We start from the raw sequence: 57,671 nt of genomic DNA, 5'->3' as shown, positions 1-57,671 counted from the left end.
TCCCATCTGAAGCGCCGGATAGATATCGACGATCACCGGCACGCCCCGGTCGATCAGGTCGCGCAACACGCGCTCGCCATCAGTATGGGAAAGGTTGCCGAAATGCGCGCCATAGCCGCGTCGCCGCAGCTGCAGCGCCTTGAGCGGCGGCAGGGTTCCGCCGAATTTTGGCTGAAACAGCAGACCTGCTTCACGAATGAATTCATCCTTCGTGAATCGTGGCTCGCCATGCAACAGGTTGAGTGCGTTGGCGAGCGAAGTGAAACTGCACTCGTTAAACCCCTGCCCGCCGACGGGCCAGGCAATGGGGTCGGCGTTTGCAACAATGCAGCGAACGTATGGAGGAAAAGATGACATATGTTTTTTTGTATAACAACTATGAAGGCAGAAATCGAATAGATAACGTCCAACGTTGAACGTTCAACCTTCAACCTTCAACCTTCAACCTTCAACCTTCAACCTTCGCCTCAACGCACCTTACGACGCCACAGGCGCCACAACACTCCGATCTCCGGCGGACCGGTAAAGATGTACGCCAGCCATACCGCCCAGAGCGCGGGCCAGACATACACGAGCAGCAGCGCGATGCCGACCGCTGCCCATCCCAGAATACCAGAGACGACCATTGGTGTGCGGGTGTCGCCGATGCCGCGTAGCGCGCCGCCAATAACGAATGTGCCCGCCCACAACGGCTGCGCCAGCGCGACGACCTGCACTGCCGCAGCGCCAATGGCGATCAACTGCGGGTCGCCGCTGAATATGCCGACCATCTGCGGCGCAAACAGGATGAACAGCACCCCCAACCCGCCCATCCAGATGATCGCCCAGCGCGTCGCCACATTTGTCACCGCGCGCGCTTCGTCGATCCGCCCGGCGCCGACCGCCTGCCCGACCAGCGCAGTCGTCGCCAGGCTGAACCCGATCCCCGGCATGAACGAGAGCGAGAGGACATTCAGCGCCACGCGATGTGCGGCAAGCGCCACGGTGCCCAACCCGACGACAATCGGCGTCAGTGCGGCAAACGATGTGATGATGATGATCTCTTCCAGCGCCGCAGGCGCGCCAAGCCAGAGCACCTCGCGCGCGGTGCGCCAGCGCGGTCGCCAGGTTCCGGGACCGCCAACGCGCAAGCGGGTGCTCGTGCGCAGCAGGATCACCAGGAAAAGTGCAGCGCCTGCGACGCGCGCGATCAGCGTGCCCCAGGCGCTACCAGCCACACCGAGCGCCGGCATGCCGAGATGCCCGTAGATCAACCCCCATGAGGCGATCAGGTTCAGCACATTTGCCAGTGCTGTCACCAGCATGGGTGTGCGGCTGTCACCCGCGCCGCGCAACACGCTCCCGCCGATCAGCATGAGCGCCAGTGCCGGGATGCTCGCCGCGCTGATCGTCAGATACTCCGCCGCAACGGCAGTGGCATCGGGCGCCATGCCGTACAGCGCCACGACTGGTGTCGCAAAGATCAACCCGGCGAGGGTGATCGGCAGCGATAGCACAATTCCCCACAGCAGCGCCTGACCGGCGACGTGACTCGCCCGCGAGGAATTGCCTGCACCAATTGCCTGCGCTACCAGCACCGACGCGCCGACTGATAGCGAACTCAGCGCTGCCATGACGATGAACAGCACATTCAGCGCCGCGCCGACGCCTGCCAGCGCAACGACGCCAATTCCGGCGACCAGAATGGTGTCGGCAATGCCAAGCGCTGTGTGGAGGAGGTTTTCGCCGATGGCGGGCAACGCCAGACCCATCACCCGACGACGCAGCGCTGGTCGGTCAATGGTTGCACTGCCTGTTCCCGCCGATTGCACCGCAGGCGCCACCGCTTCGGCAGTTGATGGGACGATGTCGGGAATGGTCACACACTTCTCCATACTGGTGTTATCGTTCTGGTTGAACGTTCAACCTTCAACCTTCAACCCTCAACCTTCAACCTTCCAACCTTCAACCCCTACGCCGACGCCCGACGGAAGGATGCCGCGCGACGCGCCATCTCATCGCGCAGGGCATGGTGATCGCGTTCGATATAGCGCAACGCACCCAGGTAGAACACAAAACAGAGCATCCAGGCAGTGACGCAGATCCACGTAATCGCGGTTTGCAGGTCGTACATGTCGGCGATGATGCCAGCGAGCAGCGGGGCAAGCGCCGCGCCGCTGTTTTCGATGAAATACTCGAATGCCTGCGCCGTGCTGAGCACTTCCGGCACCGTTACATCGTACACCGTTGCAATGACATTTGGTGACGACAGCGGCATAAAGAGCGCCGTCACACACATCAGTACAAAGAAGGTGGTACGCTCCTCCACCGGCGTTTGCATCGCCAGGTAGAGAAAGATCGCCCCCATCAGGACCCCCGCGCTGGAGACCAGAATGCGCCCGCGCGTCGTGCGCTTGAATGCCCAATCACCCAGAACGCCGCCAATAAAACTGCCGCTCGCCAGGATCAGAATAACCGGCGCGACCGTCAGCAGAATGCTTCCTTCGTCGTAGCCGCGCTCGCGCGCCAGATAGGTGAAGAACCAGTAGGTGATCACATTCCACGGAAAGACGCCTGCGAACCCTTGCAGGAAGACGAACCACATGGTGCGCTTCCCCAGCACAGCACGCATTTCCGCCCACGAGAAGCGGAACCGCGCCATCTCGGTCATGCCTTCAAACTCTGGCTCCGCTTTACCACGCGGCATTTCGCGAACGCCGAACAGAATGACAACCGCAACCACAATGCCCAGTCCGCCGGTCAGGAAAAAGATCGTGCGCCAGCCGATCTGCGGCGCCAGCATCAGTGCCAGCACCATACCGACCAGATAGCCGATCGGTTGCGCCAGTTGCAGTAGACCGTAGACTTTGCCGCGCAGATTCGGACCGAAATAGTCGGCGACCAGGGCGTACATACCAGGGTACGACGAGTCATCAATCCCGGTCGAAGCGCGCGCCATCAGAAAGGTCGGGTAGGTGCGCGCCACCGCGCTCAACCAGGTCGTCGACCCCCAGATGAACGATGCCAGCGCCAGCAGACGCGCACGGGAAAACCGGTCGTACAGGTACCCCCAGATCGGATAGAGGATCGATGCCACTACCAGCGCACCGGTCGTCACTGCCCCCATCTGGGTCATACTGATACCGAACTCGTCCATGATAGCCGGGGTGAGTGGACCGATCAGGAGTTTGTCCGACTGATGGAGCAGCATAAAGCAGAAAAAGACCGCGATCACGAACCAGCGGTAACCTGAACGGGGTGTTCGCATCATTGCAACCTCGTATCATGGGGGCGGCGGAACGTCTCCTGTGCCATTATAACAGGCTCTTCCAGGGTGATGAGTCGCGTGAGCGCACCCTCATCCACATTGAACACACGCCGGGTATTGACAGGAAGCAGAATGAACGGCTCTCACGCGGCAGTGCACGGCGAATGATAAACACAGGTCTATCGAATACACCATTCCTCTTTTTGCTATAATGAAGCCATGACGACTGCAACGACCAGACCATCCCCCACTACCGACGCCGACGCCGACCCGTTCCGCTACGGGTGGCGCCTCGTGCCGCGTCCCACCCCCGATAATCCCTATCACCTCGAACAGATTCCGCTCACCCTCGACGACGTGCTCCATCCTGAAGTGGGAGACTTCATTGTGCACAGCGATCGCCACGAGACCGACCGGATGTATCTCACCGCTGTGCTGCGCGCACGCCTGGAGCCCTCCCGTCGGGCGATTGTGCTCAGCGACGTGCGCATCGCGTGGGACCTTCCCGACCTGCGCGCGCACGGACCGGACGTGATGGTCATCCCCGGCGTGCGCAAACGGCGCAACTGGAGCACGTTTGAGGTGGCGGTCGAACGGGCGCGCCCGGCGCTGATCATTGAGATCGTCTCGCTGGATGCGCGTGAGAACGATGTGGTGATCAAGGTGGAGCAGTACGCGCGGGCGGGAGTGGCGCAGTACGTGATTGTGGATGATACGGGGCGCGGCGGGGTACGGCGGTTGCGGTTGCTCGACTACCGTCTGGAAGGTACAGCATACCGGTTGCAGGAACCGGACGCGGAGGGGCGGGTGCACCTGGCGATTGCGGACGTATGGCTGGGCATACGGCGCGACCACGTGGTCTGCTATGATGCGGCGGGGCGGGAGATCGGGGACTATGTGACGGTGGTGCGGCAGGCGGCGAAGGCGGAGGCACGGGCGAAGCAGGCGGCAACGCGAGCGAAAGAAGCGGCAGCACGGGCGCGGCAGGAAGCGGTCGCGCGCGCCGAGGCGGAAGAGCGCGCACGACAGGAAGCGGCAGCGCGCGCCGAGGCGGAAGAGCGCGCACGACAGGAAGCGGTCGCGCGCGCCGAGGCGGAAGAGCGCGCACGACAGGAAGCGGCGGCGCGAATGGAGGCAGAGGAGCGAGCGCGGCAGGAAGCGCAGGCGCGCGAAGTCGAATCCCGCGCTCGCGCTGAAGCCGAGGCGCGTCTGCGCGAACTGGAGCAAGAACTGCGCCGTTTGCGCGGTGATGCATAGTGGTGCGAACTGTCACTCCCGTCGGCTTCTACGACGGGACGCTCTCCTGAACAACCTGCAATCTCTATCATGGTCACAAACAGAACCCTTTCATGCGACATTGCCATCATCGGCGGCGGACTGGGCGGTGTGGCAGCAGCGCTCGCCGCCTGTGACGCTGGCGCGTCGGTCGTTCTTACCGAAGCGACCGACTGGCTCGGCGGTCAGGCGACCAGTCAGGGCGTCAGCGCGCTCGATGAGCATCGCTACATCGAGACCTTCGGTGCAACCCGCAGGTATGCCGCGTTCCGCGAGGCGATCCGCGATCATTATCGCCGTCGCTACGGGATCGCTACCATGCCCGATGGGTCGCCGCTCAACCCCGGCGACGCCTGGGTTTCGGCGCTCTGCTTCGAGCCGCGGGTTGGCGTATCGGTGATCGAGACGATGCTGGCGCCCCATGTTACAGCCGGTCGGTTGACGATCCTGCGCAACTATGCCCCCATCTCCGCCATTGTGCCGGGTGACGCGATCACCAGTGTCACAGTGACAGGCGCGGATGGCGATGTGACGATTGCGGCGCGTTTCTTTCTCGACGCTACTGATCTCGGCGACCTGCTGCCGCTGACGGGCGCTCCATGGGTGACGGGTGCGGAGGCGCGGAGCGATACCGGCGAGGTTGACGCACCAGAAGAGGCGCGCCCCGGCGAGGTGCAGGGGTTCACCTTCTGCTTTGCGGTCGAATATCGTCCCGGCGAAGACCATACGATCCCAAAACCGGAAGGGTATGAGCGTCTACGCGACTCGCAACCGTTCACTCTGACCCTGACCGCTGCCGACGGCGCGCCACGTCCCTTCCGCGTCTTCGAGACCGGTCCGACCGGTCTGCCGCCATTCTGGACGTACCGCCGCCTGCTGGCAGGACGTCTGCTCGACCCGTCGGGTACGCTGCGCGATGTGGCGATGATTAACTGGAACGCCAATGATTATCACCATGCCGATCTGATTGGCGCAACGCCAGAGGAACGCACACATATTCTGGATGAAGCCCGCCGCCTTTCGCTCTCATTCCTGTACTGGCTGCAAACCGAGGTTCCACGTGACGATGGCAGCGGCTACGGCTATCCCGGTCTGCGTCTGCTCCCCGATGTGATGGGAACGAAGGACGGGCTATCAAAAGCGCCCTACATTCGTGAGTCACGGCGCATCCAGGCACTGCGGCGTGTGACCGCCAATGACATTCTGGCAGCCGGACGCACGACTGCCCGCGCGGCGCACTTCCCCGATTCGTGCGGCGTTGGATGGTATTTTATGGACCTGCACCCGGCAGTGGGGAACCCGCGCAGCATGTTCGCGCCGACGCTGCCGTTCCAGATACCGCTCGGAGCGCTGATCCCGCAGCGCCCGACAAATCTGCTGGCGGCATGCAAGAATATCGGCACGACCCATCTGTCGAATGGTTCGTACCGGCTCCACCCGGTCGAGTGGAATATCGGCGAGGCGGCGGGCGCGCTGGCGGCGTTCTGCCTGACGCACGCGATGCAACCGCGGGAGGTGTGGGAAGGTCGGGAGTTGCGCATGTTTCAGCGCCATTTGCTCGAACAGGGCATACCACTGGCGTGGACAGTGGATGTTCCGCCCGAACATCCGCACTTTATCCCCACCCAAATGCTGCTGCTGGAAGGCGCGCTGGAGGGGAATGGACCACGCGCTGCGTCGCTCGACATCGCCCCCAACACCCCTATCGACCGCGCCGACGCGCCTGCCGTGCTCCGCGCGTTGCTGCGCGCCGCCGGATCGCCATCTGAACCGGTGATCGATCCGGCGTTCGATCATCAACCGCTCAGTCGCGCAGAAGCAGCGGCAACCCTGGCGCTCGTCGGGGCGTCAACCGCTGGCATGAGCGACCCTCCCACCTGGAGCGATCTGTGCGAAGCTCTACGTCCGCTCCTCTGACTTGCCCTGGATCGAAGCGCGCAATCGGGCGGCGGACGCTGCCAGCCTCATATGCACCCTCCTTATCCGCCTGCCAGTTCAAGCGCCTGCTGCAACCCGCGGCGCAGCGGCTCCTCGGTGTAGCGCAGCGCGTTGGCGCGCCCGCGTCGGATCAGTTCTGCGCGCAGCGCAGCATTCTCCTTGATCTCCAGGATCGCCTCGGCGATCGTGCATGCGCCGACGAAGTGCTGCCATCCCCCTGAACTGTGGATGGCGCTGTCGATCGGTTCGAGAAGATAGGCGCCATCGCCGACGACCTCCGCCATCGCGCTGCGATCGTTCGTCACCGCTGCCGGAACGCCACACAGCGCCGCTTCGAGCGGCGCCAGTTCGAATGCGCCAGAGTGAGGCACGTTCACTACCAGATCACACAGGTTCAACCGCTCGACATAGGTGCAGCCCGGCGGAATCGCAGGTCGTCCAGGAGGCGGTCTGTCGGTCGGCGGCGTGTTGGCGTCGTAGGGAATGCCTGCCAGTTGCCGGAAATCGCTCTGTGGAAACAAAACCAGATCGGCGACACCAAGATGATCGGCGACGTGGAGCAGGTTCCAGCTGCTGAGCCAGGGGTCTTCGTTCGTCGGTTGGCAGTGGAAATAGGCGATAATGTCGTCTGCCTGACCGCGCGCCCGCAACTGCTGCAGCGCCATCATCACGCGCGGTTGCTGCTTGCGCTCGGTGTTGCGCCCGAAGACGCCGATAACAAAGCGTCCGTCGAGACCTGCGGCGCGGCGCAGCGCGTCACGGTACGGCAACGGACGAAACAGACCGGCATCGACCGGATGCGGCGCAGCAATCACATTGGGAATGCCGAGCGATGCGCAGTAGTTCGCCGCTACATAGGTGGGGGTCATTGCTGCGCGAAAATCGCGCAACACCTGCATCAGATCGCGGTCGAACGGAATCGTGTCGATCACGAAGTGACAGATCATGGGTCCGGTCCATCCCGCAGAACGAATGGCGGCGGCAAAGCGGGCAACGGCACCGAGATCGTAGTGGACGAAAACCAATTCCGGTTGCTCGGCGGTCAGGAAGTCGGGCAAAAGCGGCAACGCTTCCTTCTGGTCACGCGGCATTGGCACAATACGGCACGGGTAGCGCGTCGGGTCGAATGGCTGTCCGTCGGCGCATACTCCAAACACCACGGTTTCGTGCCCCATATCGGCGAGCATGCGCGTCAGATGGCGCGCATGGATGCCAAATCCGGTCGCTACCGATGGCGACTCGGAAATAAGCGCGATTTTCATGGATCGGTCCGATCTCCTCGGTCATCGACGCACACGATGATTGCTGCAAGACATTTCCGACAGGCGTGCGCAGGTCTCTCCGGCGCCGATGGGTCTGAACGCACAGGCGCAGATCCTGCTGTGCTCGTCCCCATGGAACGCCGCCGAACCCCTCATAGTATACGCTGTTACCTGACAGTATAGATCTTTCCGGCTCAAACTTTGTGCCATTTGACACAAAGCCTTCGTAGTGGTAGAGTAAGCGTGAGACATGCGCCATGTTGGGCGTATGGCGGTGTCAACGCTGGAAAGCGAGTTATCAGCCTATGTCTCCGCTCGCCAGGCATATTGTTCTCCGCGACCTGGACATCGAAGATATTGCGGATTTCGAGGTCTATCTGCGCCATGGCGGTTATGAGGCGCTGCGCATCGCCGTGACCGAACGCACTCCCGCCGACATTGTTCAGACGGTGAAGGATTCGGGACTGCGCGGGCGTGGCGGCGCCGGGTTTCCGACGGGGGTCAAGTGGGGGTTTCTGCCGAAAGGGGTCTATCCGCGCTACCTGCTGTGCAACTGCGACGAAAGCGAACCCGGTACCTTCAACAACCATCAGATTATTGATCGCAATCCGCATCAGTTGATCGAAGGGATTGCGATCTCCGCCTACGCAATTGAGGCGCACACGGCATATATCTATATTCGCGGCGAGTTCGCGGCAGCCGCACGGCGCCTGGAACGCGCGATCGCGCAGGCGTATGAGCGCGGTTTCCTCGGCAGGAATATATTCGGCAAAGGGTACGATCTCGACATCTATGTGCACCGTGGCGCAGGCGCGTATATCTGCGGCGAAGAAACGGCGCTCATGGAGTCGCTCGAAGGGAAGATCGGTCAACCGCGCCTGCGCCCACCCTTCCCGGCAGTCGCTGGTCTGTACGGCAAACCAACGATCATCAACAATGTCGAGACGTTGACGAATGTGCCGATGATCGTCCGCCACGGCGCTGCCTGGTACCGTCAGTTCGGCACCGAAAAAAGCCCTGGCACCAAAGTCTTCTCGATCTCCGGTCACGTGAAACGTCCCGGCAATTATGAGGCGCCGTTCGGCATACCGCTGCGCGAGTTGATCTTTTCGCCCGATTATTGTCAGGGAATGCGGAGCGACCGCAATGTCAAAATTGTGGTGCCCGGCGGTGCGTCTGCCGGCTGGCTCACGGCGGACGATCTTGATGTGACGATGGACTATGAGGCGCTGGCGGCGAAGGGGAGCATGCTCGGCTCCGGCGGCGTGATCGTCCTCGACGAGAGTGTCAGCGCGGTCGAGGTCGCCTATAAGATGGACGAGTTCTTCAAGCATGAGTCGTGCGGCAAATGTACACCCTGCCGTGAGGGAACATACTTTCTGGTGAAAGTGCTGCACCGGATCACGCACGGTCATGGACGCAAGGAAGACATTCCATTACTGCACGATGTTTATCATCAGATGGCTGGCAATTGCTTCTGTCTGCTCGGCGAAAGCGCCGTCGTGCCGATCCGCAGCGCACTGCGCCTCTTCCCGCACGAGTTCGAACAGGCGATTGCGCAGGCTGGCAATGGACGCCGCGATCTGAAGATGATGTCGGTTCACTGAGGCACTCCACATGACCATTGTCACACGCTGGACAGTCGAGATCGTCAAGACGCTGCCGCGACTGGAAGGCGGACGGGAGGCGATGATCGACGGAGAATGGCAGCCGATGACCGCCAATGTCTTCCGCCACCACGAGGAGGCGCTGCGATACGTTGCGATGCTGCAACCCGGCGATGGCCGCATGTCGCCGTTGATCCCCGGCTCTTTCTGTGAGATTGAACGCTTCTGTGCGATATAATATCCCACCCGCCGCAACGCGGCGCTAGAGGTGTGCATATGCCCGATGTAACCCTGGTCATCGATGGACAGACGGTGACCGTGCCAGCCGGAACCAATCTCGTCGATGCAGCCCGTATGGCTGGCATCGCAATACCGGTGTTCTGCTACCATCCCAAACTCAAGCCGGTCGGCATGTGTCGGATGTGTCTGGTCGAAGTATGGACGCCAAAGATCGATCCGGCGACCCGCCAGGTGGTGATCGGTGAGGATGGGAAGCCGGTCATGGCATTGATGATGGGGAAACTGCAACCCGGATGCGTAACGCCGGTCAGTGAGGGCATGGAGGTGCGCACGACAACGCCGCAGGTACGGTTTGCGCAGAAGGGGCAACTGGAGTTCTTGCTGACGTCGCACCCGCTCGACTGCCCGGTGTGCGATAAGGGAGGCGAGTGCCCGCTACAAAACCTGACAATGCAGTTCGGTCCCAGCACATCGCGCTTCGACTATGCCGACAAGATCCATTTTGAGAAACCCATCCCTTTGGGCGATCTGATCTATCTTGATCGGGAGCGCTGCATTCTCTGCTCGCGGTGTGTGCGCTTTCAGGACGATATCGCCGGCGATCCGGTGCTCGGTTTCGATAACCGTGGTCGCGCCTGGGAAATTATCTCGAAATCAGATCCGCCGTTCGACTCGAAGTTTTCCGGCAATACCACCGATATCTGTCCGGTCGGCGCGTTGACCACCGCCGATTTCCGCTTCAAGGCGCGCGTGTGGGAACTACGCCCAACCCCCAGCATCTGCCCGCACTGTCCAGTCGGGTGCAATATCTCGCTCGATATGCGCTATGACCGGTTGATGCGGGTGATGCCGCGCGAGAATGAGTATGTCAATGAAATCTGGATCTGCGACAAGGGACGCTTCGGCATGCGCTTCATCGAAAGTCCGGAGCGTCTGCGGCATCCGCTGATCCGCAAGGGTGATACATTAACCCCGGCGACGTGGGACGAAGCGATCGCTCTGGTCGCCGAAAAGTTGCGCACCATTCGCACCCACGCAGGTGCGGCGGCGTTGGGCGGTCTGGCGAGTCCTGACCTGCCGAACGAAGACCTGTACCTGTTCCAGAAGTTGTTCCGCCAGGTGCTGGGTTCGCCAAACATCGATTGCTGCACCGGCGCTCCGGGAGAACCGGATATCATCGATCTCGGATCGGCGCTCGGCGTTGGCAAAGGGACAAATCTGGCGAGCCTGGGAACAGGGACAGCAGTGCTGGTGGTCGGCGCCGACCCGGAGGAAGAAGCGCCGCTCTATGTGCTGCGTCTGCGCGGAATTGTGGCGCGCGGCGGCGACCTGACGGTGATCAATCCGTATCCCACGAAACTGGATCGCACCCCGGCGCGCATCATCCGTCCGCGCGTCGGCGCTGAGGCGTTCGTCGCACTGGCGCTGATCAAGGCAGTGATCGACGAAGGATTGGTCGCTGACGAGGTTGTGACGCGACGAGTTCAGGGTTTTGACGATCTGAAGGCGCGTCTGCGCGAACACAGTGTTGCGTCACTCTGCGATGCCGCAGGGGTTGCGGAAGATACGGTTCGCGCTGCGGCGCGCGCTTTCGCCCAGGCGGAACATGGCATCATTCTGTATGGACGGGTAGCGCTGACCATCGGCGCCGATCTGCTCAATGCACTTGCCGACCTGGCGCTGCTAACCGGTCACATCGGTAAGCCGAACAGTGGCTTCATTCCGCTCATTCCCGGCGCGAATGCGCGCGGTGCGCTCGATATGGGCGTGCGTCCAGGAGCCGGAAAGAAGCGCGGCTTGAACGCGCGCGAGATGTGGACGGCAGCGCGCGAAGGTCGTCTGCGCGGAATGTTCATCGCTGGCATGGATCCGGCGCGCGACAATCCGGCGGTTGCAGCGGCGCTCGATGCGCTCGAGTTTCTGGTCGTGCAGGATATTTTTCTCACCGAAACGGCGCAATATGCCGATGTCGTTCTGCCAACCGCCTCAATCGCCGGTCGCGAGGGAACATTCACCAACGCCGAACGACGGGTGCAACGTTTCCGCCAGGCGCGTATTCCTGAATACAACACGCCGGCTGGTTGGGATGTCGCTCAGCGCATCGCGCGCGCCCTGCTGTCCGGCAATGGCAAAGCGATCACACCCACCGACTCGACCGATGGGCGGACTGTACAGCGCCCATCTGCACAAACCGGAACCGGCGCATGGGACTACGTGGTTGCCAGCGACGTGGCGGACGAAATTGCGGCAACGGTACGCGGGTACGCCGATACAACCTATGAAAGCCTGGGATTGACGCGCAAGCCGCAGTGGGGGCGTCAACCAAACGAGGCGATCTTCTACGATGGCACCTCCTACGAAAACACGGAAGGGGTCGGGGTGCAGATCGCGGCTGAAGCCGACAATCCAAAAGCCGTGTTTACGCTCCAGGCGCGTGTGCCATCGCCGATGCCGGCGGATGATGCCCATCCATACATCCTGCTGGCGGCGCCGCGCGCCTATGATGGTCGGGCGTGGGCGCGCGACTCGAAACTGCTGCCGCGGATGGTCACGCCGCATCTCATTCTGAGCGCGGCAGATGCTGCTGCGCTGGAGGTGACGCCCGGCGCGCCGGTGCGGATCGCCTCCGATGCCGGGCAGGCGGTGCTGCCGGTACAGATCGACCGTCACCTGCCGCGCGGACTGGCGCTGATGCCGGACGTCAACGGCGCACCACTTAGCGCCGTGCAAACCGGTCCGTTGACGCGCGTCGCTATCACGCTGCATATCAGTGAACCGGTGGAAATGCGATGACCTGGATCGATCTCGGCATTCTGATCATCAAGTGCATTGTGCTGTCACTGGCAGCAACGACGATCTTCGCCTACTTCACGCTTTTTGAGCGGCGAACCCTCGCGCGCCTGCAAAACCGCGTCGGACCGAATCGCGCCGGACCGGGCGGCTTCCTGCAACCGATCGCCGACGCAGTGAAGCTCTTTTTCAAGGAAGATGTTACGCCATTGCTGGCAGATCGCTGGGTCTACCTGGTTTCTCCCGCGTTTGCGCTCATTCCTGCCATTATCATCTGGGCGACTATTCCGGTCGGGATGTGGCCCGATGGTCAGGGCGGCAACTGGCTGCAACTCGCGGAAATCAACGTCGGTGTGCTCTACCTCCTGGCAGTCACCTCGGTCGGCGTGTACGGCATCGCAATTGCAGGATGGGCATCGAACAACAAATACTCGATGCTCGGCGGCATCCGCGCTTCGGCACAGGTCATTTCCTACGAACTCGCGCTCGGTCTGACCGTTCTCGGCGCGGTGATGCAGACGCAAAGCTTCAGCACGGCGGAGATCGTCGAACGGCAAATGCAGATGTGGAACATCGTTCCGCAGTTCCTCGGTTTCGTCGTGTTCATCATCGCCGCTACGGCAGAGGTGGTGCGCGCGCCGTTCGACCTGGTCGAAGCCGAGCAGGAACTCGTGGGCGGGTACAACACCGAGTACAGTTCGATGAAGTTCGCGCTGTTCTTCATGTCAGAATATGTCAAACTGGTGGCGATGAATGCCATCGCAGTCACGCTCTTTCTGGGAGGCTGGCAGTTTCCTGGGCTGCAGGCGCTGACGCAGTTTACAACGCAGCAGTATGGCGCTATGATCGGCAACGCGGTGCTGGGGCTGACATCGCTCGGCGCCTTCCTGCTCAAAGTGTTGCTCCTCTCTTTCGTTTCGGTCTGGATCCGCGCCACCCTGCCGCGGGTGCGCTACGACCAGTTGATGAACCTGGGCTGGAAGGTGCTGCTGCCGCTCGCGCTGATCAACGTGGCCATAACGGCAGTGGTGAATGTGCTACTCCCCAATAGCCCGACCATCGCAGCGCTGATCGGTCTGGTTGCCGGCATTATTGTCCTGGCAGTCGCCGCAATCATCGGGAGACCGGGCAAGGAGAAACGAACGGTCACACTGGTGGAGATTGGAGCGTCATAACCAACCGGTTGCGCTCTTCGCCCGACACGCAGCCCCTGAAATGCAGTCGCATATAACAAAGTGAGAGACGTGTATGATCGGCGCACTTTTCAAAGGTCTGGGAACAACGCTCAAATATCTGTTTCGCAAGCCGGTCACCGTCGAGTACCCGGAAGTTAAACGACCGGTACGCGAACGGTTCCGCGGTCGGCATCAACTGAAGCGATTCGCCAATGGCATGGAGCGCTGCATCGGTTGCTCACTGTGTGCGGCAGCATGTCCGGCTGATGCTATTCTGGTTGTACCAGCGGAGAATGATCCGGCTGCGCCGCATTCGCCGGGTGAACGGTATGCGGAGCGCTACGAGATCAACATGCTGCGCTGCATTTTCTGCGGCTACTGCGAAGACGCCTGTCCAACCAATGCGATTGTTCTTGAGCATCAGTATGAACTTTCGTTCTACGACCGACGGAGTTCGATTCTGACCAAGGATGATCTCCTGGTCCCGCCCGACAAGGGGCACGGTGAGGTTCCGCCTATCCTGGAACAACTGAATCGCCGCCCCAGTCCGCCAGCGCAGATCGACCTGTAGCGACGAGGCCGCAATGGAACTTGTTATTTTCCTGATCACGGCGGTGGTGGCAATCGCAGGGGCAGTGGCGATGCTGCTCAGCCCGAATGCGATCCACAGCGCGATCTTTCTGCTGATCAACTTTGTTGCGATTTCGGTGCTCTATGTGTTGCTGTATGCCCCATTCCTGTTCGTTATTCAGTTGATCGTTTATGCTGGCGCAATCATCGTCCTCTTTCTCTTTGTGGTGATGCTGCTCGGTGCAGAACGGGCTGAAGACACGCGCGAACGGTTCGCCTGGCAGCGCCCGCTGGGAGTGAGCCTGGCAGCGATCCTGTTGGGTCTGCTCGGATATCTTGCGCTGCGCAATCCATCCGCCGGGGCTACAGTCGCCGACCAGCACTTTGCAGCGCCGGAACGTATCGCCGAAGCGCTGTTCACGACCTACCTGCTCCCCTTCGAGATTACGGCATTCTTGCTGCTTGCAGCGATCGTCGGCGTTGTTGTGCTGCATATGGCGGGGGGGGCGAGAACCAGGAACTGAGAACCGAGAACTGAGAACCAGGAACTAAGAACCGAGAACCGAGAACTGAGAACCGAGAACTGAGAACTGAGAACCGAGAACCGAGAACCAGAACTATGGTGCCAACGAGTTACTACATTTTGCTCAGCGCATTGCTGTTCACCCTGGGTGTTGCGGGTGTTCTGATACGGCGCAATGCGCTGGTTCTGTTCATGTCGGTCGAGTTGATGCTGAACTCGGCAAACCTGGCGCTGGTGACATTCGCAATGGCGCGGCAAGATATCGCCGGGCAGATCGTCGTCTTCTTCGTCATCGTCGTCGCCGCTGCTGAAGTCGCCGTCGGTCTGGCGCTGCTGGTGGCGATCTTCCGAACCAAACAAACGACCGATGTGGATGAGATTCATTCATTGAAAGGCTGAATGCTGGCGAAGCGAGCGCACAATGCTTCTGTTCCACTGTTTGCCTCTCATCTGACAGGACACGTTCCACGATGAACTGGATCATCTGGCTGATACCTGCTTTTCCTTTGATCGGCTTTCTGCTCAATGCGCTGGTTGTGCGCCGTGAGCGCGCAGCTGGCATCCTCGCCTCGGTGATGGTCGGGTTGTCGTTCGCAGCAACGATTGCAGCGATGGTCGTGCTCGAAGGCGCGCCATCCGGGGCAAAACGATTGACCTGGACGTTGTGGGAGTGGATCGGGATTGCCGATTTTCGCGTGGCGTTCGGGTTGCTGTTCGACCCGCTTACGGCGGTGATGGCGCTGTTGATCACTGGCGTCGGCGGGTTGATCCATATCTACTCGATTGGCTACATGCACGGCGATGTTCGTCCGGTACGCTTCTTCGCTTTTATGAACCTGTTCGTCTTCGCCATGCTGATGCTGGTGATGGCGGATAATCTACTGCTGCTGTTCCTTGGATGGGAAGGGGTGGGGTTATGCTCGTTCCTGCTGATCGGGCACTACTTCGACCGTCGCTCCGTGCCGCCGGGCATCAATCCCTCCGAGGCCGCCGTGAAAGCCTTTGTGGTCAATCGTGTCGGCGATGCAGCGATGCTGGCGGCGCTGTTCGCAATCTTTACCAACTTCGGCACGCTGTCGTTCTACGACAATCCGCAACTCAGTATCAGCGGCTACCTCGATCAGGCGATTGTTGTCGCTGGCGAAACGGTTGATCTTGGCGCATTCGGGCAGTTACCGTTGATGACTGGCATCACACTGCTCATGCTGGTCGCCGTTGCTGGAAAATCGGCGCAATTCCCGCTCTATACCTGGTTGCCCGATGCAATGGCCGGTCCAACGCCGGTGTCGGCGCTGATCCACGCGGCGACAATGGTGACGTCTGGCGTGTACCTGATTGTGCGCAACCATACCCTGTTCGATCAACCGGCGTCGGCAGCGCCGTGGGTGCTGGTGATCGGCGTGATGACGGCGTTCATCGGTGCGACTGCGGCTGTGGCGCAACTTGATATCAAGCGGGTGCTGGCGTACTCGACCGTCTCGCAACTCGGGTATATGGTTGCTGCTGTGGGGATGGGCGCGTATGTCGCCGGTATGTACCATCTGCTGACCCATGGATTGTTCAAGGCGCTCCTCTTCCTGGCCGCCGGTTCGGTCATCCACGGCATCGGCGATCACCAGGATATGCGGCGGATGGGCGGGTTGCGCAATGCGCTGCCGACGACCTTTCGCCTGTATGTCATCGGCGCGCTTGCGTTGAGCGGCATCTTCCCGCTCGCGGGATTCTGGAGCAAGGACGAGATCATTGCCCACGCCTGGTTTGACGCGCGGAGTCCGCTGGCAGCCATTATGCTGATCCTGACCTCAGCAGTCACTGCGTTCTACATGGGGCGTCAGATCGGCATGGTGTTCTTCGGGCGACCGCGCGACCCGACAATCCACGGGCACGAGAGCGGCGCCGCAATGCGCTGGACTATGGTGGCGCTGGCTGGCGGCGCCGTTGTCGGCGGTCTGATCAATCTTCCGGGATTGCACTGGCTGAACAGTTATCTGCGTCCGGTGCTGCAGGAACCGGAAGTGATCTACACGGTCGGGATGGGCATTCTTGCCACGATCACAACCCTGCTGAGCGCTGGCGCCGGTTATCTGGGCTGGAAAACCTATGCCCGCGATCTGGAGCCGCGCATCCGGATTGGGAAGGAAGACCCCATGTTTCGTTACCTGGGCGATCTGTGGCGCGGCATGGAGATCGGTTGGGGTCTCGACTGGCTTTACCAGCGGGTGTTTGTCCGCCCCTACCGCGCGGCATCGGTCTTTCTCAGCGACGTGGTTGATCGTGAAGCCATCGATCAGGTGCTGGTCGATGGCACGGCGCGTGGATTGGCGCGACTGGCGCACGGGTTGCGCGCATTGCAAACCGGGTATATTCGCACGTATGCGCTCATGTTCCTGTTCGGCGTCATTCTGGTTGTCGCATTCTTCGCCTTACGCGGTTAGGACTTATGAACGTTGCACCGCTTCTTTCCCTCATGATCTGGTTGCCAGCGCTGGGCGCGCTGGTGGTGCTGACATTGCCGCGTGAGCGTGTCGCGGCGCAACGCAGTGTGTCGATGAGCGCTGCGCTGCTGGCGCTTGCCGCCGCGCTGGGGGTCGTCTTCTTCTTTGATCCTGCGCGCGCAGGGTTTCAACTGGTCGAAAGCGTCGCGTGGATCCCATCGTGGGGCATCAGTTACACCGTTTCGGTCGATGGCATCAGTCTCTGGCTGGTGGTGTTGACTGCGTTTCTGACGCCGGTTGCGCTGGCGGCGAGTTGGGGAACAATCGAACGGCAGGAGCGCGCGTTTCATGCGCTGGTTCTGTTGCTGGCAAGCGGGCTGTTCGGCGTCTTTACGGCGCAGGACATGCTGCTGTTCTACGTGTTCTTCGAGTTCACGCTGGTTCCCACTGCGCTGCTGATCGGCATCTGGGGCGGTGTAGAACGTCGGTATGCGGCGATCAAGTTCTTCGCCTACACATTCACCGGTTCGGTCTTTCTGTTGCTGGGAATTATTGGCCTGTATCTGCTGCACGGTCAGGCGACGGGCGTCTACACCTTCGATATTGCGACGATCCTGGCGAGCCTGCAACTCGGTACGTTGCAATTGAACCCGGCTGCTGAAAGGCTCATGTTTGGGTTGTTCTTCATCGGCTTCGCGGTCAAAACCCCGATCTGGCCCTTCCACACCTGGATGACGACTGCTCACGCCGAAGCGCCTTCGTCAGGCGCAATCGATATCGTCGGGCTGCTGATCAAGATCGGCGCGTATGGTCTGATCCGCTACACTATCCAGCTCTTCCCGGCAACTGCTGCCTGGGCGGCGCCAGCAATCAGCGTGCTGGCGGTGATTGGCATTCTGTACGCTGCGTGGATTGCCTACCAGCAGACCGATATGAAACGTTTGCTGGCATATGCGTCGGTCAGTCACCTGGGATTGATCGTGCTCGGCATGTTTGCCCTGAACCCGCAGGGGATCGCCGGGTCGGTGGCGCATATGGTCAATAGCGCCCTGACAACCGGCGCACTGTTCCTGGTCGTCGGCATGCTCGTTGCACGACGCGGTTCACGCGAATTGAAGTCGTATGGCGGGTTGTGGAAATCAACGCCGGTGCTCGGCAGTTTGACATTGATACTGGTGCTCGGCTCGATCGGCCTTCCCGGCTTGAACGGCTTTGTCAGCGAATTTGCAGTGCTGCAAGGTGCGTGGCGTTCTCCCGGTCTCGGATGGCGTTATGCGCTGCCTGCGCTCCTGGGAGCGGTGCTGGCAGCGGTTTATCTGCTGCACATGTACCGGATGGCGTTTATGGGCGATGCGCCGCCGGAACTGGCGCAGGCGCCCGACGTTCGACCGCGTGAACTGGCGCTGCTGGTCATTATGGCGACGCCAGTCGTCCTGTTTGGGTTATACCCCAATCTGCTGTTTGGACCCATGCAGCAGTCGGCGACACAGATTGCCGGGGGAACGTTGCAGTATCTGGCGAGTCGTTGAACGGCAGCCCTGAATCTGCACAGGGCTGAACGTTTGATGTGGAATACGACACACCAATGACAGAGATCATCATTCCGCCAATTGACTGGCGCGTGGCAGCGCAACTCAGCATTGTCTTCGGTTGGGCATCGGTGCTGCTGATCGTTGCCCTGTTCATACCGCGTTCGCGCACACGAATCGTTGGATACCTGGCGATTGTCGGGGCACTCGTCGCAGCTGGCGCTGGCATCCCGCTGTGGGGCGTCAATGCTGAGACATTCAGTGGCATGCTGCGCCTGGATGCGTACAGTCTGACGTTGAACTGGCTCTTTCTGGCCGCTGCGGCAATCACGATCGTGGTATCGCTTGACTACCTGCCGCGACAGGGGATCGAACGGAGTGAGTACTACATTCTGGTGCTGTTCGCAACCGGCGGCATGATGCTCCTGGCGCAGGGGACAGACCTGATTATCCTGTTCCTGGGGCTGGAAATGCTGTCGATTGTGCTGTATGTGCTGACCGGTTTCGCATACCCGCGCAATGCGTCGGAAGAAGCAGGCATGAAATACCTGTTGATCGGCGCGTTTGCCGGCGGCTTTGTCGTTTTCGGCATTGCGTTGCTGTACGGTGCAACCGGCAGCATGAATCTGCGGGTCATTGGCGAAACGCTCACACGCCAGACAATGACGCTCGAAGAGCGAACCTACATGCTGGCAGGGTCGGCGCTCGTTCTCGTTGGTTTTGGGTATAAGGTTGCAATGGCGCCATTCCATATGTGGGCGCCGGATGTGTACGAAGGCGCGCCGACTCCAATTGCCGGGCTGCTTTCGGTCGGCAGCAAGGCTGCCGGATTTGCGGCGCTGCTGCGCTTCCTGGTCGAGGCGCTGGCGGGCGAATGGCAGATCTGGGCGCCGGTGCTGGCGGCGCTGGCGATTGCGACGCTGGCAGTAGGGAACATCGGAGCGCTGACACAGCGCAATGTCAAGCGCATGCTGGCGTATTCGAGCATTGGGCACGCCGGATACATCCTGTTCGGCGTGATTGCTGCTGGCGCACCGGGAGGCATTGCGGGGCAGCGCGGCATTGAAGGAGTACTGTTGTATCTGATGGCATACACCTTCACGAACCTTGGCGCATTCGGCGTTCTGATTGCGCTCGAGCATCGCGGTGAAGCCGCGTGGGACATGAGCGACCTGGCGGGGTTGTGGAACCGACGCCCCTGGCTGGCGGTCGCTATGGCGGTGTGTATGCTGTCACTGGCTGGCGTTCCGCCGACAGGCGGATTCTGGGGGAAGTTCTACGTGTTCACCGCTGCATGGCTGGCGGGCATTGGCTGGATTACCGTCATTGGCGTCATTATTGCCGCCATTGCGGCATTCTACTATCTCCGCATCGTGGCGCAGATGTTTATGGCTGAACCGGTGCGCGACACTCCCCTGCCGATGGATCACGCCTTGCGCGCAGGGCTGGTTCTGGCAACCGCAGGCGTGCTGCTGCTGGGATTCCTGCCGACTCCGGCAATTGATCTGGTGCAGCGCGTGACGCTTGCTGCTGCGGGAAGCGTTCAACCGTAACTTCCGTGAGTCTCCTGTACAAAGGTCGCCTCACCGCTGAGTCGCAGCGCACGCAGAGATTATGATCACGCAAACGCTGCGGTCTGAGCGCCCTGGCAGTGCATTTTTGCAGTGAAGTTATCCGTGGTGATGTTCGCCTCCACAGCCATACGTCAAGCCTCTGTTGCGCCGTTGTTCCATCTGACGACGAAACGCTTCACGGGCTGAAGGGCGACTTCTCTGCTACAGGAACTTCTACGACCTCAGAACGCAGGATGCCGCTCTCGACGACATTGGTGATGATCGTGCCGGGAGCGACCGTATCGCGCACGCGCACATCGATCAAAATAGCGGCAGGATAGGCTTTACTGGTGATCACGGTGCAGCGCACGACAGGACCTTCACTGCACTCGCCCACCGTTGGACTGACCTTCAATATCTCCAGATCGGAACTGATGCTATCAACCACTGTTAGAGGATGGGCAGCATTGTCATCAGCAAAGACGCCGATATAGTAACTGAACATCATCCCAGGCTCTGCCACTGAGACCGACGCCATCTGGTGGATCCGGATCACCGAACGGACGTCTAGAGGCGGATCGGTGGGTGCAGGCAAAAGCGGATATTCCACAGCAGGCGGTGATCTGAACGGCAGAAACGGGGTGAAGGTTGGGTATAACGTAATAGCCAGAGTGGGGGTCGGATAGATCAGCGAATGCTGCATTCTAAAGAGAGCGTCGTAAATCCATCCGGACAGCAGTGACACACCGAAAAGGATGAAAAACGCGCGCACCAGCCATCGCACGTCCGATTCGGGTTTCGGGAACCTTCGCTCAACGACCGGTTCTGTGGACTTGAAGATTGTTTTCGCAGGCGCTGACGCATGCAGCCTGGTCGTCGGCAAGGTATGTTCCTCCGCCACGGCTGCCAGGTCTGCCGCCAGTTCAGTCGCCGACTGGTAGCGTTCACGGGGGTTCTTCGCCAGCGCCCGATCCAGCACCTTCTGAACCGCATCGGGAAGCGCGGGTTGCAGCATGCGCACACGAGGGATCGGCTCGGTTACATGCGCCACCAAAACGCCAACAGGCGTATCGGCGCGGTAAGGGGGGCGTCCGGTGAGCATCTCGAAAAGCATTGCGCCCATTGCATACACATCAACCAGCGGTGAGAGACCGCCGGGTCTGGTCAATTCAGGCGCCATATAGTCGGGCGTGCCAACCACACCGCTGCGGGTCAGAATGGTTGCTGGTTCGACCAGACTGACGATCCCGAAATCAGCCAGGTACGGCTGGTTGGTATGATCAAAGAGCACGTTATCAGGTTTCACGTCGCGGTGGATCAACCCGGCAGCGTGAGCCGCATCGAGCGCCTGAGCAATCCGACCGATAATCTGTGCTGCCTGAGGGAGAGACAGAGGTCCGCGCTGAAGGCGAGATGCCAGCGAGCCGCCGGTCATCAGGCGCATAACCATGAACGGTTGACCTTCGTGCTCGCCAGCGTCGTAGAGCGGCACAATCGCCGGGTGTTCGAGAGCTGCAACTGCTTCGACCTCGCGCCGGAAACGGGCGTGAAAGGCAGGGTCGTGCAACAACTCGCGGGGAAGCGCCTTTACTGCGACCTCACGATCAGCCTCTGGATCGTATGCCCGGTATACCACAGCCATACCGCCACGACCCAGTTCGCCACGGATCTGGTAACGCCCGATCATCGGCGGGAGCATCGGTTCCTCCTTCCGAACATCGTGAAGGGTCTGCCCCCCGCGCCTCGGGCTAACGGCGTCGAGCGTTGCTGCGGTGTGCATCGATCAGGCTGCTCGGGGCATCTTCATCGATACGCGCAAAACATACTGCCAAACCGGTCGTCCAGGTCGATGACTGTGACTGTTGCAAATTCAAGAGACATTTTTGGATAGGGTAAAATCTGGCAAAATAGGGTTACCGAAAATAGCACACACCCGTCACCCTTAAAGTGTCGCGAGAAGCGGCCACACAGCGCTAGCCAGAGCAGAGCAATTGCTCAACAACCATCAGTCACCAGGCAGGACTGCGCTACCGCGAAACGGTTTTGAATACCGGTTCTACATCAGCACATCAGCTATTACCGGGATTTGTATCAGGATAGGGCATTAAGAAACGTTCTCCGTCAAAGTGAATCAGATGATCAGGATCACTGGCAATCCAGACCTCAGTATCCCAAGAAATCTGATCGAGAAATCGGCGCATTTTTTTACGATTCTCGAAGGCGGTGACAAAAATGAGACTCGCTTTGTAACACTGAAACAATTCTTTCAACTCTTTGCGCCGTTTACCATCGATCTATCCAGAGCTGGTAACGGCTTCGATGACGAATAGCCAATCACGTCCCGGGTCGTACACTAAGACATCGGGCATTTTCTGATCAGGTTCAATGGTCACTCATTCGCTATTTCCATCACAATTGCATCAATCTCAACCTGAGAGAGTTCACCCATAGACGCAGCACGACCAATACGTTCGAGGGCTTCACGGTCTGGATAACGAAACGCACGCAGATCAGCAGCGTTGACCTGGGTATGCCCACTAAACGCGCGAAAGCAATGATCGGCCCATGTTGAATTGAAAAAGAGCGTCAGTCCGCGTGCAAGGGCAGGCGGCAGACCGCGACCATGCGCATGGATGTAATTCAGATGATTTTCAAATCCTATCTCCTGGTATGGTATCCGTGTTGGATCATAGAGGGCTGCCACGAGCCGGCGCCGTTCTTCTTTCGCGGTAAATCGCTTTACCAGCACATACACGCCAGAGGGAATAAGAAGGTCGGCAGTTTCCCTGCAACGCACAATTGCTTGCGGTTTCCGCATACCATCTCTCGGCCAATCAATCATTGCCCTTCGGATGTGATGCGGATAAATCAGCGGGACAGTTCCGTTCGTTGGTTCATCACGCAAGAACGGACGCGCTCGAAAGTCAACGACTCGTCCGGTTGACACAACCAATCCAAGATCGTGCAGCGTTGCTGGCAGACGTCCCATCCATTCCCGAGCCAGGAGGTCGGCATCGTCGGCAGGAATGTGGATGAATCGATCGGCGCCGGTTGACCGAATGATTGCGTTATGCGGCAGCTTCCGCTCATGTACTGCACTCTCAGGCGCCCCAGTGCTGCTCGAAATACGAATGGTCGCACATGGTTCGGCAGATTTGACCGCATCCATGATGATCGTCTCTTGCAATACATCGTCCTGTTCAAACACTGCCGAGCGGGAATCGAAGACATGGATGCGTCGGATTGCCATCCTATCGAGCAGATCGTCGCGAAATGGACGGAAATAGGGGCCATTGCAGAAGCTCCGCGGCGTGATTGAGACAAGTTGACCGCCGGGAGCAAGTAAACGGATAATGAGCGCAAGAAATCCAGCATATAGATTACTCGTTTCGATACCGGCTGAACGCAAGTGAAGCCGTTCAGCGGAGTCGCTGCGGATTTTGCGGTATGGCGGATTAACCAGCGCGACGTTGAACGACGGGAGCGATTCGGCGAAGAGGTCGCCACGTGCGATCGGCGCTGCTGTCGCAATGAAGTCAACCTGGCGAATGTCGGCGCTGAAACTGATGCCGGACGATTCGCACATCCGTTGGCAAGATGCCATACAGACCGCCAGTGGTTGGGCAAGCGACGGATCGATCTCAAAGGCGGTTACCCGAAGCTGTTTCGTTACGCCGGGCATACGACAGATACGACGAACAAGTGCAGCGATTAACGTGCCGGTTCCGGCGCCAGCATCAAGCAACGTGATCCGCTCCGGCAACGGATCAACCCATGATGCCATGAGATCCGCGACGTGTGACGGTGTGAAGAACTGCCCCAATGACTCCCGGTTTCTTTGCCCGATTGGTTTATTGCTCGTGCGGATGATGGTCATACGTGCGCTCCGGTTGCTGACGCGCCTGCGAGCGCGTGTGGGTGCAACGGACGACATACCTTGCCAGACTGGAACGAGCGACAATGGATAGCCAACAGAATAACCCACGCAACAGTCGAGTAATAGCTCAGACGGTCTTGTGGCCATTGATCAAACCTTACTTCGTTCCCCGCAGGGTATACACCACAATTCCCTTGCCGTTGAACTTCGACGCATCGATAGCGCCGATAACCAACGCCGTCGTGCCGTGCTCGTACCCGTCGAGCAGCACATCGCCCTGCAAACCGGGCATCCGCCGCACGTGCCACCAACCATTCTGGGTCAGCGCCATGTAGTGGTTCTGCACGTCCGCCAGCGAACCATTGTCGATGATAAAAATCTCCTCGACCAGCGTCTCCTCCTTGACGGCGTCCTTCTTCATTTCTTCGATTGCGACGCTCCGCCATGAAGCAATGATCTGGTCAACCTTCGGACTGCCGCTGCTCTCGAACGGTTGCGCATTCGGCGGCGGCGGGACGGTCACATCGCCCCCGCCACAGGCGGCAAGGGCAAAGAGCGCGAGAATGACTATCGCCATGATTCGGATGCTGCGCATAGCATTGATCCTCGTAATAACCTGACTGTGTAACGGAGGAGAAGTATACCATACCGGTCTCAGGATTGCGCGTCGTCGCCCGCAAGCGCGTCAAGAAACCGTCTCAGCGCCGCGTTCACAGCGTCAGGCTCTTCGACGGTGGATGTGTGTCCCGCACCGGGGATGACAACCAGCGTCGAGTTGCGAATGCGCGCATGAATGCGCCTGGATTTGTCTGGCGGCGTTGCGACGTCCTGATCGCCAACGATGATGAGCGTCGGCGCGGTGATCCGGTCGATCTGGTCATACACCCCCTGACGGTCGATGACTCCCTGAACGGCGCGGGAAATACCGATCCGATGGTTGGCGATCATCCGTTCGCGCCATATTGCCCGCTCCTGTGCGCGGGTCGGATCGTTCAGAAACTTCACGCCGAACATAATCGGCATCACCTGATCGGCGACGAGCCGCAACCCCAGCCAGCGCGCAATGAAATTGAGCATGCGGTATCGCCCCACATTCTCGCGCGGCTCCGGGTCAGCCGAGGTCTCCATCAGAATGAGTGACCTGATCAGTTCTGGGCGGTGAATCGCCAGGCGCATGCCGACAAAGCCCCCCATTGAGAGACCGACGAAGTGACACGGCGCGCAGCGCAGCGACTCGATGAGCGCAGCAGCATCCGCAGCAAGGGTGTCCATGTCGTATCCCGTTGCAGTCACTTCGCTCTGCCCCTGTCCACGAAAATCGAAGGTGATGCAGCGGCGCCGATCCTTGAGTGCATCGACCTGCCGGTCGAACATCCGACCGCTCCACAGGAGACCGTGCGCAAAGACAATCGTTTCAGGACCGGTTCCGTGTTCCTCGTAGTGGATCGTCGCTCCGTTGACGCTTAGCCTGGGCATTGGTGAGAACTCCTGAACCTCCAGAACGCAGGACGCCACGCATGTTCAACGTTCAACCTTCACCCTTGCGCGCTCACGTCCATACGCCTCGATGTCGTTGAGAAACCGCGACGGTTTCGCCAGTTTGCCACGCACACGGCTCGCCGCCCACGACAGATAGAGTTGCTCTCCTGCGCGGGTCAGCGCCACATAGCAGAGCCGACGTTCTTCATCGACCCCTTCCGGCGTGACCAGACTGTGTTCATGCGGCAGCACGCCTTCCTCCAGCCCCACAACGAACACAATCGGCCACTCCAGACCTTTCGCCGCGTGGATGGTGGACAACTGCACCCGGTCACGCTCCTCGTCGTTGTCATCGGCGCTGGTGAGCAGGGCAACCTCTTGCAGAAAGGCGTTGAGCGCCGTATGATCGGCGGCGGCATTCGCCAACTCCTGGAGATGCGCGCGCGCATCCGGCACGTTCTCCGGTTCGAGACGCTGTTCCAGCCATGCCTGGTAGCCGGTGCGTTCCAGCACATCGGCGAGCAGGTGGTCGGGCGACAGTGCGCTCTCCGCCAGACGACGCCAGCGGGTGAGAAGCGCAGCCAGTTGACGCGCCCCTTCTGCGGCTTTCGATGGCAGCAGTGCGAGCGCTTCGGGGTGAATCAGGGCATCGGCAAGGGTCAAACCGCGCTGCCCGGCAAAGGCGGAGAGTGTTACCAGCGAATTCGCACCCAACCCACGCGGCGGCACATTGGCAATCCGGTTGAGACTCAGGGTATCGGCGGGGTTATTGATGACACGCAGGTATGCCAGCGCATCACGCACCACAGCACGATCAAAGAATCCAGTCGCGCCGCGCAGCGCATATGGAATACGCGCATGGCGCAACGCCGACTCAAAAGCGCGGCTCATGTGGCGCGAACGGTAGAGCACTGCAATCTCCTGCGGACGACGACCCTGCCGCAGGAGATCGGCAATGCTGCGCGCCACCCGTTCGGCTTCATCGCGCGCATCTTTTGCATCGACAATCTGGAGCGGCGACGTATACCCGACGCCACGGGGAGTTTCCGGCTTCGTTGCACGCAGCGCCATTGGCTGAACGGTTCGACTGTGACGAATGACCGCATAAGCAGCATCAAGTATCGGTTGACGGCTGCGATAGTTGGTTGCCAGTTCGATTACCCGTGCATCGGGGAAATCTCGTTCGAAGCGCGAAATGATTGTGTGATCGGCATTGCGGAAGCCATAGATCGCCTGCATGCCATCACCAACGGCGAACAATGATCGAACACCGCCGTTCGCCGGTGATGGACGTGTCAGCAACTCCACCAATGCATGCTGCGCCGGGTCGGTATCCTGATACTCATCGATCAACACGTGTCGCCAGCGCGATTGACAGGCGTCCAGCACATCGGGATGTTCACTGAAGAGTCGATGGGTCAACAGGATGAGATCGTCAAAATCGAGCGCATTGGCGCGCTCAAGGCTGCGCTGGTAGCGTTGATAACACCCGGCAACGAAGCGCGCCAGGTCATCACGCGCGAAACGCGCTGCCAGGCGCGGCGTGAGCAAACGGCTCTTGGCGCGCGAGATATGACGCAGCAACTCCTCTGGTTCAAGAAGTGCAGGCGGACGCTCCCGTGCTGCGTCAAGCGCCGCAGACGCCAGGTGCACCTGCTCATCTTCTGCGTAGATCGTGAAATCGGCGGTATAACTGCCGATTCGCCCGGCGATATGTTCGCGCAGCACCGAAGCGCATACTGAGTGGAAGGTGCCAGCAGTCAGACCACGGATCGAGACGCCGGGCATATCACGCAGGCGCTGGCGCATTTCACGCGCTGCTTTGTTGGTGAACGTCAGCGCCAGAATATTCGATGGCGACACACCGTGTTCCACGATCAGATATGCAATCCGAAGAGTGAGAACGCGGGTCTTGCCGCTGCCAGCGCCAGCACGCACCAGAATGGGACCCGGCGGAGCGGCAACCGCAGTGCGTTGTTCGGGATTCAGTGAAGCGAAGAGACGCATATCACACACGATCATCCGGCTCAATCCCCAGCGCCCGCAGGCGCTCCGCTAGACGCGCCGCCCGCGCTTCCGCCTCCGCCCGCGCTTCCGCCTCTGCGCGCGCCCGCGCTTCCGCCTCTGCGCGCGCCCGCGCTTCCGCCTCCGCCCGCGCCTCCGCCTCCGCCTTCGCCCGCGCCAACTCCTCGAACGTCAGAAACGGGCGTCCGTCCGGGTAGAACAACCGCACCTCCCCACTCTCCACCGTAAACCGCACCCCTAACGCCGGACTCACCCACCCGTTCATATCCGCGATCACCGCCAGCCGCCCCGCCCGTCGCACCCAACCGCTCGCATCCCCCCGCTCCGGGTCGATCAAATAGTATTCCTCCACCCCGTACTGGTCGTAGAACTCGAACTTGCGCGCCATCTCGCTCAGCGTGTTCCCCGGCGACAGCACCTCGAACACCACTTGCGGCGCCTGCCCCCCTTCCTCCCACTGCAAATACGCCCCGCGATCCCCCTTCGGTCGCCCGATCGCCACCAGCACGTCCGGCGCCCGCCGGATGTCGGGGCGCCCCTCGACCGGGTACCACAGCAGGTCCCCCGCCACGAACACGTCCGCCCGCTCGGCGAACAGCGCCGCCAGGTTCCCCTGCAGCGTCACAATCCAGCGAAACTGAAGCGTATTCTCCGCCATCGGCTGCCCATCGCTTTCGGGATACACGATGGCGCCCGTCGTTGTCGCCTCCGCTACGCTCATCGCAGCCTCCCCATGTTCCAGACCTGCATGGCATGCTACCACATTCCCTGAAACTGGTGTACTATAACTTCTGCAACGTTGCCGCAGCATAGCGCGTAGATCCGGATAAGGAATAAGCCCCCTCACTCAAAGGAGGTCCCATGTCAGTAGTGGCAGGCATCGTCTTCGGCTTCATCGTGTGGTTCCTGATGTGCTACCTCGTCGCCGGCATCTACACCGTCGATCAGAACGAACGTGCGGTGAAAACCATCTTCGGGCGCGCCGAGCGTCTGACCGACGCCGCCATCGATGATCCTTACGCCGAATATCTGCGCCCGGAAGAACGCGAACGGTACCGCTACCCCCAGGTGGTCGTCATACCGCCCGGCGGACCGTACTTCAAGTGGCCCTGGGAGCGGATCTACAAAGTTTCGGTTGCAACCCAAACCATGAACATGGCGCTCGACCTGGAAAACCCGATGGCGAACCAGGGCGGCACCAAACTCGAAGCAGTGACGAAAGACCAGTTGAACATCGCGCTGGAGGGACAAATCCGCTACCGCGTCTACGAGCGCAACCTGTACGCCTACCTGTGGGGCGTCAAAAACCCGATCGTCCACGTGATGGGATACTTCATTTCCATTCTACGCGAGCGAATCGCCAACTTCGAGGCGCCGCAACGCGCAATAACGACAGAGACGGCGCCAATGGAAGGCAACATGGTCGCCAGCGTCTCGATCAACGATCTGCGCAAGAACCTGCGCGACCTGAACGAGTTGATGGACCGTGAGTGTCTCTCGGCAGCGGCGCGTTACGGCATTCAATTCGACGCCTCGCTGATCACCAGCATTGACGCGCCGCCAGAGGTCGAGTCGGCGCTTGCGGCGATCAACACAGCGTACAACCAGGTTTCGTCGGACATCAGCCTGGCGCAGGCGTCAGCCGACCAGAAGATCGTACAGTCGAAGCGTGCCGTTGAGATCGAAACCCTGAAAGCTCAGGCGGAAGTTGAGCCGCTGATGGCGCTGGCAAAGCAACTGGGCGACCTGAAGCGCATTGGTGGACCGCAAGCGCTCCGGGCATACCTGCGCAACGTCCGTCTGAAGCTCTACAACCAGGCTGAGCGTGTCATACTGGAGGAACAGATATGATCGAGTATATGATCGAGTTCGCCACTGCCGCCATTGCGACCTTCATCTTCTGCCTGATCGCAGTGCCGACCATTCTTGGATTGCTGCGCGCCTTTGGTCTGTATGCGATCGTAGAAGAGGGAACCTGTCACGTGTACGTGCTGTTTGGGAATGTCGTCGGCATTTTGCGCGAGCCGGGGTTGTATTTCCTGCCCGTGCAACTGGGTCTGGCGGCATTCGTGGTCAACTGGCTCGGACGCCGCCACGTGCTCGATATGCGCCTCGACCAGAAGTACCTGCGCAGCCAGCCGGTCAACTCCGAGGAAGGAGCGCCGATGGGGGTGGGTATCTGGTATGAATATAAGATCAGCGACCCGATTGCCTATCTGTTCAAGAACGCCGACCCCGACGGTTCGCTGGCGGCGAATGTGAGCAACGCCGTGGTGCGCACGCTGAGCAATCTGCCGCTCGCCGATATGCTGGAGAACCGCCACGCCATGAGCCGCACAGTGCGCGATGAGGTGTCGCCGAAGTCGGCGGAATGGGGCTACCAGCTTGGTTCGGTCTACATCCGTAAGGTGCACTTCCGCGACATCGGCATGATCCGGCAGATCGAAGAGAAGGTTGTCAACCGTCTGCGCCAGGTGACCGCCGCTATCAAACAGGATGGCGCCAACCAGGTGAGCATTATCACCAATTCGGCAGAACGCCAGGCTGCTATCGAATTTGCCAGAGCGCAGGCGATCCGTCCGCAGATCGTCGGCACAGCGCTCAACAAGATCGCAGCCGATCCGGAGGTGTCGGCTGCACTGTTCGAGATCCTCGAACTGCAAAACATTATCGAGGGTCGCGCCAGAGTGACACTGATCCCGCCTGCCCGCCCGCTCCTTCAGCAAATGATGGCAGCGACCCCTGCCGAAGACCGTCAACCGGCACAGCACGTAAGATAGCGAGACATGCCCACAACCACGATCGAGGGTCCTGTGCGCCCCGGTCGTGGTCGTGTCGATGCGTCAATGGCGGGGCGAGGCATTGCAACGCCGCAAGCGTCAGAAAATGCTTGACAGTACGCTCGCAAAAGTTTACAATACGTAAAGCGTGTCGCTCGCAAGCCTGGTTTGACGCGCGTCTATTTATGCATTATAATCATCCAGACAATAAACGAACAAATGTTCGCAAACAATAGAGAGAGTGATACAACGTATTCTGTGGTTTGCCGTTATGCTGCTGGCGCTTGCTGGATGTGGACAGCCCCTGCAACTTGATGCTGCACGGCGAACGCGCACACCGCTTCTCGCCCCATCTGCCACGCTTACGAGTACGCCTGAGCGTGCTACGGCTGTGCTGGCGACGCCGCGAACAACGCAAACACCAATCCAGGCGCCTTCGCCAACCGTCGTGCACCTGCCAACGGTTCAGATCATTCCAGCCACGCCTGAGCCGCAAACGAGTGAAGCACGCTGGCGCGCTCAGCAGATTGATCGACAGGTTCTCGATCCGCCACAACTCTACCGGGTGACCAGCCAGGCAACATTGTTCTGGTACGATCCGATGACAGGTCAGATACTCGAAATCGGCACACTGCGCGGCGACGTTCCGGTTCAGGCGCGGTTTCGCCTGCGCTCGACCGGTCAGGCTGCGCTCGAAGTGCCATACCGTATCAATAACGACTTCGGGCTGACCGCTATATCCGAGGCTGTGCGATCACGAATGGAAGCGGCCGGATATACGGTGAGCGTCGAAGCATTTTTATTGGAATCCGACGCCGTCCAGGCACCGTAGTACGTCGTTGGAGATCGGCTGTGAGTAGTAACTACTTAAACATGCTCCGTGGGCAGCGTCGTCGTTCCAGTGGGTTTCAGATCACTGCCCGCACCTTGCTGGCCATTCTGGCATTCGTGGCAATGGCAGGTTCTGCAGCGTACTGGTGGGGGGTGCAATCGCAACTCACCGACAACCGGATCGTCGCCGTCGCCTTCACCGCCATTCTGGTCCTCGCGCCACCGAGCCTCGTCTCGTTCCTCATCCCCTGGTCGCCTGCCGGGATGCTGCTCCAGAAAGTCAACGCCCGCACCTGGGCGTTTCCGGTCATCATCGGTTGCGCGCTCTACCTCCTCTACTACGCCTTTCAGCTCCAGTGGGCCTGGTGGGCGGCGCAACCGGTCGTCGCCGAGACCAACCTGGTCTACCAGCAGGTGCTGATCGGCATGATCGGCTTCATCATCATTCCCGCCCTGCTGTGGACGCCGGTCTCGTCGGACGAACTGGTCGAGCAGGTGCGGCAGGCGCATCTGGTGAAGCGCTATGAGTTGCAGACGCAGGCGGATATTGCGATCCTGCGCGCGACGCTGCTGCGGGCGCAGGAGAAGGCGCTGATCGGGTTCGCCAATCTGACGGTGCAGGAGCGCGAGGAGCTGGCGGCGGTGATGCAGTCGCTGGTGAGCGGGATCGACCGCACGCTGAAGGAGATCGGGCAGACGGTGAAGACCGTCTCCGGCGTGGCGCTGCCGTTCGATAGCATCCTCGACGATAATGAGGATATTCGCGATGTGCTGGAGTATATTGGCGATACACTGGTCAACACGTCGATAAGCGAGGCGCAGGAGGCAAAGCCGGAACAGGCGGCGCTCCAGGCTTCGCAGCCGACGCGCGAAACGCGCCGACCCACGCCTCAGACCGATCCACGCGAAGCTGGCTACTATCAGAGCCGTCATCGAACCAGACGCCTCCGGCGCGACGAAGAGGACGATGAGTGACCGCTATGCTGCGCTCCGACGATCCTGAAGCAACACTCTCCGATCAGGAGTTGTATGAGTTCGCCGATCTCCTGGCATTGCGGCTCTATCAGGACCTTGGTCGTCGCTGCTATCTGCTGAGCCGGCAGGATATCAGTGAGTTGATCTATCCGTACATCACTGATCTCGACCGCCGCGACCGGCGTGCGCTTTCCTGGCTGGTATGGAATCTGCTTCAGGAAGGTGCTGAAATCGAGTATGAGATCGATCAGGCATGAGTAGCGCCCCCATCGGCATTCTCGGCGGTACGTTCGATCCGATCCACTATGGGCACCTCGCCATCGCCGAAGAGGTGCGCGTCGCGCTGCGCCTCGACCGCGTTCTCATCATCCCGGCTGGTGAACAACCTCTGAAGATCGGTAAGCACATGGCGCCTCCTGAGCACCGCCTGGCAATGGCGCGCCTGGCGTGCGCTGATAATCCGTTCTTTGAGGTGTCGAGCATCGAGATTGACCGTCCCGGACCGTCGTATACCCATGTGACCCTGCAACTCCTCCACGATCAGGGTCTTGAAAACCTGTATCTCATCCTTGGCGCCGATGCGCTGGCGGATCTGCCGCGCTGGCGCGAAACGCCACGTATCCTGACGCTGGCACGGATCGTAGTCGTGTCGCGCCCCGGCGCAGCCATCGATCTGCCTGCTCTGGCTGAGATGTTTCCAGCGTTGCCGGAACGCCTGATCCTGATCGAAGGTCCGCGTCTGGATATTTCCAGCACCGATCTGCGTCAGCGTGTCGCACAGGGGCGCCCCATTCGCTATCAGACGCCCGACGCGGTCGTTGCGTATATCGAGGCGCATGGATTGTACCGGTAGACGATGGATATGCTCCTGAACACCGCACGTGCGTGGGGATTACGCCTCGATCAGCGGCAGATTGAACAGTTTGCCCGTTACAGCGCTGAACTTCGCGCCTGGAATACGCGCGTCAACCTGACAGCAATCACCGACGAGGAAGGAATTGTGGCGCGCCATTTCCTTGACTCGTTGCGCTGTGCGTTGAGCTGGGGAGATGCACCGTCGAGTCTGATCGACATCGGCAGCGGAGCGGGCTTTCCAGGATTGCCGTTGAAGATCCTGCGCCCAGAACTGAGGGTCGCCCTTGTGGAGAGCGTTGGCAAGAAAGCCGCATTTCTGCGACATATGATTACTGTGCTGGACCTGCGGGATGTGACGGTGTTGACCGCTCGCGCTGAAACGGTTGGGCGCGACCCGCAGCACCGTGAGCAGTACGATGTTGTGACCGCCCGCGCTGTGGCAGAACTGGCGACGCTTGCAGAGTATTGTTTACCGTTATGTCGAGTTCATGGGCGTGTACTGGCGCCAAAAGGGAGCGACATCGCTGATGAGGTAGCGCGGGCGCGCACTGCAATCGAACGACTCGGCGGGCGGGTGATCGATGTGGAACCGGTTACCATCCCCGGCGTCGAACCGCGAACCCTGGTGGTCATCGCCAAGGTTGCGCCAACCCTCGCCGCCTATCCTCGCGCCGTCGGCGTTCCCGCCAGACGCCCCATTCACTAGCGACGGTCAGACAGGTCGCACTGTCACTTCACCGGCTTCGATAGCGCCTTCTGCCACGATCAGCGCCACTCCGCCGCCTTCCAGCATATCATCACGGGCATCCAATGACACGCTATTACCGTCGGGCATTTGAACAATACCACGCAGATCATTCCCCACGATGCTCAGATCGAAAACATACCTCTGGTCGTACTTCCAGGCAAAAGGCGCTTCGGCAAGCAGGGTCGCACCATCGAGAACGCGCACCAGTTGCACAATGCCAATACCGTGCGCTGTGAAAGTCAGAAGAAGTGCGTAGTAGCGGCGCATCCCCTGAACACGCACCCCCACACCACAGGCTGCTGCCAGATGCGGCGTCAAGGTTGCGCTGACACGATAATCGCGCCATTCGCGCGAACCCTGGATCAGCAACCCTGTGCCTTCATTCTGGATCAGGCGGTATGGTTCGTGTGCGCCCTGCTCGTGAATGCTGACACCATCGACCCATGCGCGGCGCCACATTGTTCCGCCGCCAATCGGTCGGCACAGCGACGTCTCCGGTGCGCCTTCCCACGTCAGATAATCCAGGTAGACAGTTCCACACCCCCGCCCGCACACTTCGACACCGACCGCAGCAATTGGTTGACCACCGGTATCCGGTATGCGCCACGCAAATGTGTGATCGCCGCCTGGCGCTAACGTTGCCGCCGTACCGTACACTCGCACAGGCGCGTCGTTAGCATCGTAGACCAGCAGATACAAACGACACTGCACCGGTGCAGGATTGGTTTCATCCGCACAGATCCGCGCACTGAGGAGTTGACCCGCAAACAGGGTCGGCGAGGCAAGGATGGTGTAACCGGGCATATGAGACATTTCGGGAAGGAGGAATGTTGCTGTCGCCGCACGCGCAGCACGCCCCGGCGCGAGATGACGGTACCGCAGCGCCAGGCTCCGACTTCCGTGTACACTGTGACCGGGTACGTTCTCAAGACGCAGGGTATCCCGGGAGTCGGCGCTTTCATCGGCGAAGAAGCCCTGCACACTTCCTGGCAACTCAAAATGAAAACGCGCGCCCTGCTTGGGTGCAAGCGGCGCTTCACCCGCAAGCGCCCGCCCGACATTGACGATGGCGTATGTCTCACGCACTGCATCGGTCACAGCACGCCCCCCGTCGGCAGTCGGCAGATAGAGACGATCCGCAACCGGACCGCGCCAGTCAGGACCGGCATCGATGCCTGCCAATCCATTCTTGATCCCCAGCAGGCACCCTACATTGCCTGCATTGCAATCCGTATCCCAGCCAGCAGTCACCGTCACCATCAGCGACCGCTGAAAATCATCCTCGCCGTACAGCAAACCCAGGTGGATCAGGGCGTGATTAGGAATGATATGACAACCGCCGCCGTAGCGATCATAGCCGTAATGTGCAACAATCCGCTTATGCGCAACGCGCCAGTCGGCGAACCGGGCACGCCACTCGCGCAGATCGGTAATCAGGCGAAAAATGACCGAGTCGCGCGGAATGAACGTCGTCGCAGTATCGAGCAGCGTACCCAGATCGCGCTCGACAAACGCCAGCGACTCCATGGCTGCCAGCACCTGCGCACCATAGATCGCCTCGCCATCATGGCTCACCGACGCAGCGCGACGCGCCAGATCAGCAGCCAGTTCCGGGTCGCCAGGCGCGACCATTGCCCAGCCATCGATAAAAATCTGGGCGCCAATCTGCTCCGCCACAACACGCCCATTCAGCGCAGCCGATCCGCTGCGCGGCGCAGGAATACCGCGCTTCAAGCGCAGAAAGGCGGTGTGTTCGGTTGAACGACCCATACCGCCCCACCAGAGAATCGCGCGGTTCTCGATAATATAGTTCAGCCAGGTCTGCCCGATCTGCGCTGGAGAGAGTTCGCGCGTGTTCCCATAGTCCGGTAGAGCGCGCACAAATGTAAACGTACCGGAAATGTCATCATCGGTCACCACCAGCGGCACGCCACGCTTCTCATGAACGTAGTACCAGACCTCACCCAGTTCCGCAAAAATCCGGTCATATGTCCAACCCTCGAATGGACGCCCCAGATAGACACCGATGATCTTCCCAAGAACGCCAGCGTAGACACGTTCGATATAATCGGCAGGCAACGGCATCGCTCTGAACCCTATCTACCCGTTCCGGCGCATGAAATCGATCATGAATTCAGCCAGCGCATCGCACCCTTCCTGATCCATCGCATTGTAGATCGATGCGCGGATGCCGCCGACGGAGCGATGCCCTGCCAGACCGACCATCCCCCGCGCTGACGCCTCGGCAACGAACCGCTTCTCCAGCGCCTCATCCGGCAGGCGGAAGGTCACATTCATCAATGAGCGATGATCCGGTTCGGCGTGCCCTTGATAGAACCCGTCGCTTGTATCAATCACCCGGTACAATGTCGCCGCCTTGCGTTGATTGCGCTCCGCAATCGCGACAAGTCCGCCCTGTTCTTCGATCCAGCCCAACACCAGATTCACCATATACACAGCAAACACCGGCGGCGTATTGTAGAGTGATCGGTTCTTCACATGCGTCGCATAGCGCAGCATTGTCGGCAGGTTCGACGATGCGCTCTGCAAGAACGAATCGCGGATGACCACCACAGTCACCCCGGCAGGACCGAGGTTCTTCTGAGCACCGGCGTAGATCAGCGCAAAACGCTGCGTCTCAAGCGGACGGGAAAGAATATCGCTGCTCATGTCGGCAACCAGCGGTCGATCGCCGACGTCGGGCCAGGTATGCCACTGGACGCCTTGAATCGTTTCGTTACTGGTGATGTGGACGTATGCTGCGCCTGGATCAAGTGCAATGTCCGCCTGCGATGGCACGCTGCGGTAGCCGTTTGCAGCGGAGCTGGCAGCCTCTCGCGCCTGACCGACGCGTAACGCTTCTTCGTATGCCTTTTCCGCCCATGCACCGGTGACGAGATAATCCGCCGACGCACCCGGTGGCAGAAAATTGAGCGGCAGCATGGCAAACTGCAAACTGGCGCCGCCCTGCAAGAAGAGCACATGGTACTCGTCGCCGACACCGAGCAGACGTTTCAGACGCTCAGCCGCCTCAGCGTTGATCGCCTCGTACTCCGGCGAGCGATGACTCATCTCCAGGATGGACATCCCGCGCCCCTGGTAGTCGCGCAATTCATGCTGCGCCTGCTCCAACACGGATGCGGGAAGGATTGCCGGACCGGCGTTGAAATTGTAGATGGTGCTCATAAAGCGCCTCCTCTTCTGCTGAACAGATCACAGTGTAGCACAGCAGTCGCTTCGTTTGTGCGCGAAGATGCAACCAGGGCGATTGCATCTTCTGGATTGCACTGGAACAGCGAAAGCCGCCCCGTTCTACTTCTGGCTGTCTTACGTCACACCCTGACCAGGTTCCATGCCGAAGGCTTCCCCTGTGCACCTGAGATGCCGCGCAACGATGCTGTCATGACTGTCAGGAATGTTGCATCACAGGCGCAGGCTCGCCGTTCGATGCGCAGGTGTGGTGCAACGATGCGCAGCATTTCTGATGATGACCTTCTGCCGCCTGCCGTGCGCTGCGGGTCGCCATCGTGCGTAATGACACTCGCAGATCGCCATCGATTGGTTTCCGGCAGACGGCGCTGCACCAGAAGCGTGTAGACAGGCGCAGCAGGATACCACGCCAGGCGGGCGATAAGGTCGTCATACGCCGCAAACGTTGGTGCATCTGGTTCGACAAGCACGATCAGCAATGGTCGAATGGCGCCATCCGATTCAGCAACATGCCGCATTGCACGACCAAGAGCGATCAGCGACTCCGTCGCAGAACCGGGCATTGGAACAAGGTGTGGCGCGCCTTTGTAATATGCGCTGATCTGCCCCTGGTCGATAATCGTCACTGCCAGCGCCGCTGGCGCCTCGGCGTATAACAGGTTCACCAGCGCGGAACTGGCGGTATCGATGGCTTTGCCGCCGTAGAATCCGATGTGTCGCCAGGTGCGCAATGGCAGGAACGAGATTGCCGGCGCGCCGCGGTGAATCGTCGGGAGACGCGAGACGGGTTCGTGCTGCCCAACCGGCAGGAGAAGTCGCCCGCTTTGCGTCGTTGGAAGGTTGCCGGGGATCACGCATGTCAGCACTGCCTGGGCATGGGAGGTCTGCCGCCACTGCGCCTGCGCTCCCGGCAACGCGGTCTTCACCCTTTCGGGCAACGCTGCAAGCAGTTCGGTTTCACCAGGATGAGCGTCGATCATCAGATGCACCCGTGCACGTCGGTGATCGATGGACGCTTCGCCGAATGTGACCACGCTGCGGGTCATTCCCTGTCGCTCACCGATGTCGAGGATCGTTGCAATAACCATTGCCGCTCTCTCCGTCATCACATCAATCGAGAGCGGCGCGTCTAAGTCGCCGGTGTCAATTGTGCCTTCAACCCCCTGGAGTGGCGCTGCCGGGTTCTGCCGAACGTCGGTCGCGTGCCAGGCATCCTTCAGTTGACTGTCGCCCGGATCATCCGCTGGCGCGTGAGTTGTTGTGGCAATCCGATCCTGAGCATCAGAGGCGATGTCCGGGACGATCCTTCCCGCTATGCCCGGCACGTCTGCGGTATCGGCGACCGGGTTCACAGCATAGTCGTCGGTCGGCGACGAGCATGTTTGTACGTCGGGATACTCGTGTTCGATACGCGGCGTCCACTGTTCGCACGGCACGAGTGGATGCTGATCGTCGTGCATATCAAGTTGATCGGGGACGCGCCTCGCACGCGCAAAGGCGGCAGACGCTGCATGCTGTGCTGCGATCCAGGCGCTCTGAAGCGCAGCGCCGCCACGCACGACGACGGATAACACCGCTTGCTGTGCGTTCCGTCCAAACACGCGCATATCTGCATGCCATCGATCGGCAGGCACGCCCGGTCCGGTTGTGCGACAGCGTGGCAGTGCCACTTTGCCGATTCGCTGCCTTGTGATAGCGATGACCAGAACAAGCGTCACTATTCCGCCTGCGATGGTCACGCTGGCAGTCGCGCGCTGCGCATCGATACTGATGTCCGGTAGTGGTGGAATACCGTCATTGCTGGCGTGCGTTGCTTCCTGAAGAGCGCTCCCGGGACGTTCCGGCGTGTTCGTTCCTGGAGAGGGCGGCGTTTTGTGCGCCTGTTCCAGCCCAGGGTCAGCATGCTGCGGCGGAGCAATCGAAGGCGCATAGGCTGCCGCCAGCGCGACCCCGGCGGCAACCAGCAGCACCAGGCTGATCAGCAGCGTTTCAATCCGTGGTGCACGCATCCTGCTCTCCTTCCACGATCGTTATCAACCAGGCGCTATCGCCGCTCCGCAGCAGCAGTTCATCACCGTACCACTCACCGGTCAGATCGGGGTGCGCCGGTATCTCTGCAAGGACCGCTTCACCGATGATCAGGTCGCCTTCCAGCCGCCCGATGATGACCTGCCTTTCCTGAACCGTAACCAGGCGTAGCATCCCATTCGCACATTGCGTGATTGCCCGCGCATCGAGAGCAACGTGACGCTCCGGCAGCAGGGCGTCCAGGCTTGCACTCCACATATGCAATTTTCCTTCTGCGTCGGGTGCGATCCAGATAATGCTGTCGCCACCCCAGGCATAGGGCGGCAACCCATCTGCGGCAGGCTCGGCAATGACAGTCGCAACCGGTGTTGGACGCAGGCGCGCCAGAGTCAGCGCCCGTCGTTTGTCTTCGCTGCTGGCGATCAGCACGGCGCTTCCTGCTGGATGCCAGGCAAGCCCGGTGATCCTGCCGGGAATGGCAACTACTGGAGTCGGTGGTGATTCGGGGGTCATGTACCGGATCTGTTCGCCTGCCACAGTGCGTTCCGCCAGCAGCAGCGCCTGACCATCCGGCGCAAATCGCAGCAGCGATACGTTGCCGACGCTTGTGGCAATCACGCGATCCCAGCCGCGCACCACGACCTGATTCTCCTGCTGGCTGCCGGGTCGGGCGGGTTCGTACACTGCCTCGTAGCGAACGCTGCCGACAGTTAACACGTCGGCGCGCCCACGGTAGGCATCAATGGTCATCAATCGTTCAACCCCGCGTGAACCGATAGCGATCGTCTGCGTCGCCAGATCGCGACGGTCGGCGTCATTCTCCCTGGTTTCGGTGGGGGGCGCTTCCACGCTCTGTACCCGCCACGAATCGCCAGCACGCCAGATCGCGGCGACAGGCATACCGGGCGCGGCGGAGGGCATCCGACGCACACGCGGCGCCGGAAGTCCAGGGGGAAGAGAGAGAGTTGCGGTTTCTCCCGACCGAAGCGTGAGATGCGCCCAGGATCGACGCCCATCCGGCAGGGTCGCCGCAACAGTGTGCGCGCCTGCGTACATCTCGCCAGTCCAGGGTCGCCCATCGACATCGATGGATGCGCCTGGGACGGTCTGAATGATGAGTCCGGCGCGTCCACGCCAGATAGGTGGAATGAATCCGCCTGTGACGCCGATCAGTGCGCCAGCAACCAGCGCGACGACGGCTATGTTCCAGTGCCAGCGATAGACGATCCGCGCCAGAAGCGCGTCGAGATTGATGCGATACCCTGCGATAATCATCGGTCGCCCCCTGTGCCCGTAACGATGCGATGGATCGTTTCGGGCCACTTTGGAATGAAGAGCGGCGTGCGTTCACCGTCCGCCAGAAGCAACGCCGTTGCGCCAATTCCCCGCTCGATCCGACAGGTCGCCAGATACGCCGCTTCCTCTTCATTCAGGCGCAGAATGGCGGTTGCCCGGTTGACGGCGTCCGAGTCGCGGTTCAATCCGAGGATGAGTTTGGTGCGCGCATTCTCCAGCAACACGCGCGTTTGATCGCTTTCGTCCAGATCGTCGAGGCTCTGGGTGATAACAGTCGCTTTGAACTGCAAACTCCGCCCAATGCGAAAGATCATTTGCAGGGTGCGCGCCCCGACTTCCGAGTGGAGCAGGGCGTGCGCTTCGTCGAGCACCAGATGGCTGCGGCGACCGGTGGGACGGTTGATCGCGGTGGTTACAAAAAAATCCATGACAATCACCGGCAACAGGCGCGCAAGCGTTTCGTCGTTGCTCTGGAGCAACGACCAGAGATCGAGCGCCAGCAGCGGGTTGTCGGTCGGCACGTTCGACGGATGGTTGAACAGGTCGCCAATCGTGCCGCGCGTGAAAAGCGTCAATGCGCGCGCCAGTTCAGGAGCAATTTCCGCCAGGTACTGCTGCACATCGCTGAAGGTGGGCATCGGTTGGGTAAAGGTGCGTGGATCGCTGCTGATCCCGCGTGCTGCATAGGCGGCAGCAATGGCATCCTGGATCGCCGCTGCGCCGACTGCGTCGATCGCCGCGCCCTGCGCTTTCAGTTCGCGCGTTATCAGCGCTTTGACAACGCTGATCCGCTGTCCAAGCAGGTCCTCCTCCAGCGCAGCGACGGCGCGGGCGCGCTCCGGCGCGAGCGGCGGCAGTTCCAGGGGGTTGATATGGTACCCGGCGCGACCGGAGAGCGAAATGTACGCCCCGCCGAGCGCCGTCGTCAGCGAGCGGTATTCCTGTCGTTTCGGGTCGAGAATGAGCAGGGCGTCTTCGCCAAGCGCCAGTTCCTGTGCCAGCAATCCGCCCATGGTGTAGGTTTTGCCGCTGCCCGACTCGGCGACTATCAGCATATGCGGATTGGTCGCCTGCCAGCGGTCATACACGATCGGCGCGCCGCTGCGGGGATGTTCTCCCCACACGATGGGCAGCCCGCCGCGACGTGTCAACCCTGGCGCAGCGGTTGGCAACCCCATCGCAGCGGCGCGCCCGCTGGTGTCGTGCAGCAGTCCCGGTTGATCATATCCGAGCGGCAAAGCGCCCAGATACCCTTCCCATTGTTGAAATTGCACAACACCCAGCAGGATGCCCTGCTGAGCCGCAGCCAGACGCACGCGATCCACGCGCGCCGCCAGTTCTTCGGGTGTCGCGGCAGCAAGTGTAATCGTCACCGCTACCTGGAACAGGCGATCCGTTCCTGCGGTCAGATCGTGGCGCAGCGCCGCCGTCGCTTCGACCCCCTGTTGCGCTTCCATGTCGAAGTGCGTACCCGCCTGCGCATCACCTGCCAGCGTGCCCAGCGCCGCGTCTTCACTGCGCGCCAGCACCCGACGCGCCAGTGCGTCGGGAATGGGAACCAGGCGTTGGTGGACGGTCGTGCCAGGGGTGTCGAGACCCAACTCCGGATCATCGAGCCACGCCAGCGAGAGTGTCGGCGGGAATGCGCGCACTTCCAGGGTGGTCATAAACGAATCGCCAATCTGCACCATATGGCTCCAGCGCCGGTCGATGCCGTCTGGCGCCAGCAACGTGGTGAGCGTGGTCGCGCCGGAGATCAGCGCCGCATGTGGACTGCGACGATGACGCGCCGGCTCGATGATCGGTTTGGATAGCGCTTCGCGGAGAGACATACAACCTCACTTTCAGCACTCAACGGTCTCGCACCACGGAGCGGATTCGTTCGAGCAATACGCCCTGCAACGGGTAGCGCGCCGCTCGCACCGGATCGACCAGACGAAACCAGAGTCGCGCGATCTCTTCAGCTTCGAGCAGGCGGGGTTGGGGTGAACCGCCCAGCGCCATCAGCGCATCCGCCAGTCGCCGCGCCCGTTCGACCGCCTCTGTGAGCAATGCAGAAGCGCGCGGCGTTGATCCGGCGACATTGTTTGCGCTCCAGAGCGCTCCAATCGTCCGCGGTCTGGCGCCTGCCGGTCCGTCGCTACAGGCGATAGCCCAAATTGTTTGTCGATGACGACTGGCGGTTGCACCAGCGCATTCTTCCAGGTATGCCGCCATATCGTCCAGGACGGCGGTCAGCGTTGGATGCCCTGCCTGATTGCTGCGGCGGTAGAGTTCGGTCATCTCCCGCTCCAGATCAGGAGGTCCGTCGATGATGTAGATATCGACAGGCGCATCCTGCGCGAGCAGGGTGCGGTGGTACGCTTCCGCCAGGCGCGCTTTGCTCTCACGCGACCGTAAATCCCAGGCGGGTGCGCCGCCGGTAACGAGTCCGACAGCGCATCCGTCGGAACGCAGGATCGCGCCGCGCACGATACGCTGCGGAATCGCACGGTGCAGTTCAGTCATGCTCATCAGCAGTCTCCTGATAGTGCCAGTGCGGACGACGCGGCTTCAACACGGGTGATAATGCTTCTTCAGGCGGTAGCGCCATGTGCGGCTGGATCAGGCGGAGACGTTTCGGACGTTTGAGATGTCGCCACACGATGCCAGCCGCCTCTCGCGATGAACGTCCCCAAACACGCCCTTCCAGCAGCGCCAACCCCAGGAAGATCAGGCAACCGCTCGCCCAGATCGTGCGCTCGATGTCGGCGCCGAGCGTTATGGCGATCCCTCCAGCCGTCAGTATGCCGACGCTCATCAGAAATGCGCGGGCAGGCAGGCGCATGCCGGCAATCTGCACCGACGCATGCAGCCGCAAACGTCGTGGCGGCGCCACAGTCAGGTAATCGCTCATGCACATGCTCCTTTCCGGTCTATCCGGTCAATCCCATTGCCCACGCCACAATGCTCGACGACTGGTTGGCAACCACCAGCAGGATGACGAAGACTGCCAGATCGATTCCGGCGCTGCGCAGGTCGCGCGGGGATGAGAAGATATGCTTTGCCATATCGATCAGCAGGAAGAAACCGCCGGCAACGGTAATGATGTTCTTCAGCCAGTCGAAGAGCGCCTTGAACAGTCCGTCGAATTTTGGCGGATCGGCGACGATCTGCCAGAGATCTGCCGGGAGATGGGTTCCGAGTGCGCCGATTGCGGTGATGATAGGTTCCATTGTGCCAACTCCTTTCAGTTGATGAGAAAACATGCACGACGGCACGGGATGCCGGGTGGAACGTCACCTCGATGTCGATCTGCCTGCTTTGCCGCCGCCGTACTGTCCACCGTCAGCGTCGGGCGACCAGTACTGCCCGACCGGTGGTTCGCCGGGACGCGGCTCACGATAGAGCGAACCGGGGTAGTTCGGCGGTGGTAGTTGATAGGGCGCTCCTTCGGGTAAGCCTGCCGGGTTGTCCGGTGGCGCCAGCGGCAGAAATGCCAGCGGATCGACCATATCGGTCCAGCAGTTTGTTTCCGGCGGCGGCTGGAGACCCTGCAACCATTCGGGTGTACAGATGTTGATCATCGGGAAACTGCCGGTGTAATCGCGCTGCCGCATCCCCAGGTGCAGGTGCGGTCCGGTGGTAAGCCCCGTCAGCCCGACGAATCCCACCGGCGACTCCAGTTGATACACCCGATCGCCAGGACGCACTGGTGGTCCGCATCCCGGTAGTGTTTCGACGGGATGCGCAAACGAGGGAATACCTGCCACGCAACGTTCGTGCATATCGCCTTCGGGGAAGGTATCGCTACCCGGCGGCGGCGCCTGGCAACCGATACTGCTCCAGTTGATCTGCGGAAATGCGGCTTGCAGACGCTGCATACTCCAGACCTCCAGCATGGCGCTTGCCCAACTGATGCCATTCGGGTGGTATTCGTAATGCCACCACTCCTGAGAATCGGCGCGATCCGGGATGCGGTTCCAGCCGTGGCGCTCGAAGATCGCAGTCACATCGGTCAGGTTGAGATACAACCGCCACATACGCCCTTCACGCACCCGCCGCCAGGAATAGCCGGTGTCCACATCGATGGCTCGACCGGTCATATGCCACGACATCAGGGCAACCCCCGGCTTGTTTGAGCGGAACTCCGGCTGGCGCAGCGCATCGGCAAGCCGTGCAAGCGGATCGTGCCCGGTTGCAGCGATGATCTCGGCGCGCACTGCGGCAAAACTGCGCGCTGCATCTTCGGCGAGCAGCATGTTTGTCGTCGTACCAGCGGCGTTCACAACGCCGGGCAGGGGAACGAGCGCCTGCACCCGACACACCAGCGGCGAGTCTCCCGGTCCCCGTCCGGGTCCTGGGGAAGGTCCTGCGATGGGTGTCACTCCCGGCAGGGGTGGCGCGGGGGGAACTGCTGGCGTCACCGGCGCAGGGTAAGGCGCCGGTGTGGTGGTCGGCAGCGGAGTTGGCGGGGGCCAGGGTCCAGGTGTGACCGCGTATGGCTCGATGAGCAGATGTATCATCGTTGTCTGCTGTTGCACCGGTGATGCAGCCACGCTGCGAAGGGTCTGAATACTATCCATTGCTGCACCTGGCAACACTTCCACCACGAACCCGGCAAAGAGAACATACGGACCACCCCCTTCGCATCGGACGGTGTGCGCTGTAGAGGTACATCGCACGTCGCCGGAGACATCGGTGATGTCCAACACCATCAGGTTCGCGCCAACATCGACATCAACCGTCAGGGGCCAGTCGCTACTGGTGGCAGACAGGGCGACCCGGCGACGTCCACCCACCGGCAGATGAGGGGCGCCGACTGTGCTCATGCTGAGTGTGAGAAAGGAAGAGATTTGTCGGGTTGGTGTCGCGGCAGATGATGGTGCGTCAGGCGGGCGAGAGAACAGACCGGTCTGCGCTTCACGTTCCAGGCTTCCCACGCCGGACATAACTCGCCGACGGGCATCCTGACGCGGCGCAACCGGAATGTCCGCCAGTCGCCACACGCAGTACACGCCAGTGCCGTATGGCTGACAGGGTTCACCGGTTCGCTGGCTGCCCTGGTGCGCTGCGAGATCGATCCTGTCCGGCGCGTGTCCGCCTGCGATTGGGGTTTGCGCTCCCGGCGTCGGGGTTGCGGTCGGCGGGGGCGGCGGCGGCACGAGATGCGCGCGGAAACGGAGCGCGACATCCCCGGCGCGGCGTTGACCACGCACACCGCTCAGCGGCGTTTGCCAGCGCAACGTGGCCCGTCCCTGCGCATCCGCTGGGGGATCGTCGGCAATCCAGCCGCGCCAGCCATTGCCGCGTTCCCCCCAGATCACACCTGTCTGGCAGGATGCCGGGCGGTCATAGAGAAAGGTGATCGTCCCGCCGTCGCGTGTCGGCACAAAGACCGGCATATCTCCCTGACACCAGATCGCAATCGATCCTTCGTCCACATCAGGAACCAGTTCGCCGCTGCCGATCGGCTGGTAGTCGGCATACTCGTCGTAGCGCCCATACTCATCGACGATCCGCCCCTGGAGTTGCACATACAAGCGGTATGGTTCCAGATGGGCGTAGATCGTCTGATATGCGCCGCGACTGCTTTCGACAATGACAGTCTGACCGCCGCCTTCCTGCGCCGGACGACGCGGTGCGTTCAGGTCCCACCCAACGTGGGTGACCATCCCGTCGAACATTGCCGGTAGGAGGCAGCGGTATCCGAACGGGCATGCGCCGGTCGGGTTGATGATGTCAATGCCATCGTGGAACTCCGGTTGACCAGTGATCGGATGACGACGCCAGCCGAAGCGACTGGAGATGGCCCAACCGCCTGCGCGATAGGTTCCGTCGGGCAGCACGTCCGGCGGCACGGGCCAGGGCAGCGCAGTGTGCTGAAAGACGGCGCCGAGCGCGCCCACAATGATCAGGATCAGTCCGCCGATCAGGATGATCGTCAGCACAACCAGCGCCGCAACGACAATGACCTTTCCACCGGCGGCTGCGCCGGTTTTCATCAGCGCCGACCCGACTGCCCGCAGCGCACGTTGCCCGGCAACGCGACTCGCGCTGATTGCTGCATCACGCACCGGTGATGGCGACCGGCGATTGTCTGCATCGTCATTCATGAGTTGCGCTCCTGTTCGGCCGAAGCATGCACTGACGGTGTGACCGGGGAGCGTGACAGAGACCGCAGACCCCTGGCGGGAATGCGACGTTCTACCACGACGACGGGACGACGCACCGGCGACGATAGTTTTTCCATGCCCCAGGGTTCGCGTATGCGGGGTGGTGTGGCAAGACCTTCGGCTGCCAGTCGTTGCCGCATCAGTGCGGCCGCGTGTGCGCGGGTCGCGGCGGCGACGGTCATTCCTTTCGCGGGGGTCAACGCAGCCACCCGCGCCTGCCGCTCCTGGATGCGCGCCATGATCACTGCGCGCTGATCGGGCGGAGCGGCGGGGAGGTCGCGCTCATCGCGTTGCAGCGCCGCCATTGTCTCTTCGCGCTCGATGCGGTGCTCAGCCTGCGCTTCGAGCAGCGCGGCGCGAGCAATATCGCGGCGGCGACGCTGCTGATCGGCGCTCCACGGCGAGGGGCGCGGTCGAAGGTGACCATCTGCGAATGCTTCTTGAAGCCCGGCTCTTCGTTCAAGATCGGCAGCGCTCCGCGTTTTCGCCAGACGCTCATCGCCGGGTGTTCTGAACCCGATGCCGCGCCGGATTTCATCAGCCTGAACACGCATACCGCGCGCGTGGATCGTCGCCATCTTCCGCCGCGCTTCGTCAGGTCGATCCCCGGCAATCGCCTGGACTCTCAGGCGGTCGTACTCACGTCGGGTGCGACTGTCGGCGACGGGCATGCGGAAGGGAACCCGACCATCGAGCGTGCGGGGTGCAGCGGCTGAGCGCCCGTTCCCATCAGGCTTCAAGACTTCGCGCGCCGTTCGCTTGAATCCGCCATCGACCCCGCGTCGCGCCAGGAAGTTGCCGCCGGCGGAAGCAACTCTGTCTGCCGCTCCGGCTGCTCTCGTGACAACCGCGTTCTTGCCGTGCCGCCACATGAAGCCTTGAATCCGCGACACCAGGGGCATGCCCTGCGTGACCGACTGCGCCATGCCGGTCAACCGTTCAGAGCCGAGCACCGTCACCAGCAACGTCAGCAGACCAAGCACATAACCGGTGAACACCTGGTCTGCTCCGCCGCGCAGCGGCGTCATCATTCCCACGGCGACGATCATCGTCGCTGCCAGCGCGACCTGCTCGATCAGCAGATCGAAGAGACGACCAAGCCACCCATAGAACCGTGGCGCCGTCGAGCGGTCCATCAGCAATGCGCCTGCCAGCGGCGCGAGTCCGACCAGCACCATGATGTGAACAACCCGAAAGGCGTTTTTGATAATCAACCAAGCCATCGCCACCCAGAAGAGGGCATAGATCAGCGCCGCACCTGCGTTCAACTCATGCCCGATCGGCGTCGGCATTTCGAAGGAGGCTCTGGTCAGCAACTCATCGCTGATGGCATTGAAGAGATCGATCACCAATTGAAGCGTCGCCTGGGTCGAGTTGACGAACAGTGAAACACCCAGGAACGTCAGCACCAACCCCTTCCCTTCGGTGACGAAGCCTGGCTGTCCTTCTGCCAGCAACCGGCTCATCCGCACCACAAAAAGGAGCGTGACCAGCAACTGTGCAACGGCGCGCATCACGCTCCAGATCGCCTGCATGCCCGGATGATCGTAGGTGAGCGAGGAAGGCGTGCAGAAGACGAAGTTGGTTGCAGCGTTGTCGCGACAACTCGATGGAATGATCGTCCACGATTGAACATTCTCACCCGCCTTGATCAGAGCGGCTGCCACACGCTGGATCGTCTCGCCAAAGGTGAGAATCACCCCGGCAAAGACGCCCATGCCGGCGTCGAGCACCCACATGCCCGGATTGAGTGAGCGTGAAAACCAGGACGAAGGTTCGGACGAAGGAACCATGTCGTGCCGGTTCCGTGGCTGCACTGCGGTTGGCGGCGCCAGCGGATGCACACCCTGCCAGAACGATGCGTCGGTGCTGCTCTGGGTGGTCGATCCTTCCGGCAGCGGTGGATCGCCGCGGGTACCGGGGGCATCGGCATAAGCCGGGAGAGGGAGACACAGCGCGAGCGCCAGAAGCACCATCCACACGCGCAGGACGTATCGCCCAACCTGCCAGGGAGCCGGATATGCACAGGCGGAAAGAAGGCGCGTCTGAGCGTGGAGTGTGCCTGCTGTCGGGCTATGAGGAACAGATTGCGCCGTGGTATCTGCACTATTGTTCTGCGATGTCATTGGCAGCGCCCCCCTGCATATGATGTCCGGGTTACGGTCATCGACGCGGGTCGTGCGCCTGCCCGCAGGTGCAGATCAGTTCCCCGATCCTGAACTTTTTTACCGGATAAGCATTGTTGTTGCTATATCAACAATCCGCCACCCATCGTCGTCCCGACGCAGCACATACCGGTTGCGCGTCAGAATGCCGCGTCTGCTGCTGACGATACGTTCGCCGATGGTGATGATCACGTCCCACTGCTCCTGGGTATCGACCCACGCGCCTTCAGGTGTGGTGTCGCTCGCCAGAACCCCCCAACGCACCAGCGTCGCCTGGTGGCGTTCGCCGGTCTCCGCGCGCCGTGCATACTCCCGAATCACCGCCTGCCACGCAGGTCCGTCGGGCGTCAGGTAGGGACTGAGCACGTCCGCCCTGCCCTGCATCGCTGCCAGCGCACTCGCCTGGTTGTACGCCGTCAGCAAGCGAACCATATCATCTGGCACAGGCGAGAGCGGGTGTATTGGAGATAAGTGCGTATAAGCGCTCTGAGTCGCGGATGATGAGTCTCGATATTCCGCATCCTGGATCGCATTCCCGAAGCGGGTGAGAGACCAGATGGCGATCACAATGCCACACACACCGGCAACACCCATAAGCGCGCGAGGGTAGCGCATCGCTCCTGTCAGCAACCGGTCGAGCGGTTGCCAGGCGAGGATGATGGATGCCAGGCGGTCACTCAGCGGCGGACTGACGGTATCGTTCCGGCGTCGAGCGGCGCGCTGCGGCGGTGCATAACGATGTCGCAAACGGGGACGGCGAAAGGGTTTCATTGCTGGTCTCTTTTCAGAAACGTTCCATAACACCGCTGCCCATCACAATCACAAAAATGATCTGCACCAGCACACTGACGACCGCGAGCGCTGCGAGCGCGAGCAGGTACAGTTTGCGTCGCTCGATCATGCGGCGAAACTCATCGTGGAGCACCTGATTGAGCGTCGTCTCCTGCGCCAGCAATGCCGCCTGCGGATCGGACCCCTCCGCTTCAGCCTGCGCCAGCGCCTCGGTGACATCGATCAACTCCTGGCACCCACGGTCGCGCGCAATGCGTCGCAACGCATCGAACGGCAAGATGCCACGATCGTGCACCAGATGCAGGGCATCGGCAACCACACGCTGCATCGGGGCATAACGGTCATCCGGTCGCATCAGGTAGCGTTCGAGCAGAACCGGCGGCGCGTCGTACCCGGCAAGCGCCACACGCACATATGCAACAAAGGAAGGGGTCAACTGTCGCAATCGTTTCTGCTCCCGTTGTCTATTCGTCACCGGCTTGCGCGGAATGACGATCCCGACATAGAGGTAGATGCCGAGCGCAGTGGTTGCGAGCAGCAAACGCGGCATGCCATCAACTCCAGCAGAAGCGATGAGAAGCACAGGAACCGCCGCCAGCGGCAGCGCCGCAAGGTGCCCCAGCACGAACCGACCGGTCATTCCCCAGCGCGACGGAAGGGCGCGCAATCCACTCGCCAGTGCACGGGCATGATCGATCTGCATCATCCCGATAGCAGCGATCAGAACCCCCGCAATGCCGATAAACGCTGTCCAGACCCCCGGTAGGACGAAGATGTCGCTCATTGGTTACCTCGTTCTGTTTGCTTCAGTACGTCACGTCTTCGGCGCGTCCGAGCAGATAACCGCCGACCAGCGGCAGACTGACGACCAGCGCCAGCACTGCGCCCACGATCAAGCCCGGTTCGCTGCGGTATGCTGTCAGAAACCGTTCGTTCTGGACGACGAACAGGTAGAGGGTGATGCCGACATTGATCAGGAACAGGGCGATGCCGGTGTTACGCATTTGGGAGAGTTCCGTCGCCAGCATACTGGCGCGGCGGTCAGACGCCTGCATCGCTTCGTATGCAGCGCGAATCCGCTGCACCAGCGCGGCATGCGGTTGCTCAATGGCAATTTCCAGATGGCTGAGAAACGTGGCATGGCGACGCGATGGCGTCTGAGCGCGCAACGCAGCGCACACGGTCGCTGCTGTGGCGAGGAATCCGTTGGCGATCGGTTGCCCCAATCGCTCCAGAAACCATGACCACTCGGCTTTGAGCGGCGACGCGGGCATGTCGGCAATGACTTTTTCGATCGCAGGTTGCAGACCGCTACCGGCGCGCACCTGCGCTTCCAGCCGTCCGACGAATGCTGGCAGCGCCGCATCGATCCGGGCGATATAGCGTTGTTCTTCAAACCAGAGCAATGCCCAGACGAGCAGTGCAGTCGCCGGTCCTGCCAGCACAACGGCGACGAGCAACGGTCCCACCCGGCTCAGGATCACCAGGATGACCAGTGCTGCAATCACACAAACGGCAAGCAGACGCGACGCGGCAATAACCGGCGGGCGCCAGCGCAGCGCCGGATCGACAATATCTGCGCCGGAAGGAGCGAATCGTCGCGCAAGCCAGGCATCGAGCGCCGATCCCAGGCGGCTCTGCATCAGGAATGTCACGATCAGGATTGCGGCGATCGTCGCTGCCAGCGGCGTCAGGTCCGCCAGCCATGCAGTTTCGGGATGGGTCGTGTGCGGCGTGATGATCGACGTCGGATCCATAGGATAACGTTCCTTTCATGCAGAGGTGGTGGCTGAGACGTGATGCTCACCGGAAGCCTCGAGCGCACCCCGTTGCGCGCGCACGGTGGCCAGCGCCGCTGCCGAACCTTGACCCGCCTTCACCAACTGTTCCATTGCCTGTTCGCGCACACGGATCAGCGGTAACGCAATGGAGAGCGGCAGATCCGAAGGGGTGAATCGGGCGAGCATATCTACCGCAAGACGCGCCTGCCCCTGATTGAGGGCGCGTTCCGCCTCGATCCGCGCTTCTTCTGCGGCAAGTTCCGCTGCAATTCCCTGGCGGATCAGCGCTTCAACCGCTTCCCAGCCACCGGGAGGGGCAGCGTGCGCGGCAAGCGCCAGATCGGTCATGATCGCATCGAACGCCAGGCGCGCATCGCGCCAGCGGTTCGACGCCATGAGGCGTTGCAGGGCGGCGCTTTCCGTATCTGCCTGTTGGATCAGACTGGCAAACATGCCCGGCGCCTGATTCAGCGCATCCTGCGCTGCGCCGATCAGGCGCGGATCGCGGCGTTGCAACCAGGCAGTGCGCAATGTGGCGAGCGCGCGTTCCGGTTCACCCGCCAGTGTGTGGGTTTGAGCGCGAGAAATCGCATCGGCAACCGCATCGAGGGATGTGGCGGTCTGGCGCACCTGCGCCAGCGCGCGCGCCCGCACCAGTTTCTCACGCAGCGACTCAGGCGTCGGGTCGCCTTCGTCCCATTCCAGCAACCCGCCAGCACTCACAGTCGCCCGGCAGCGCCAGTCAATCCTCCCGTCGGGCAGCACATCGACCCTCGCCAGCGGTACCAGCGCCGGGCGGAGCACGCCCTGATCCACGACAGCGCCGTCGAGGAGCGCAATATCGGTGATCAGGCGCAGACCAAGTTCTTCCCAGTTATCGAGTTTAATCACCACATCGAAACCACTGGCGGCATCACGGAGCGCATCACCACGCCGACCTTCATACATATACGCTCCTGGCATGGCGGCAAAACTGGCAAAGCGCTCGATTGCTTCACTGCACGACCGCGCGTGCAGTGTGGTGATCACCGGATGGTCGGAGAGAACCAGTGCCAGAACGGCGCCAGCCTCATTGCCCCGGATTTCGCCCGGACAGAGAAGATCGGGCGTCTGGCGCAGCGCTTCCCTGGCGACACGACCAAAGGCGTCGGGATCGCGCTGCGTGTTCACCTGTTCGCGCGTCCAGAGATCGGCGCGGCGGATATGGATCTCCTGCATGTGGTCTTCGATGGTAAGGATGTGCGGGTCGCCGGGCCAGGAGTTGGCGAGCGCTTCGAGCAGCGCCGTCTTGCCGCTGCCGGTGCGTCCGGCGATCAAGAAGGAGCAGCGCGCCCGCGCCAGCAGCAGGAGCAGATCTGCGATCTGCTGGTTGAACGCGCCGCGCTGCATCAGGTCGTGCACGTCCCAGGCGACGCGCCGCCCGCGACGGATGCAGATCAGTGCGCCGTCATCGGTGGGGATGCGTGGCGGAATGGTCGCGTGAATGCGTGTTCCATGATCGGCAGGCAATGTCTCCTGCGGATTTTGGGCATCGAGGTGAACACCCATGAGCGATGCAAGGAGCATTGCGCGATCCCGCACTTCGGCGGCGCTGGCAAACTGTTCTGCGACGGTGAGGAACGGTTTGCCGCTCTCCTGCACGCGAATGCGACGCCCAATAATCTTGACTTCGTTGACGCGCGGATCGTCGAGATAGCGTTGCGCCGGTCCCCATCCAATGGTCGCAGCAAAGATCGCCAGCAATGTTTCATCATCGGTCGGGACGCGCGCCAGCGGACCGCCGCGCGTCCGGTGCTGCCCGATTGCCCGGCGCAACACAGTGATGACTTCAGTATTCCGCTCGCCAGCTGGCGCGAAGGGGTTCAGCAGGCGCCGTCGTTCGTCGGTGCTGAATGCGTGTTGCAGTTCGTCGCGGGCTGCCTGAAGGATCGCCGCCTCGCGCAACACTGCTTCGCGCCCCAGCGTATCGGTTGGCCCGCCGAGCAGGGTTGCCAGACCGCCGTCTTCTTCAATAGAAAGTGGCGGCGGACCTCCCGAATTGGATGGACCTGGATGATTCATGGCGTTTCCACCTTTCATAATGCACCTTCACCGCGCGCCGTTCACGACCAGCGCGGGCCTGCCGGGAAACCAGCGCCGGAACAGGCTCACAGACGGCTTTGGTTGTGGAAGTGACAGCCCGATGATGCGACACATCTCTTCGACAATGTTGTGGACTGCGAGCGAGAAGGGGCGAAATCGCCCGACATCCAGTGGCGAAACGTAGCGATCCGACTCTTCGTTTGCCAGGCTGACCAGGTACGGATCGCGCGGGAGCGTGCCAATGACGCGCGCCCGGGGCCAGTGGCGGGCGAACAGCGGCGCAACCTGACGCAATCCAACCGTTACGCCGCGCTCAGGTTCCATCAGTATCAGCATGCAGCGGTCGGTCAGATCGGGTTGATGGGCAGCGAACTGTTGCAGCGCAATGCCGACCCCCGCGCGTTCCTTGCGTCCCGGCGGCGCCGGCAACACGACCCATCCGCCGTTGCGCGCCGCTTCGAGCGCGTAGGGGCGCTTTTTCATATCAGGACCGGTGTCGATCAGAACAACATCGTAATCCTGTTCGAGCACCTCGCCCAGACTGCCAACTGCCTGCATCAGCGCGCGCCAGTCGGGCAGGGTGAAGTCGGCAGCAAGCGCCGCTTCATCGGCGCCAAGCAGGAAATCGATGCCGCTGGGAGCGTGTCGCCAGATCAGGCGCGCGACGTTGGACGGCGTAAACTGAGTATGCCCGCGCCCTTCCTGGCGCAGGGTCAGAAATGAGCCAAAACCTGCCGGGATGCGAAACTCCGGCACCAGCCCCGAATTCGAGAGATCGCCATCAACCACCAGCACTCGTAACCCGCGTCGGCGCATTCCCTCAGCGAGTGACGCGACCACCAGGCTTTTCCCGATGCCGCCCTTCGCCCCGGCGACGGCAATCGTCACCTGGCGAGCGGCAAGACGCCTGCCAACGCCGAGTTGCTGCGCGATCCAGCCCGCCAGCGCTTCAGGCTCGCGTATGGTTGTGACCGACAGCCCGGCGTCGGTGAAGTCGCTGGCGTGAACCATCCCAATGCTCTGGAGACCGACCAGCACCCGCACGCCATGCGCCTGCGCCACGTGAATGGTTTCCCACAGGTCGGCGATGGTACCGCGTGTATCCTCCAGATACACCACCGGCGGCGGTTGATCGCCTGCGACCAGGCTGCGCACGCGCGCCAGGTTCGGCGCCGGGAAAGGAAGAATGCCGTTGTAGCACCCAAGCGCTTCGACCAGACCTGTTGTGTTGGTGACCAGTAAGAGTTCGATTGCCATGGACGCCTCCTTATCATCCGGGGGAACCGGTTGTTTACATGGTTATTGAACATTTATTCCACTATAGCCCGCGCAGGCGGGCTTTGTCCCGTCTAGCCGAGGACTTTAGTCCCACGGCAAGCACGAATACCCGTTTATGTTCTCTATCCTCATTACAGCCGACCTTTGCCCCATGCGCCCTGAACGGGATATTTCCGTTCGAGGCGGTTCGTGGCGTGATTGAATGCGAACAATGGGTTGTGTGGCAGCGAATCACCTGCCTGACTGCCGCTCGTAACAATGACCTCGACGATCTGCCCGACACGACGACGCCCGCCATAGATGCCAATATGCACCGCGATCAGGGGTACAGCGCCGCTTGTCATCATGCCGCGCACCACGCCCGGTGACGCCAGCCCATCGAGCGTGGCGAATCGCTCCAGGTTGCGCAGCGCGGTCAGCGTATCGGGGGCGTGGATCGTGCAGATGCCGGGATGCCCGGTGGCAGCGGCTTCGAGCATCGCCAGCGCTTCCGGTCCGCGCACTTCTCCGAGAACAATCAGGTCGGGACGCTGCCGGAGCGTTAGCCGGACGCAGTGTGCAAAACTGCTGCGACTGCGCAGCACTTCTACCGCCATCCCGTCCGGCGGCAGCGGCAGTTCGCGCGCGTCTTCGATGATGATGACGCGCTTCTCAGCAGCGATTGCCTGGAGCAAGGCGGCAGTAAGGGTCGTCTTGCCGCTGCCTGCGCTTCCGGCAATCAGAAGGGTGACGCCGCGCCGGATGGCTTCAATCAACAGGTCGGCGGCTTCACGTGAAAGCACGCCTCCTTCGTGCTGAACCAGATCATCGATCGTTTTCCAGCGAGCAGGAAGCACGCGTACCGCAATCGTCGCGCCGTCCGGGGTGTACGGCGGACGGGTGACGGCAAAACGCAATCGCCGGTCGGCGGTGCCGTAGAGCGCGTGGACGATCTGCCCATCGGCGTTGCGCCAGTCGTCCGGGTCATCAGGAGTGACGAATCCGGCCCGCAGCAGCAACTGGCGCTGCGTCCAGCGCAGCCATTCATTGCAGACGCGAATCCCGGTATCGCTTCGATTGCCCTCTTCGACGACCACAATCGTTCGATCAGGTCCGTCGATGAACATGTCCGAGACGCGCGAGCCAGCGCGAACCCATGCGTCGAGCGGACCGTACCAGGCAACTTCCGCCCATTCCGCAGCGGTGTATCCCTCGCCAAGACCGGCGCGCAGCAATGTCTCCGCCACCGGACGCTGCCAGTTGCTCAACCGTCCGGTGTCCTGACAAAACCGCAACTCTGCCAGGCGCTCGGCTGGAGTGGGCGCGACATCGGGAGGGTCGTGCACGCACATTTCCGGTTTTTCTGTATGACCGTTCATAAAAAACTCTGACATTGAACGGGTCTCCTCTTGACAACGGACAGTCAGCGATCAGGGCAATGGATCGGGTGCAGCGTCGGAGGAAGGTTGTGCCGGTGCGCCGGGGATTGGCGCATGTGCACCGGGAACCGGAAGAGTCGCTCCAGGTATGACCTGTGGCTCGATACGCAGCGTCTCGGTCATCGGGCGCGTCAGATCGGGCAGTATCACCTGCGCCGCATCGAGGCGATCCATGTACTGCAACGGATCGCTGGCGGCGCCGTAGCGTTCCGCCCACAGCGCCACATTTGCCGCCTGTAACGCCCGTAACGCATGCGCCTGCGCGGGGGTCATCTCCAGATAGGCGATTTCGCCTTCGATGTACAGGATCGGAATCCCCGACATCCAGCGGCAGGCATACGACCGCGATCCTTCCGACATCACCAGAAGCGTTGCCGGTGCATCCAGGATCGTCCCCAAAGGCACATCCGCGCGCTCCCGGTCGCACAACGACGGATCACTGGCGATAAACCCGATATTCAACCGGTCGCGGTCGGTCACCGGACCGACGCCGGTCAGCGCAAACGGTGCAGGAACCATATTGCGCTCCAGTTTGCGTCCGTTTGGATAGACCGGCTCATCAGGCGGGCTGGCTGCCAGCATGCCGGGGTTGAGGAGATCGTTCATGCCGATCTGCCGTGTTGCATACTGCCCGATGACTGCCTGCGGATCGGTGATGCCAGCAACCTGCACCGGACGGTGCAGTGGCAATTCGATGACCGCGAGATCGTCGACCGTGATCTGCGCCGCATATGGAATGTCGCGCGCTGCGATGACTACGCGCTCGGTGCGACGACTCTCGATGTAGCCATATGCCGCAGCGGCGAGTGATGTCATAATCCCGACGATGAGCAACAGCATTGGCGCCACCTGCGATTTCTTTGGTGTGAGGGCGCTGCTCAGCGGTGCGGAGAGGCTTGAGGACATGATTGTGCTCCGTTTCTTTGATGAAGGTTGATACGATTGCTGCCAGTCCTACTGTTCCAGGGCATCGAGCGTCGCAGCCGCCGTGATGAGCGGGCGATACGGCGCGTATCCCAGAAGTCCAAAACCGGTCATCACCGGGCGTACTTCAGCGCACATTGCAGGGCGGTCGAACGTCTGCGCCTGTCCATCACTGAACGAACAGGTTCCGCCTTCCGGCAACACCCGCCACGTCACGCGCTCCGCCAGCGCCTCTGGACGCTCCGCCAGTCCGCTGACAGTGCTCAGGTTCTGGACAAATGTCTTCCGGGCTGTCTGGAGGGCGCGCTGCTGATCGATGCGTTGCCCGTTGCGTGCCAGGTGCGCATAGTCGAACGACTGTACGGCTGAGCGGATCGATTGCTGTAATGCATCTTCCATCTGCGCCACTTCCATCTGCCGTTCGCTGAACTCGATCACCGTAAAGATGAATGGTGTGAGAAATGCCAGCACCAGCGCAATGAAGACCAGTGATTGCCCGCGTTCCGCCCGGCGATACGCCGCATATGGACGCCCGGTTCGTTGTTTGCTGCATTGTTGTTCCATGCCGCCTCCCTGCACGATGTTCAGTCGTCTGTATCCTGTTCGGTTGCGCGCGTCGCACTCCGGTTGATCCGGATGTCGCTCAGTCCTGGAACAGGGGTCCAGACTTCGGCTGTGTACCTGATGGTGACGGTGATCGTGCTGTAGCGTCGGCACGGGTTTGTTGCACAGCGCACCCGAATGGTGGCATACTGCGGCTCCGCAAATACGCTGCCGACAAACGCCGTTCGCGCTGCTTCCGCCACCGGTCCCGGCGCCGATGCCAGC

The 57,671-nt window shown here is 61.2% G+C and carries 48 protein-coding genes and 1 pseudogene (2 of these 49 only partly in view); 19 read left to right on the top strand and 30 right to left on the bottom strand.

Annotated features, from left to right (window positions below):
* From ROSERS_RS11570 to ROSERS_RS11560, 3 genes are all read right to left on the bottom strand, one after another.
* On the bottom strand, nucleotides 1-357 hold the beginning of the coding sequence (locus ROSERS_RS11570) for a hypothetical protein (protein ID WP_011956969.1). It extends 384 nt beyond the left edge of the window; only the first 357 of its 741 coding nucleotides appear in the window; its start codon is at nucleotides 355-357; its stop codon lies off the left edge, out of view.
* A 110-nt stretch (nucleotides 358-467) separates the two neighbouring features.
* Entirely contained in the window at nucleotides 468-1,874 is a 1,407-nt protein-coding gene (locus tag ROSERS_RS11565) for an MATE family efflux transporter (RefSeq protein ID WP_011956968.1), read from the bottom strand.
* Nucleotides 1,875-1,951: 77 nt separating this feature from the next.
* Nucleotides 1,952-3,250 (bottom strand): MFS transporter, encoded by a 1,299-nt coding sequence (locus ROSERS_RS11560; RefSeq protein ID WP_011956967.1) that lies wholly within the window; start codon nucleotides 3,248-3,250, stop codon nucleotides 1,952-1,954.
* 216 nt (nucleotides 3,251-3,466) lie between these two features.
* Between ROSERS_RS11560 and ROSERS_RS11555 the strand changes: the two genes are divergently transcribed.
* Together ROSERS_RS11555 and ROSERS_RS11550 are read left to right on the top strand one after the other, a co-directional pair.
* The gene (locus ROSERS_RS11555) at nucleotides 3,467-4,504 is read left to right on the top strand and encodes a Uma2 family endonuclease (RefSeq protein ID WP_011956966.1); all 1,038 of its coding nucleotides are present in this window, start codon (nucleotides 3,467-3,469) and stop codon (nucleotides 4,502-4,504) included.
* A gap of 69 nt (nucleotides 4,505-4,573) precedes the next feature.
* Nucleotides 4,574-6,439, top strand: a complete 1,866-nt coding sequence (locus tag ROSERS_RS11550; RefSeq protein ID WP_011956965.1) for an FAD-dependent oxidoreductase — start codon at nucleotides 4,574-4,576, stop codon at nucleotides 6,437-6,439.
* A 62-nt stretch (nucleotides 6,440-6,501) separates the two neighbouring features.
* On the opposite strand, the gene ROSERS_RS11545 is transcribed toward ROSERS_RS11550, so the two are convergent.
* Complete coding sequence (locus tag ROSERS_RS11545; protein WP_011956964.1) at nucleotides 6,502-7,722, bottom strand: glycosyltransferase family 4 protein; 1,221 nt, start codon at nucleotides 7,720-7,722, stop codon at nucleotides 6,502-6,504.
* A 305-nt stretch (nucleotides 7,723-8,027) separates the two neighbouring features.
* On the opposite strand from ROSERS_RS11545, the gene nuoF reads away from it, so the two are divergent.
* From nuoF to ROSERS_RS11495, 10 genes are all read left to right on the top strand, one after another.
* The gene (gene nuoF, locus ROSERS_RS11540) at nucleotides 8,028-9,329 is read left to right on the top strand and encodes an NADH-quinone oxidoreductase subunit NuoF (protein ID WP_157041054.1); all 1,302 of its coding nucleotides are present in this window, start codon (nucleotides 8,028-8,030) and stop codon (nucleotides 9,327-9,329) included.
* Nucleotides 9,330-9,339: 10 nt separating this feature from the next.
* Nucleotides 9,340-9,567, top strand: a complete 228-nt coding sequence (locus ROSERS_RS11535; protein ID WP_041333539.1) for a hypothetical protein — start codon at nucleotides 9,340-9,342, stop codon at nucleotides 9,565-9,567.
* Between the two features lie 38 nt (nucleotides 9,568-9,605).
* Nucleotides 9,606-12,362, top strand: coding sequence for an NADH-quinone oxidoreductase subunit NuoG (nuoG, locus tag ROSERS_RS11530; RefSeq protein WP_011956962.1), 2,757 nt, complete (start codon nucleotides 9,606-9,608; stop codon nucleotides 12,360-12,362).
* The gene (nuoH, locus tag ROSERS_RS11525) at nucleotides 12,359-13,534 is read left to right on the top strand and encodes an NADH-quinone oxidoreductase subunit NuoH (protein WP_011956961.1); all 1,176 of its coding nucleotides are present in this window, start codon (nucleotides 12,359-12,361) and stop codon (nucleotides 13,532-13,534) included. Before nuoG ends, nuoH begins: the two co-directional genes overlap by 4 nt.
* Before the next feature lie 73 nt (nucleotides 13,535-13,607).
* Nucleotides 13,608-14,105 carry an NADH-quinone oxidoreductase subunit NuoI gene (nuoI, locus tag ROSERS_RS11520; RefSeq protein ID WP_011956960.1) on the top strand — a complete coding sequence of 166 codons (498 nt, stop codon included), beginning with the start codon at nucleotides 13,608-13,610 and terminating at the stop codon, nucleotides 14,103-14,105.
* A gap of 13 nt (nucleotides 14,106-14,118) precedes the next feature.
* Nucleotides 14,119-14,628, top strand: a complete 510-nt coding sequence (locus ROSERS_RS11515; protein ID WP_011956959.1) for an NADH-quinone oxidoreductase subunit J family protein — start codon at nucleotides 14,119-14,121, stop codon at nucleotides 14,626-14,628.
* A 95-nt stretch (nucleotides 14,629-14,723) separates the two neighbouring features.
* On the top strand, nucleotides 14,724-15,026 hold the full coding sequence (gene nuoK / locus ROSERS_RS11510) for an NADH-quinone oxidoreductase subunit NuoK (RefSeq protein WP_011956958.1): 303 nt from the start codon (nucleotides 14,724-14,726) through the stop codon (nucleotides 15,024-15,026).
* A gap of 71 nt (nucleotides 15,027-15,097) precedes the next feature.
* A complete protein-coding gene (nuoL, locus tag ROSERS_RS11505) occupies nucleotides 15,098-17,062 on the top strand; it encodes an NADH-quinone oxidoreductase subunit L (RefSeq protein WP_011956957.1) in 1,965 nt (654 codons plus the stop codon).
* Nucleotides 17,063-17,067: 5 nt separating this feature from the next.
* Nucleotides 17,068-18,591, top strand: a complete 1,524-nt coding sequence (locus tag ROSERS_RS11500) for a complex I subunit 4 family protein (protein WP_011956956.1) — start codon at nucleotides 17,068-17,070, stop codon at nucleotides 18,589-18,591.
* A 56-nt stretch (nucleotides 18,592-18,647) separates the two neighbouring features.
* Entirely contained in the window at nucleotides 18,648-20,144 is a 1,497-nt protein-coding gene (locus ROSERS_RS11495; RefSeq protein WP_011956955.1) for an NADH-quinone oxidoreductase subunit N, read from the top strand.
* Nucleotides 20,145-20,340: 196 nt separating this feature from the next.
* Here the strand turns inward: ROSERS_RS11495 and ROSERS_RS24160 are convergent, their stop codons facing one another.
* The 7 genes and pseudogenes from ROSERS_RS24160 to ROSERS_RS11460 all read right to left on the bottom strand — a co-directional run bounded on the left by ROSERS_RS24160 (nucleotide 20,341) and on the right by ROSERS_RS11460 (nucleotide 28,246).
* A complete protein-coding gene (locus ROSERS_RS24160; RefSeq protein ID WP_011956954.1) occupies nucleotides 20,341-21,843 on the bottom strand; it encodes a serine/threonine-protein kinase in 1,503 nt (500 codons plus the stop codon).
* A 370-nt stretch (nucleotides 21,844-22,213) separates the two neighbouring features.
* Nucleotides 22,214-22,513, bottom strand: a pseudogene (locus ROSERS_RS27410) (BsuBI/PstI family type II restriction endonuclease).
* Nucleotides 22,514-22,533: 20 nt separating this feature from the next.
* Nucleotides 22,534-24,021, bottom strand: a complete 1,488-nt coding sequence (locus tag ROSERS_RS11480) for an Eco57I restriction-modification methylase domain-containing protein (RefSeq protein WP_011956953.1) — start codon at nucleotides 24,019-24,021, stop codon at nucleotides 22,534-22,536.
* Between the two features lie 157 nt (nucleotides 24,022-24,178).
* On the bottom strand, nucleotides 24,179-24,616 hold the full coding sequence (locus tag ROSERS_RS11475) for a hypothetical protein (RefSeq protein ID WP_011956952.1): 438 nt from the start codon (nucleotides 24,614-24,616) through the stop codon (nucleotides 24,179-24,181).
* 59 nt (nucleotides 24,617-24,675) lie between these two features.
* Nucleotides 24,676-25,497: an alpha/beta fold hydrolase gene (locus ROSERS_RS11470; protein WP_011956951.1), complete on the bottom strand. Its 822-nt coding sequence runs from the start codon at nucleotides 25,495-25,497 to the stop codon at nucleotides 24,676-24,678.
* A gap of 45 nt (nucleotides 25,498-25,542) precedes the next feature.
* Nucleotides 25,543-27,522 carry an ATP-dependent helicase gene (locus ROSERS_RS11465; protein ID WP_011956950.1) on the bottom strand — a complete coding sequence of 660 codons (1,980 nt, stop codon included), beginning with the start codon at nucleotides 27,520-27,522 and terminating at the stop codon, nucleotides 25,543-25,545.
* Nucleotides 27,509-28,246, bottom strand: a complete 738-nt coding sequence (locus ROSERS_RS11460; RefSeq protein ID WP_011956949.1) for a Uma2 family endonuclease — start codon at nucleotides 28,244-28,246, stop codon at nucleotides 27,509-27,511. Before ROSERS_RS11460 ends, ROSERS_RS11465 begins: the two co-directional genes overlap by 14 nt.
* A 140-nt stretch (nucleotides 28,247-28,386) precedes the next feature.
* Here ROSERS_RS11460 and ROSERS_RS11455 point away from each other — a divergent pair, with 140 nt between their 5' ends.
* The 7 genes from ROSERS_RS11455 to rsmG all read left to right on the top strand — a co-directional run bounded on the left by ROSERS_RS11455 (nucleotide 28,387) and on the right by rsmG (nucleotide 33,672).
* Nucleotides 28,387-29,376, top strand: a complete 990-nt coding sequence (locus tag ROSERS_RS11455) for an SPFH domain-containing protein (protein WP_041333534.1) — start codon at nucleotides 28,387-28,389, stop codon at nucleotides 29,374-29,376.
* The gene (locus ROSERS_RS11450; protein WP_011956947.1) at nucleotides 29,373-30,305 is read left to right on the top strand and encodes an SPFH domain-containing protein; all 933 of its coding nucleotides are present in this window, start codon (nucleotides 29,373-29,375) and stop codon (nucleotides 30,303-30,305) included. The genes ROSERS_RS11455 and ROSERS_RS11450 overlap by 4 nt, the downstream gene beginning before the upstream one ends.
* A 241-nt stretch (nucleotides 30,306-30,546) precedes the next feature.
* Nucleotides 30,547-31,137, top strand: a complete 591-nt coding sequence (locus tag ROSERS_RS11445) for a hypothetical protein (RefSeq protein WP_232282828.1) — start codon at nucleotides 30,547-30,549, stop codon at nucleotides 31,135-31,137.
* A 20-nt stretch (nucleotides 31,138-31,157) separates the two neighbouring features.
* On the top strand, nucleotides 31,158-32,111 hold the full coding sequence (locus ROSERS_RS11440; protein WP_011956945.1) for a hypothetical protein: 954 nt from the start codon (nucleotides 31,158-31,160) through the stop codon (nucleotides 32,109-32,111).
* Nucleotides 32,112-32,116: 5 nt separating this feature from the next.
* A complete protein-coding gene (locus ROSERS_RS11435) occupies nucleotides 32,117-32,368 on the top strand; it encodes a hypothetical protein (RefSeq protein WP_011956944.1) in 252 nt (83 codons plus the stop codon).
* Entirely contained in the window at nucleotides 32,365-32,964 is a 600-nt protein-coding gene (gene nadD / locus ROSERS_RS11430; protein WP_011956943.1) for a nicotinate-nucleotide adenylyltransferase, read from the top strand. The genes ROSERS_RS11435 and nadD overlap by 4 nt, the downstream gene beginning before the upstream one ends.
* A gap of 3 nt (nucleotides 32,965-32,967) precedes the next feature.
* Nucleotides 32,968-33,672, top strand: coding sequence for a 16S rRNA (guanine(527)-N(7))-methyltransferase RsmG (gene rsmG / locus ROSERS_RS11425; RefSeq protein ID WP_011956942.1), 705 nt, complete (start codon nucleotides 32,968-32,970; stop codon nucleotides 33,670-33,672).
* Nucleotides 33,673-33,678: 6 nt separating this feature from the next.
* Here rsmG and ROSERS_RS11420 read toward each other — a convergent pair whose 3' ends face one another.
* The 19 genes from ROSERS_RS11420 to ROSERS_RS11330 all read right to left on the bottom strand — a co-directional run.
* Nucleotides 33,679-35,799 carry an ADP-ribosylglycohydrolase family protein gene (locus tag ROSERS_RS11420; RefSeq protein ID WP_011956941.1) on the bottom strand — a complete coding sequence of 707 codons (2,121 nt, stop codon included), beginning with the start codon at nucleotides 35,797-35,799 and terminating at the stop codon, nucleotides 33,679-33,681.
* Between the two features lie 15 nt (nucleotides 35,800-35,814).
* On the bottom strand, nucleotides 35,815-36,900 hold the full coding sequence (serC, locus tag ROSERS_RS11415) for a 3-phosphoserine/phosphohydroxythreonine transaminase (RefSeq protein ID WP_011956940.1): 1,086 nt from the start codon (nucleotides 36,898-36,900) through the stop codon (nucleotides 35,815-35,817).
* A 146-nt stretch (nucleotides 36,901-37,046) separates the two neighbouring features.
* On the bottom strand, nucleotides 37,047-38,933 hold the full coding sequence (locus ROSERS_RS11410; protein ID WP_011956939.1) for a hypothetical protein: 1,887 nt from the start codon (nucleotides 38,931-38,933) through the stop codon (nucleotides 37,047-37,049).
* Entirely contained in the window at nucleotides 38,914-40,227 is a 1,314-nt protein-coding gene (locus ROSERS_RS11405) for a hypothetical protein (protein ID WP_011956938.1), read from the bottom strand. Before ROSERS_RS11405 ends, ROSERS_RS11410 begins: the two co-directional genes overlap by 20 nt.
* A complete protein-coding gene (locus ROSERS_RS11400) occupies nucleotides 40,224-42,080 on the bottom strand; it encodes a VirB4 family type IV secretion system protein (RefSeq protein WP_011956937.1) in 1,857 nt (618 codons plus the stop codon). Before ROSERS_RS11400 ends, ROSERS_RS11405 begins: the two co-directional genes overlap by 4 nt.
* A 19-nt stretch (nucleotides 42,081-42,099) precedes the next feature.
* A complete protein-coding gene (locus tag ROSERS_RS11395) occupies nucleotides 42,100-42,762 on the bottom strand; it encodes a hypothetical protein (protein ID WP_157041051.1) in 663 nt (220 codons plus the stop codon).
* The gene (locus tag ROSERS_RS11390; protein WP_157041050.1) at nucleotides 42,749-43,144 is read right to left on the bottom strand and encodes a hypothetical protein; all 396 of its coding nucleotides are present in this window, start codon (nucleotides 43,142-43,144) and stop codon (nucleotides 42,749-42,751) included. Before ROSERS_RS11390 ends, ROSERS_RS11395 begins: the two co-directional genes overlap by 14 nt.
* 19 nt (nucleotides 43,145-43,163) lie before the next feature.
* The gene (locus ROSERS_RS11385; RefSeq protein WP_157041049.1) at nucleotides 43,164-43,463 is read right to left on the bottom strand and encodes a hypothetical protein; all 300 of its coding nucleotides are present in this window, start codon (nucleotides 43,461-43,463) and stop codon (nucleotides 43,164-43,166) included.
* A gap of 63 nt (nucleotides 43,464-43,526) precedes the next feature.
* Nucleotides 43,527-46,343, bottom strand: a complete 2,817-nt coding sequence (locus ROSERS_RS11380; RefSeq protein WP_011956933.1) for a peptidase M23 — start codon at nucleotides 46,341-46,343, stop codon at nucleotides 43,527-43,529.
* Nucleotides 46,340-48,529 (bottom strand): hypothetical protein, encoded by a 2,190-nt coding sequence (locus ROSERS_RS11375; RefSeq protein ID WP_011956932.1) that lies wholly within the window; start codon nucleotides 48,527-48,529, stop codon nucleotides 46,340-46,342. Before ROSERS_RS11375 ends, ROSERS_RS11380 begins: the two co-directional genes overlap by 4 nt.
* A gap of 99 nt (nucleotides 48,530-48,628) precedes the next feature.
* Nucleotides 48,629-49,339 (bottom strand): hypothetical protein, encoded by a 711-nt coding sequence (locus ROSERS_RS11370; protein WP_011956931.1) that lies wholly within the window; start codon nucleotides 49,337-49,339, stop codon nucleotides 48,629-48,631.
* Between the two features lie 13 nt (nucleotides 49,340-49,352).
* Complete coding sequence (locus ROSERS_RS11365) at nucleotides 49,353-50,144, bottom strand: hypothetical protein (RefSeq protein ID WP_011956930.1); 792 nt, start codon at nucleotides 50,142-50,144, stop codon at nucleotides 49,353-49,355.
* A 22-nt stretch (nucleotides 50,145-50,166) separates the two neighbouring features.
* Nucleotides 50,167-51,117, bottom strand: a complete 951-nt coding sequence (locus tag ROSERS_RS11360) for a type II secretion system F family protein (protein WP_011956929.1) — start codon at nucleotides 51,115-51,117, stop codon at nucleotides 50,167-50,169.
* A gap of 15 nt (nucleotides 51,118-51,132) precedes the next feature.
* Complete coding sequence (locus tag ROSERS_RS11355; RefSeq protein WP_157041048.1) at nucleotides 51,133-53,202, bottom strand: ATPase, T2SS/T4P/T4SS family; 2,070 nt, start codon at nucleotides 53,200-53,202, stop codon at nucleotides 51,133-51,135.
* Between the two features lie 27 nt (nucleotides 53,203-53,229).
* Nucleotides 53,230-54,480 carry a nucleotide-binding protein gene (locus ROSERS_RS11350; protein WP_011956927.1) on the bottom strand — a complete coding sequence of 417 codons (1,251 nt, stop codon included), beginning with the start codon at nucleotides 54,478-54,480 and terminating at the stop codon, nucleotides 53,230-53,232.
* 152 nt (nucleotides 54,481-54,632) lie between these two features.
* Complete coding sequence (locus ROSERS_RS11345; RefSeq protein ID WP_011956926.1) at nucleotides 54,633-55,874, bottom strand: ATPase, T2SS/T4P/T4SS family; 1,242 nt, start codon at nucleotides 55,872-55,874, stop codon at nucleotides 54,633-54,635.
* 36 nt (nucleotides 55,875-55,910) lie between these two features.
* Nucleotides 55,911-56,825, bottom strand: coding sequence for an SAF domain-containing protein (locus ROSERS_RS11340; protein WP_011956925.1), 915 nt, complete (start codon nucleotides 56,823-56,825; stop codon nucleotides 55,911-55,913).
* A 48-nt stretch (nucleotides 56,826-56,873) separates the two neighbouring features.
* The gene (locus ROSERS_RS11335; RefSeq protein ID WP_011956924.1) at nucleotides 56,874-57,407 is read right to left on the bottom strand and encodes a hypothetical protein; all 534 of its coding nucleotides are present in this window, start codon (nucleotides 57,405-57,407) and stop codon (nucleotides 56,874-56,876) included.
* Nucleotides 57,408-57,427: 20 nt separating this feature from the next.
* A protein-coding gene (locus ROSERS_RS11330) for a TadE/TadG family type IV pilus assembly protein (RefSeq protein ID WP_041333527.1) crosses the window boundary here: on the bottom strand, nucleotides 57,428-57,671 show its final stretch. The gene runs 740 nt beyond the window's last position; only the last 244 of its 984 coding nucleotides appear in the window; its start codon lies off the right edge, out of view — the gene reads right to left on this strand; it ends in the stop codon at nucleotides 57,428-57,430.

The organism is Roseiflexus sp. RS-1, from assembly GCF_000016665.1.
Lineage (GTDB): Bacteria > Chloroflexota > Chloroflexia > Chloroflexales > Roseiflexaceae > Roseiflexus.
The sequence above is the reverse complement of the archived record's forward strand: the minus strand, read 5'-3'. Positions and strand labels throughout refer to the sequence as shown.

Excerpts from the sequence above, each read along its gene's own strand:
- ROSERS_RS11435 (WP_011956944.1), top strand. The coding sequence starts at position 32,117 with ATGCTGCGCTCCGACGATCCTGAAGCAACACTCTCCGATCAGGAGTTG.
- ROSERS_RS11545 (WP_011956964.1), bottom strand. The coding sequence starts at position 7,722 with ATGAAAATCGCGCTTATTTCCGAGTCGCCATCGGTAGCGACCGGATTT.
- ROSERS_RS11350 (WP_011956927.1), bottom strand. The coding sequence starts at position 54,480 with ATGGCAATCGAACTCTTACTGGTCACCAACACAACAGGTCTGGTCGAA.
- rsmG (WP_011956942.1), top strand. The coding sequence starts at position 32,968 with ATGGATATGCTCCTGAACACCGCACGTGCGTGGGGATTACGCCTCGAT.
- ROSERS_RS11500 (WP_011956956.1), top strand. The coding sequence starts at position 17,068 with ATGAACGTTGCACCGCTTCTTTCCCTCATGATCTGGTTGCCAGCGCTG.
- nuoF (WP_157041054.1), top strand. The coding sequence starts at position 8,028 with ATGTCTCCGCTCGCCAGGCATATTGTTCTCCGCGACCTGGACATCGAA.
- ROSERS_RS11365 (WP_011956930.1), bottom strand. The coding sequence starts at position 50,144 with ATGAGCGACATCTTCGTCCTACCGGGGGTCTGGACAGCGTTTATCGGC.
- ROSERS_RS11355 (WP_157041048.1), bottom strand. The coding sequence starts at position 53,202 with ATGAATCATCCAGGTCCATCCAATTCGGGAGGTCCGCCGCCACTTTCT.
- ROSERS_RS11515 (WP_011956959.1), top strand. The coding sequence starts at position 14,119 with ATGGAACTTGTTATTTTCCTGATCACGGCGGTGGTGGCAATCGCAGGG.
- ROSERS_RS11380 (WP_011956933.1), bottom strand. The coding sequence starts at position 46,343 with ATGAATGACGATGCAGACAATCGCCGGTCGCCATCACCGGTGCGTGAT.
- ROSERS_RS11390 (WP_157041050.1), bottom strand. The coding sequence starts at position 43,144 with ATGAGCGATTACCTGACTGTGGCGCCGCCACGACGTTTGCGGCTGCAT.
- ROSERS_RS11410 (WP_011956939.1), bottom strand. The coding sequence starts at position 38,933 with ATGCGTGCACCACGGATTGAAACGCTGCTGATCAGCCTGGTGCTGCTG.
- nuoL (WP_011956957.1), top strand. The coding sequence starts at position 15,098 with ATGAACTGGATCATCTGGCTGATACCTGCTTTTCCTTTGATCGGCTTT.
- nuoI (WP_011956960.1), top strand. The coding sequence starts at position 13,608 with ATGATCGGCGCACTTTTCAAAGGTCTGGGAACAACGCTCAAATATCTG.
- ROSERS_RS11340 (WP_011956925.1), bottom strand. The coding sequence starts at position 56,825 with ATGTCCTCAAGCCTCTCCGCACCGCTGAGCAGCGCCCTCACACCAAAG.
- ROSERS_RS11455 (WP_041333534.1), top strand. The coding sequence starts at position 28,387 with ATGTCAGTAGTGGCAGGCATCGTCTTCGGCTTCATCGTGTGGTTCCTG.
- ROSERS_RS11495 (WP_011956955.1), top strand. The coding sequence starts at position 18,648 with ATGACAGAGATCATCATTCCGCCAATTGACTGGCGCGTGGCAGCGCAA.
- ROSERS_RS11420 (WP_011956941.1), bottom strand. The coding sequence starts at position 35,799 with ATGCCGTTGCCTGCCGATTATATCGAACGTGTCTACGCTGGCGTTCTT.
- ROSERS_RS11465 (WP_011956950.1), bottom strand. The coding sequence starts at position 27,522 with ATGATCGTGTGTGATATGCGTCTCTTCGCTTCACTGAATCCCGAACAA.
- ROSERS_RS11460 (WP_011956949.1), bottom strand. The coding sequence starts at position 28,246 with ATGAGCGTAGCGGAGGCGACAACGACGGGCGCCATCGTGTATCCCGAA.
- ROSERS_RS11370 (WP_011956931.1), bottom strand. The coding sequence starts at position 49,339 with ATGAAACCCTTTCGCCGTCCCCGTTTGCGACATCGTTATGCACCGCCG.
- ROSERS_RS11555 (WP_011956966.1), top strand. The coding sequence starts at position 3,467 with ATGACGACTGCAACGACCAGACCATCCCCCACTACCGACGCCGACGCC.
- ROSERS_RS11535 (WP_041333539.1), top strand. The coding sequence starts at position 9,340 with ATGACCATTGTCACACGCTGGACAGTCGAGATCGTCAAGACGCTGCCG.
- ROSERS_RS11360 (WP_011956929.1), bottom strand. The coding sequence starts at position 51,117 with ATGGATCCGACGTCGATCATCACGCCGCACACGACCCATCCCGAAACT.
- nuoK (WP_011956958.1), top strand. The coding sequence starts at position 14,724 with ATGGTGCCAACGAGTTACTACATTTTGCTCAGCGCATTGCTGTTCACC.
- ROSERS_RS11470 (WP_011956951.1), bottom strand. The coding sequence starts at position 25,497 with ATGCCCAGGCTAAGCGTCAACGGAGCGACGATCCACTACGAGGAACAC.
- nuoG (WP_011956962.1), top strand. The coding sequence starts at position 9,606 with ATGCCCGATGTAACCCTGGTCATCGATGGACAGACGGTGACCGTGCCA.
- ROSERS_RS11400 (WP_011956937.1), bottom strand. The coding sequence starts at position 42,080 with ATGTCTCTCCGCGAAGCGCTATCCAAACCGATCATCGAGCCGGCGCGT.
- ROSERS_RS11560 (WP_011956967.1), bottom strand. The coding sequence starts at position 3,250 with ATGATGCGAACACCCCGTTCAGGTTACCGCTGGTTCGTGATCGCGGTC.
- ROSERS_RS24160 (WP_011956954.1), bottom strand. The coding sequence starts at position 21,843 with ATGCTCCCGCCGATGATCGGGCGTTACCAGATCCGTGGCGAACTGGGT.
- ROSERS_RS11550 (WP_011956965.1), top strand. The coding sequence starts at position 4,574 with ATGGTCACAAACAGAACCCTTTCATGCGACATTGCCATCATCGGCGGC.
- ROSERS_RS11475 (WP_011956952.1), bottom strand. The coding sequence starts at position 24,616 with ATGCGCAGCATCCGAATCATGGCGATAGTCATTCTCGCGCTCTTTGCC.
- ROSERS_RS11450 (WP_011956947.1), top strand. The coding sequence starts at position 29,373 with ATGATCGAGTATATGATCGAGTTCGCCACTGCCGCCATTGCGACCTTC.
- ROSERS_RS11375 (WP_011956932.1), bottom strand. The coding sequence starts at position 48,529 with ATGACATCGCAGAACAATAGTGCAGATACCACGGCGCAATCTGTTCCT.
- ROSERS_RS11395 (WP_157041051.1), bottom strand. The coding sequence starts at position 42,762 with ATGAGCATGACTGAACTGCACCGTGCGATTCCGCAGCGTATCGTGCGC.
- serC (WP_011956940.1), bottom strand. The coding sequence starts at position 36,900 with ATGAGCACCATCTACAATTTCAACGCCGGTCCGGCAATCCTTCCCGCA.
- ROSERS_RS11565 (WP_011956968.1), bottom strand. The coding sequence starts at position 1,874 with ATGGAGAAGTGTGTGACCATTCCCGACATCGTCCCATCAACTGCCGAA.
- nuoH (WP_011956961.1), top strand. The coding sequence starts at position 12,359 with ATGACCTGGATCGATCTCGGCATTCTGATCATCAAGTGCATTGTGCTG.
- ROSERS_RS11480 (WP_011956953.1), bottom strand. The coding sequence starts at position 24,021 with ATGACCATCATCCGCACGAGCAATAAACCAATCGGGCAAAGAAACCGG.
- ROSERS_RS11335 (WP_011956924.1), bottom strand. The coding sequence starts at position 57,407 with ATGGAACAACAATGCAGCAAACAACGAACCGGGCGTCCATATGCGGCG.
- ROSERS_RS11385 (WP_157041049.1), bottom strand. The coding sequence starts at position 43,463 with ATGGAACCTATCATCACCGCAATCGGCGCACTCGGAACCCATCTCCCG.
- ROSERS_RS11405 (WP_011956938.1), bottom strand. The coding sequence starts at position 40,227 with ATGATTATCGCAGGGTATCGCATCAATCTCGACGCGCTTCTGGCGCGG.
- ROSERS_RS11345 (WP_011956926.1), bottom strand. The coding sequence starts at position 55,874 with ATGTCAGAGTTTTTTATGAACGGTCATACAGAAAAACCGGAAATGTGC.
- nadD (WP_011956943.1), top strand. The coding sequence starts at position 32,365 with ATGAGTAGCGCCCCCATCGGCATTCTCGGCGGTACGTTCGATCCGATC.